The sequence below is a fragment of the Streptomyces sp. NRRL F-5123 genome (assembly GCF_000721495.1).
GTDB lineage: Bacteria > Actinomycetota > Actinomycetes > Streptomycetales > Streptomycetaceae > Actinacidiphila.
The window spans coordinates 1-41,464 of record NZ_JOHY01000055.1 but is presented as its reverse complement, the minus strand read 5'-3'; the positions used below and the strand labels follow the sequence as shown (position 1 = coordinate 41,464).

Below are 41,464 nucleotides of genomic sequence, written 5' to 3'. Positions count from 1 at the left end.
GCTCTCCCCACCTACCCCCACCCCCACCGGCAGGGCAGCCACCAACGCAACGCACGAGGGGCACGTCACCCCACCCACCCCCGCCCCCACCGGCGGGCAGCCGCCGACGAGACGTCGGGAGGGGGACGATCCGGGGCTGCCCCCGCAGGAATGCGCCTCCCAGCCCGGCACCGAACGCGGAAGAGGGCGAACGCGCATTCCGAGGAGGTACCCCCGCCAGTGGCCCCCGACCCCACCCACCGAAGCAGAAGCGCGATACCCCGCCGGGCAACACCCAGCGGCGCGAGCCTGCACCCGATGTGCCGGCCGGCGCCGCGTAGGCGCGCGCAACCCCACCGACGCAAGCCCGCGCAGCAAACCACAAGGGGCACCCCGAAGCCCCGCAGCCCTACGCCGGAGAGCGAGGCGTCCCCGTCCGCGTATCGACCTCGCGCCAGAACCCCGCCCGGATCGCGTAGCGATCATGCTCATCGATCTGATCGTCCTTGTGCGCCAGCAACCCAAACCTCGCCGCGTACCGCAAAAGCTCACCGTCGATCCGGTGCGGCACCCGCGGATAGTGCGCGGACAGCTGCTGAAGCTGTCCCGGCTCGCTGATACGCGCCGTCCAGCGCCGCGCGAAGACCTGCCCGACCTCGTACGGATCGCCGCTCACCGCGGTGATGTCGGCCTCGCGGTCGGCCCACCGCTGCTCCGCGGTGGTGAGCTGGGCGAGCGTGGGAAGGCCGCTGGTGTCGGGGACGTCGGCGGTGCCCCGGTCGGTCCACCCTTTGTCGGAGGACCACCGCAGGGTGGCGCTGGGCGCGGGCTGCGGCGCGGACTGGCCGGGCGGGGCCGCGGGCACGTGGTGCTTGCCGAAGCTCGCGAGGTCCTTGGGTGTGGGCACGCCCTTGCCCGCGCCGTTGCTGCCGCCGCCCCCCGCGGGAGCGTCCTGCGCGCCCTCGTCGCCGGGGTGTTCGGGCGGCGCCGGGTGCGGCTCCGCCGGGGGCGCGGGCGGCGCGGCGCGATCGGGCAGCGGCGCGGAGAGGATCGCGGCGATCTCGGGGCCGATGTCGGCGCCGAGAGCGCCGTGGCTGCCGCCCGCGGGCGGGCAGACGCCGTCGCGCGCGTGGATCGCCGCGGTGATCCATTCGCGGTCGAGGACGCGCCGCTCGTCGGCCTCGGCGACGAGGTCCTCGGACTGGTTGTAGTCGCCGTCGGCGGCCTGCACGGCCCACAGGTGCACGGCGACGCCGTGCTCCTTGGCGGACATCATGCCGGGCAGCAGGTCGCCGTCGCCCGTGACGAGCACGATGTCGGAGCAGGCCCGGTTGCGGGCCAGCTCGGACAGTTCGGCGTGCATGGCCGCGTCGACGCCCTTCTGCGCCCAGCGGCCGTCCGTGCGGGTGAGCGCGCCGAGCCGTACCGTCACCCGGGGCATGACGCGCAGCCGGCGGTGCTCGGGTTGCGGAACGCGGTCGGGCGCCCCGTCGAACCAGTAGATCCGCAGCAGCGGCTGGCCGGTCTCGAGTTCGGCCCTTTCCCGCAGGCCGGCGACGACGGCGGCATGATCGACGACGATCCGGGAACGCGAGGGTTCACCGGCCAGAAGGCTCGCCGCTGCACCCAGCAGATACCCGGCGTCCACCAGGACGACGCAGCGGTCCATATCGCACCTCTTCCGGTCGCCCCCTCGGCAGTGAATCCCCCCAGGTCCCCCCGAGTCTGCCCGAATGCCGGGGCGTTATGAGCCCGAACGCGATCTTCGGCGTGGCGGTGGGCGGTTTTCCGTCAGTCGCGGAGCGTCACAGAACACCAACTGCCCGAAATGCGCGCTTCGTCCCCGCATGCAAGTCTGATCTCGGCCGCTCGGCTACGAGCCCCCGGGCGGGAAGCCCGCAGGGAGGCAGGCCCCTCGGCCGTCATTTCCCCCAGAGGAAGGCACGACAGTGGCGAAGAACCGCAACCAGAACCCGAACCGCCGCTCCCCGCAGCAGGACCCGCAGCGGTCCTCGACGGAGACCCGGGAGCAGGGCCGCAGCCCGCAGTCGGAGGAGCACGTGATGCCGGGCACGACCCAGGTGTCGCGCAAGCACCAGCAGAAGCGGTTCGGCCACAACTGAACCCGCCACGCCGGAAGTACGGCCCGTACGTCACCCAGGTCGCGTGCGGTACGGCGCGGGGGTGCCCTCCTTCGGGAGGGCACCCCCGTCCTGCGTTCCGCGCCCGGGAGGGGCGCTCAGCCCGCCTGCTGGCCCGATCCCAGGCACGCCGGGCCCAGCAGCGCCTTGAGGTCGCCGAAGAGCGACGGGTCGGCCGTCACCCGGTGCCGGTCCAGCCGCAGCACCGTGGTGGTGCGGGCGCCCTGCAACCGCACCCGTACCTCGGTGTTGCCCTTGTGGCTCTCCAGCACCTCGCCGAGCCGGGCCACCAGCGGCGGGGTGACCTTGACCGTCGGGATGGAGATGTGCACGGGCGCGTTGGCGCCGACGTCCGTCAGGTCGGGGACCGCGAGCTCCATCGCGACCAGCCGCGGGATGTCCTCGCGCTTGTCGAGCCGGCCCTTGACGAAGACCACGGTGTCCTCGACGAGTTGGGTGGACACCAGCTGGTAGGTGGCGGGGAAGAACATGCAGTCGACCGAGCCGCCCAGGTCCTCGACGGTGGCGATGGCCCACGCGTTGCCCTGCTTGGTCATCTTGCGCTGGAGGCCGGAGATGATGCCGCCGATGGTGACGATCGCGCCGTCCGAGTAGTCGCCGGCGAGCGCGGAGATCGCCGCGTCGGCCCTGTCGCCGAGGATGTGCTCGATGCCGAACAGCGGGTGGTCGGAGACGTAGAGGCCGAGCATCTCGCGTTCCTGGGCGAGCAGGTACGTCTTGTCCCACTCGATGTCGGAGAAGACCACGTCCATCCCGAAGGCGGGCCCGTCGTCGCCGCTCTCGTCCGCACCGCCGAAGAGGTCGAACTGCCCCTCGGCCTCCTTGCGCTTGACCTGCACCACGTTGTCGATCATCGGCTCGAAGTGCTCGGTCAGGCCACGCCGGGTGTGCTCCATGGCGTCGAACGCGCCCGCCTTGATGAGCGACTCGACCGTCCGCTTGTTGCAGACCACCGCCTCGACCTTGTCGAGGAAGTCCGGGAAGCTCGCGTAACGGCCCTTGGACTTGCGGCACTTGACGATGGACTCGACCACGTTCTGCCCGACGTTGCGGACCGCGGTGAGGCCGAAGACGATCGTGTCGTCGCCGCGCGGGGTGAAGTTGGCGTTGGACTCGTTGACGTCCGGCGGCAGCACCTTGATGCCCATCCGGCGGCACTCGTTGAGGTAGAGCGCCATCTTGTCCTTGTCGTCCTTGACCGAGGTGAGCAGCCCCGCCATGTATTCGGCCGGGTAGTTCGCCTTCAGGTAGGCCGTCCAGTAGGACACCAGGCCGTACGCGGCGGAGTGCGCCTTGTTGAAGGCGTATCCGGCGAAGGGCACCAGCACGTCCCACACGGCCTGGATGGCCTGGTCGGAGTAGCCGCGCTCGCGCATGCCGGCCTGGAAGGGGATGAACTCCTTGTCCAGGACCTCCTTCTTCTTCTTGCCCATCGCGCGGCGCAGCAGGTCGGCCTGGCCGAGGGAATACCCGGCGAGGACCTGGGCGGCCTTCTGCACCTGCTCCTGGTACACGATCAGGCCGTAGGTGACCTCCAGGACCTCCCGGAGCGGCTCCTCCAGCTCCGGGTGGATGGGGGTGATCTCCTGCTGCTTGTTCTTGCGCAGGGCGTAGTTGATGTGCGAGTTCATGCCCATCGGGCCCGGCCGGTAGAGGGCCGAGACGGCGGAGATGTCCTCGAAGTTGTCGGGCTTCATCATGCGCAGCAGGGCGCGCATGGGGCCGCCGTCGAACTGGAAGACGCCGAGCGTGTCGCCGCGGGAGAGCAGCGCGTACGTGTTGGGGTCGTCGAGCGGCAGCGCGAGCAGGTCGATGTCGATGCCCTTGTTGGCCTTGATCGACTTGACCGCGTCATCCATGATCGTCAGGTTGCGCAGGCCCAGGAAGTCCATCTTCAGCAGGCCGAGCGACTCGCAGCTGGGGTAGTCCCACTGCGTGACGACCGCGCCGTCGTTCTTCGGCGAGAAGATCGGCACGTGGTCGATGAGCGGTTCGGCGGACATGATCACGCCGGCGGCGTGCACGCCCATCTGCCGGACCAGGCCCTCGATGCCGCGCGCGGCGTCGATGACCTTCGTCACGTCCGGCTCGTTCTCGTACATCGCCCGGACCTCTCCCGCCTCGCTGTAGCGGGGGTGGTCCTTGTCGGTGATGCCGGACAGCGGGATGCCCTTGCCGAGCACGTCGGCGGGCATCGCCTTGGTGATCCGGTCGCCCATCGAGAACGGGTAGCCCAGCACGCGGGCGGAGTCCTTGATCGCGGCCTTGGCCTTGATGGTGCCGTAGGTGGCGATCTGGGCGACCTTGTCGGAGCCGTACTTCTCGGTCACGTAGCGGATGACCTCGCCGCGCCTGCGCTCGTCGAAGTCGATGTCGACGTCGGGCATCGAGATGCGCTCGGGGTTGAGGAACCGCTCGAAGATCAGGCCGTGCGGGACGGGGTCGAGGTCGGTGATGCCCATCGCGTAGGCGACGATCGAACCGGCCGCGGAGCCGCGGCCGGGGCCGACTGCGATGCCGTTGTTCTTCGCCCACATGATGAAGTCGGCGACGACCAGGAAGTAGCCCGGGAACCCCATCTGGATGATGGTGTCCATCTCGTACTCGGCGAGCTTCTGCCGGTCCTCGGGGATGCCGCCGGGGAAGCGCCGGGCCATGCCGCGGGCGACCTCCTCGCGGAACCAGGTGACCTCGGTGTAGCCCTCGGGCACGTCGAACTTGGGCATCAGGTTCCGGAACTTGAACATGCCCTCGGTGTCGACGCGGTCGGCGATCAGCAGCTGGCTGTTGCGGCAGCCCTCCTGCCAGGCGTCGGACGAGTCGATGGCGTACATCTCGGCGGCCGACTTCAGGTAGTAGCCGGAACCGTCGAACTTGAAGCGGTCCGGGTCCGACATGTTCGAGCCGGTCTGGATGCACAGCAGCGTGTCGTGCGCCGCGGACTCCTGCGCGTAGGTGTAGTGCGAGTCGTTGGTGACGACGAAGGGCGCCTGGAGCTTCTTGGCGATCTCCTCCAGGCCGGCCCGGGCCCGGCGGTCGATGTCGATGCCGTGGTCCATGATCTCGACGAAGAAGTTGTCCTTGCCGAAGATGTCCTGGTACTCGCCGGCGGCCTTGACCGCCTCGTCCATCTGCCCGAGCCGGATGCGGGTGGAGATCTCGCCGGACGGGCAGCCGGTGGTGCCCATGAGGCCCTCGGCGTATTCGCTGAGCAGCTCGCGGTCCATGCGGGGCTTGCGGAAATACCCCTCGAAGGAGGCGCGGGACTGCGCGCGGAAGAGGTTGTGCAGGCCGGTGCTGTTGCGCGCCCAGATCGTCATGTGGGTGTACGCGCCCGCGCCGGACACGTCGTCGTTCTTCTGGTGCGGGGCACCCCACTTGACCGGCTTGTTGTAGCGGCGCGACTCGGGCGCGAGATACGCCTCGATGCCCATGACGGGGGTGACCCCGGCGGCCTGGGCCTGGTGGAAGAAGTCGTAGGAGCCGTGCAGATTGCCGTGGTCGGTGATGGCCACGTGGCTCATCCCCATCTCGTTGCACGCCTTGAACATGTCCTTCAGTCGCGCCGCTCCGTCCAGCAGCGAGTACTGGGTGTGGACGTGCAGGTGAGCGAAGGGCTGATCGGTCAAGGCGCGACACCTCCGGCGGGGAACGGACCGCCGGGAAACGGTTGTCCGGCGGCGTCGGTGAGTCTACGACCCGGCTGTGACATCGGCCGCCGAACCCCGCCCGCCGCCGGGGGTTCGCGGAAGTCCGGCAGATCTTAGGTCACGCATACAGGTTCCCGTGGCACACTCTGCTCCCATGGAGGAGATACGGCCGCAAGCGCTGCGGGCGCTGAGAGCGCTGCGCGCTGCCGTCTTCGCCGCACTCTGCGTCACCCTCGCCTCCACCTCGCACGTCCTGATGGCCAAGGCGCCGCTGCCGCTGCCCGCGGTCGCCGGCGCCTTCGCCGCCGTCTTCGGCCTCGCCTATCTCGTCACGGCGCGGCCGGAGTGCGGCTTCTGGGCCCTGGCCGGCCTGATGGTGCCGATGGAGCTGGCCCTGGACACCCTGCTGACCACCGGGCAGCAGGCCTGCTACGGGCCGGCCGGCGGCCCGGTGACCGGCTCGTGGCGCTCCTTCAACGAGGCGGTGCTCTGCCACGGCCACGTCGGCCCCGAGCACGCCGCGACGTTCGCCTCGTCGGTGGCCGCGGTCCCGGGCGGCGCCCAGGGCACCGCCGCGGTCGCCTCCGCGGGGGCGCTGCCCTGGCTGCTGCTGGCCGGGCACGTCGCGGCGGGGCTGCTCGCCTCGTTCTGGCTGCGGCGCGGTGAGGCCGCGCTCGGCCGGCTGGTGCGCGCCGCCGTGCTCGCCGCCTTCCGCCCGCTGCTGCTGGCCGTGGCCGCCGTCCGCGGCGCCCTGGCCGCCGGGCCGCGCCGCGTCCCGCGCGCCGCCCGCGTCACGGTGCCGGGGCGGCCCTCCGGCCACCGGCTCCACCACGCCGTCGTACGCCGTGGTCCGCCCGTCCCGGTCGCTCTCTGACCGCAGGACCGGCACACCCCACACCCACACGCGTATCCACGGAGATCTGTCATGAGCCAGCGCAACAGCAAGACCGCCAAGGCCGCGGCCCGCGAGCGGCTGCGCGTCCAGCGCGAGAAGGAAGCCAAGCGCGCCAAGGTCCGCCGCCAGCTGCTGGTCGGCGGCGGCGTCATCGCCCTGGTGGCGATAGCCGGCGGTGTCGCCTACGCCGTCAACGAGATGAACAAGCCCGGCTACTGGTCGCAGGCGGCAAAGAACAAGCTGGTCAAGCCCGCCAACACCTCGGGCACCGACGGCACCACGATCATCATCGGCGACCCGAAGAACAAGAACGTCGTCAAGGAGTACGAGGACCTGCGCTGCCCGATCTGCGCCGCCTACGAGCAGGCGGCGGGTGCCGCGGTGCTGCAGGGCGCCAAGGACGGCAAGTACCAGATCGACTACACCTTCGCGACCTTCATCGACAACCACGACAACGGCCAGGGCTCCAAGCGCGCGCTGAGCGCCCTCGGTGCCGCCCTGAACGTCTCGGTGGACGCCTTCGAGCAGTACCACCAGGCGCTCTACTCGGAGAAGAACCACCCCGAGGAGACCTCGGACGCCTACAAGAGCCCCGACAAGCTCATCTCGATCGCCCAGCAGGTCCCTGCGCTCAAGGGCAACGCCAAGTTCTCCGATGCGGTCAAGAAGGGCACCTTCGACCGCTGGGCGCTGGCGATGAGCGACAAGTACAACCACGCGTCGTCCGACGTGCAGCAGGGCGGCACCCCGTACGTCCTGGTCAACGGCACCCAGGTGAAGGTGCCGGGGATGAGTTCGGACCAGGTCGTGCAGGCCTTCGCCGCCCAGCTCAAGAAGTGACCCGGCTCAAGAAGTGACCCGGGGCGTGTAAGCGGCCGGGCGGGGAGGTCCCCGCCCGGCCGCTGCCGTTGTACGGGAGGCGGGGCGCCCCCCCGCTCAGGCCTCCAGCTCCCGGAGGAAGTCCAGCGCGACCGCCCATGTGCGCTCCGCCGCCTCGGCGTCGTGGTCGGGCAGCCCGGGGTCGGTGAAGAGGTGGCCGGCGCCGCGGTAGCGGTGCACCTCCACGTCGGCGCCGGCCCGGCGCATCCGCAGATACCAGGCGTTCAGCCAGTCGTCCGGCTCGAAGGGATCCGGGTCGGCCACGTGCAGCTGCACCGGGATGCCGGTCGAGGCGTCGTCGGCGATGTCCGAGGTGCCGTGCAGGAGCAGCAGCCCGCGGGCCTTCTCGTCGCCGAGCGCCAGGTTCTGCGCGATGGAGCCGCCGAGCGAGAAGCCGGCGTAGACCGTGCCGCCCTCCGAGTACGGGGCGGCCGCCGTCACCGCGCGGCGCAGCAGCTCGTCGCGGCCGATCTCGTCGCGCAGCGCCAGGCCCTCCTCGGCGGTCTCCGCCGTCCGGCCGCCGTACAGGTCGGGCACCGCCACCTCGTGGCCCGCGGCCCGCAGCCGCTCCGCGGCCTCCCGCACGGCGGGCCGCAGCCCGTACATGGAGTGGAAGAGGACGATCGTCACGGCGGCTCCCTCGCTTCTGCCTGCTGCGCCTTGCGTGCCCCATCGTGCCAGCCCGCACCGACAGCCCCGCCCGGTGGTCCGCGGCGCGGCCCGGTCAGCCGCGCATCGAGCGCAGGTCCAGGTGCCGCAGCACCCGGTCGACGACCTCCGGGTCGTTGCCGGGCTCGCTGCGCGCGGCCAGCACCTCGTGGCGGGCGGCGGACATCATGTCGTCCTGGATCCGGCGCAGCGACCTGACGCGCTTGAGCCGGCGCGCGTGCGACTCGCGCCGCTCCTCGTCGACGATGTCCGGCGAGATGCGCGCCCCCATGTCGAAGGCCCGCCGGTGCAGCACCTCCGACAGCTCCTCGTCGATGGGCTCGTTCTGCTCGATCTCCCTGAGCCGGTCGCGCGCGGCGGCCATGGCGCGGACGGCCAGCGCGTGCTCCAGCTCGTGCTCGGCGTCGATGTCGCTGCTCACCCCGAGCCGCTTGACCAGCCACGGCAGGGTGAGCCCTTGCAGCACGAGGGTGGCCAGCACCACGGCGAAGGCGATGAAGAGGAGTTCGGGGCGGGCCGGGAAGGCGCCGCTGTGGTCGGTCTCCAGCGGGATGGCGAGCGCCAGCGCGACCGACGCCACCCCGCGCATCCCCGACCACCACATGACGACGGTCTCCCGCCAGGTCATCGGGATGTCCTCGTCCATGTCGCGCAGCTTGTGCAGCCGCCGGGCCACCCACGCGGCCGGCAGCAGCCACAGCAGCCGCACCCCGACGACGACCGCGACGACGAGCAGGGCGTCGCGCGTCATCGGGCCCCAGTTGCCGGCGCCGACGCTGAAGACGTGGTGCAGCTCCAGGCCGATGAGCCCGAAGGCGATCCCGGTGACCAGGGTGTCGATGATCTGCCAGAAGGTCGTGCCGGCCAGCCGCGCGGTCACGTCGTCCGCCTCGAACGCGTACTCGGCGAGGAAGAGCCCACTGGTCAGCACCGCGAGCACGCCCGATCCCGACAGCTCCTCGGCGATGGCGTACGAGGCGAAGGGCACCAGCAGCGACAGCCCGATCTGCAGGGTCGGGTCGCCCACCACGCCCATGAGCTTGTTGGCGCCCCAGCCGAGCACCAGCCCCACCGCGACCGCGACGACCGCGGACAGCACGAACTCCAGCAGCGCGTGGCCCACCGAGAAGTGCCCGGACACCGCCGCGTCGACGGCCACGTGGTAGAGCACGATCGCCGTGACGTCGTTGAAGAGCCCCTCGCCCTCCAGGATCGAGATCATGCGGCGCGGCAGCCCCAGGCGGCCTGCCACCGCGGTGGCCGCGACCGGGTCGGGCGGTGCGACGAGCGCGCCCAGCGTGAAGGCCGCGGCCACCGTGATGCCCGGCACCACCGCGTCCACGACGGCGGCCACCGCCGTCGTCGTGACGAAGACCAGTGCCACGGCGAGCAGGAAGATCGCCCGCCGGTTGGCCGCGAACTGCCGCCACGAGGTGCGCTGGACCGCGGCGTAGAGCAGCGGCGGGAGCAGCAGCGGCAGGATGAAGTCCGGGTCGATCCGGACGTTGGGGACCTGCGGGATCAGCGCCAGGATCCCGCCGAACAGCGTCATGAGCACCGGCGCGGGCAGCCCCAGCCGGTCACCGAGCGGCACCGTCACGACGGCCGCGAGCATGAGCGAGAAGAACAGGGCGAGCTGGTCCACGCCCGCCAGCGTGCCCTGCGGGGTGCGTTACGGCCGCGGGGCGCGCCGCAGGCCGCCCGAGCGATCCCCCGCGCCGCCGCGGGGCCGCCGCGCGCCCCGAACGGCCGTACGGTCCGGGGCGCCGCGCGGGCTCAGGGGCGCCAGGTGCGGCGCATCGCGCGGTGGGCGATCCCGGCGTCCTGGAACTGCGGGCCGTACGCGGTGTAGCCGAGCTTCTCGTAGAAGCCGATCGCGTGGACCTGGGCCTCCAGGTAGACGCCCGCGAGGCCGAGCCGTGCGGCCTCCTCCTCCAGCGCCCGCACCAGCAGCGCGCCCAGGCCCGTACCGCGCGCGGCCTTCAGCACCGCGAGCCGGCCGAGCACCGCCAGCTGCTCGTCGCCGCCGTTCTTCGCCGCTGCGTCCGCGCCGAGCAGGAGCCGCCCGGTGCCGCCGCCCTCAGCGAGCGCGTGCACGGCCCGGCTGTCCTTGCCGTCCCACTCCAGGTCGGCCGGGACGCCCTGCTCCACCACGAAGACCTCGTGCCGGACGGCATGCACCGCGGCCATGCCCGCGGTGTCCCCGGCCGCGACGATCCGTACGGCGGTGACCGGCGCGCTCACCGGCTCTCCGCCCGCACCGTCTCCAGCGCGTGCTCCAGGTCCGGCGGGTATTCGCTGCTGAACTCCACCCACGAGCCGTCCGCCGGGTGCTCGAAGCCCAGGCGCTTGGCGTGCAGCCACTGCCGGGTCAGGCCCAGCCGGCGGGCCATCGTCGGGTCGGCGCCGTAGGTGATGTCGCCGACGCAGGGGTGGCGGTGCGCGGACATGTGCACCCGGATCTGGTGGGTGCGGCCCGTCTCCAGCTTGATGTCCAGCAGGCTGGCCGAGCGGAACGCCTCGATCAGGTCGTAGTGCGTCACCGACGGCTTGCCGTCCGCGACGACCGCCCACTTGTAGTCGTGCGTGGGGTGCCGCCCGATCGGCGCGTCGATGGTGCCGCTCATCGGGTCCGGGTGCCCCTGGACGAGCGCGTGGTAGCGCTTGTCGACGACCCGCTCCCGGAACTGCTGCTTGAGCAGGCTGTAGGCGTGCTCCGACTTGGCCACGACCATGAGCCCGGACGTCCCGACGTCCAGCCGGTGCACGATCCCCTGCCGCTCGGCGGCCCCGGAGGTGGCGATACGGTAGCCCGCCGCGGCCAGCCCGCCGATCACGGTCGGCCCGGACCACCCCGGGCTGGGGTGCGCGGCCACTCCCACGGGCTTCATGACCACCACGACGTCGTCGTCGTCGTGGACGATCTCCATGCCCTCCACGGGCTCCGCGACGACCCGCACGGGGGCCGCGGGCGCGGGCATCTCGACCTCCAGCCACGCACCTCCGTGCACCCGCTCCGACTTCCCGGCGAGCGCCCCGTCCAGCGACACCTTGCCGCCTGCGGCGAGCTCGGCGGCCCTGGTCCTGGAGAAGCCGAACATACGGGCGATGGCGGCGTCGACGCGCTCGCCCTCCAGGCCGTCGGGCACGGGCAACGAGCGGACTTCCGGTGCGGTACTCACCCAATGAGTATGCCGGACCCGCCGGGCCCCGGGCCCCGCTCCGCCCGGCGGGACGTCAGTCCCGGTGGCGCGTGCCGTCGGGGTCGATCCCGCGGAAGGAGAGGAGGACGATCAGAACGCCGCCGCAGGTGATCGCCGAGTCGGCGAGGTTGAAGACGGCGAAGTGCGCGGGGGCGACGAAGTCGACGACGTGGCCCTGGAAGCCGCCGGGCGCGCGGAAGACGCGGTCCGTGAGGTTGCCGAGCGCGCCGCCGAGCAGGAGGCCGAGGGCGACGGCCCAGGGGGTGCTGTGCAGGCGGCGGGACAGCCGGGCGATGACCACGATCACACCGGCCGCGACCAGCGTGAAGACGATCGTCATGCCCTGGCCCATGCCGAAGGCCGCGCCGCCGTTGCGGATGGCGTCGAGCCGCAGGTAGTGCCCGAGCAGGTCGATGGAGTCGTGGCCTTCGAGGCTCTTGGTCACCCAGATCTTCGTGAGGAGGTCCAGCAGGTACGCGAAGGCCGCGACACCTGCCAGCACGAGGATGAGGCGGTTGCGGACCGCCGTGGACGCGGCGGCGGACTCGGGCGCGCCCCCGGCGGGCTCCGCGGGCTCGTCCGTCCGCCCCGGGGCGTCGTCGTCCGGCGTGATGATGGTGCGCTCCGCTTCCGTCACGTGGTCCCTCAGCCCTCAGCACGTACGGGCCGGTGCGCCCGCCTGTGACGAGGGTACGGCACCGGCCACGGGCGGGTCATCGCCGCTCTTGGCGCTGCTTGTCGTCCAGGCACAGGGTGGCGCGCGGGAAGGCCTGCATCCTGGCCTTGCCGATCGGGTTGCCGCACACCTCGCACAGCCCGTACGTGCCCTCGTCGAGGCGCCGCAGGGCGTGCTCGGCCTGCTGGAGCGTCTCGCGGGTGTTGGCGGCGAGAGCCAGTTCGTACTCCCGGCTGATGTTCTTCGCGCCGGTGTCGGCCTCGTCGCCGCCGCTGTCGGCACCGTCCCGCAGCAGGCCGGCGACGGCCTGCGCGGAGGACTCGATCTCGGCCCGCAGCCGGTCGACCTCCCCGGTCAGCTCCGCGCGGGCCTCCGCGACCTCCTCGGGCGTCCACGGGTCCTCCCCGGGCAGGACCGCGAGGTCCGCGGCCCCGGCCGTACCGCGTGCCGCAGGGACGCCGCTCGCGGCCGTACCTGCCGCCGTCTTCTCCACACCCACAGTGCCAGCTCCTGTCTCGGGCCCGTCACGACCGGTGCGCTCGTCGCTCACCGGTTCCTTCCCGGCCGCGGCCTTCTTCCCACCTGCCGGGGCGGCCGAAGCTGTCTTCTCGGCAGCGGTCTTCCCGGTCGGCGCCTTGGCGGCGGCCTTCTTCGCCGTCTTCTTGGCTGCTTTCCTGGCCGTTTTCCTCGCCGCCTTCTTCGCGGCCTTCTTCGCGGGCGGTTCCGCCGGCTGGTCCGCCGACTCCTTCACGGCCATGACCGCGACCCCTTCGCAACGTTGAGCTTCCTCGTCCTGCCCAGCTCACCGCCGGGTATTCCGGTACATGGCGCAACGATGCGCGACACCTGCCGCCCCGGCGCGCGGAGCAGGGCATTCGGGTCAGCGGGCCGCCGGCCCCGCGGCTGCCGGGCCGCGGCGGGAAACCCGGCGGCGCAGGTCCGCGCGCGGCCGTACACTGAGCGGCAGCGAACCGGCGTGGATGGGACGAGTAGCGCCGCACGCAGCCGAGAGCGACCCGGGGACGGTGGAAGCCCGGGGGTGTGCGCGGGGTGAAGATCAGCCCGGAGCCGCCGGAAGAAAACCCGCGGGGCCGCGCAGTCGGCCGCCGGGTGAGTAGAACCGGCATCGCTGACCCCAATGAGGGGGCGGTGGGAAGTCCTCCACCGCCAAGGAGGGTGGTACCGCGGGAGCGCTCCGGCGTCCTCGTCCCTTCGACGGAGTGTCCCAGCGTCCGCCGGAGGAATGTCCGCGATGAGCCCGACCAGCCAGCCGCAGTATCGCCAGGTGCCCGCGCAGGTCGACCTGCCCGCCCTCGAACACGAGGTGCTGGAGCTGTGGCGCGAGCGCAAGACGTTCGCCCGCTCCGTGGAGCAGACCCGCGGGCTGCCCGACTGGATCTTCTACGAGGGCCCGCCGACCGCGAACGGCATGCCCGGCGCCCACCACATCGAGGCCCGGGTCTTCAAGGACGTCTTCCCGCGCTTCAAGACGATGCAGGGCCACCACGTGACCCGCAAGGCGGGCTGGGACTGCCACGGCCTGCCCGTGGAGCTGGCCGTCGAGAAGGAGCTGGGCTTCACCGGCAAGCAGGACATCGAGGCGTACGGCATCGCGGAGTTCAACGCGAGGTGCCGCGCGTCGGTGACCCGGCACACCGACGCCTTCGCCGAGCTGACCACCCGGATGGGCTACTGGGTGGACCTGGACGACGCCTACCGCACGATGGACCCGGAGTACGTCGAGTCGGTGTGGTGGTCGCTCAAGCAGATCTTCGACAAGGGCCTGCTCGTGCAGGACTACCGGGTCGCCCCCTGGTGCCCGCGCGACCAGACCGGCCTGTCCGACCACGAGCTGGCGCAGGGCTACGAGACGGTCGTCGACCCGTCCGTCTACGTCCGCTTCCCGCTCACGAGCGGCCCGCTCGCCGGGCGCGCGGCGCTGCTGGTGTGGACGACCACGCCGTGGACGCTGGTGTCCAACACCGCCGTCGCCGCGCACCCGGACGTCCGCTACGTGGTGGCGACCGACGGCACCGAGCAGCTCGTCGTCGCCGAGCCGCTGCTCGGCAAGGCGCTCGGCGAAGGATGGGAGCCGACCGGCGAGACCTTCACCGGCCGCGAGATGGAGCGCTGGACGTACGAGCGGCCCTTCACCCTCGTCGACATCCCGGACGCGCACTTCGTCCTCAACGCCGAGTACGTCACGACCGAGGACGGCACGGGCCTGGTCCACCAGTCCCCCGCCTTCGGCGAGGACGACCTCAAGGCCTGCCGCGCCTACGGCCTCCCGGTGGTCAACCCGGTGCGCCGGGACGGCACCTTCGAGCCCGAGGTGCCGCTGGTCGGCGGGGTCTTCTTCAAGAAGGCCGACGAGGCGCTGGTCGCCGAGCTGACCGCGTCCGGCAAGCTCTTCCGGCACGTCCCCTACGAGCACAGCTACCCGCACTGCTGGCGCTGCCACACCGCGCTGCTGTACTACGCGCAGCCGTCCTGGTACATCAGGACCACCGCGGTCAAGGACGCGCTGCTGCGCGAGAACGAGCGCACCACCTGGTACCCGGAGTCGGTCAAGCACGGCCGCTTCGGCGACTGGCTGGACAACAACGTCGACTGGGCGCTGTCCCGCAGCCGCTACTGGGGCACCCCGCTGCCGATCTGGACGTGCGAAGAGGGCCACCTCACCTGCGTCGGCTCGCTGGCCGAGCTGGGCGAGCTGACCGGCACCGACCAGTCGGGCCTGGACCCGCACCGCCCGTACATCGACGACGTCACCTTCGCGTGCGGCCGCTGCGGCGGCACCGCGACCCGGGTGCCCGAGGTCATCGACGCCTGGTACGACTCGGGGTCGATGCCCTTCGCGCAGTGGGGCTACCCGTACCGCAACAAGGACGTCTTCGAGCGCACGTACCCCGCGCAGTTCATCTCCGAGGCGATCGACCAGACCCGCGGCTGGTTCTACACGCTGATGGCCGTCGGCACCCTGGTCTTCGACCGGTCCGCGTACGAGAACGTGGTGTGCCTGGGCCACATCCTCGCCGAGGACGGCCGCAAGATGTCCAAGCACCTCGGCAACATCCTGGAGCCGATCCCGCTCATGGACCAGCACGGCGCCGACGCGGTGCGCTGGTTCATGGCCGCCGGCGGCTCCCCGTGGGCGGCCCGCCGGGTCGGGCACGGCACGATCCAGGAGGTCGTGCGCAAGACGCTGCTCACGTACTGGAACACCGTCGCCTTCCAGGCCCTCTACGCCCGTACGTCCGGCTGGGCGCCCTCCGCGTCCGACCCGGCCGTCGCGGACCGCCCGCTGCTGGACCGCTGGCTGGTCGGCGAGCTCAACGTGCTCGTGCGGGACGTCACCGGGGCGCTGGAGTCCTTCGACACCCAGCGCGCCGGCAAGCTGCTGTCCGCCTTCGTCGACGACCTGTCCAACTGGTACGTGCGCCGCTCCCGGCGCCGCTTCTGGCAGGGCGACGCGGCCGCGCTGCGCACCCTGCACGACGTGGTCGAGACGGTGACCCGGCTGATGGCGCCGCTGGTGCCGTTCATCACCGAGCGGGTCTGGCAGGACCTCGTCGTGCCCGTCGTGCCGGACGCGCCGGACTCCGTCCACCTCGCGACGTGGCCGGTCGCCGACGAGGCGCTCGTCGACCCGGCGCTGTCCACCCGCATGCAGCTGGTGCGCCGGCTGGTGGAGCTGGGCCGGGCGACCCGCGCCGAGTCCGGCGTCAAGACCCGGCAGCCGCTGCGCCGCGCGCTCGTCGCCGCCGCGGGCTTCGAGGACCTCACCGAGGAGCTGCGGGCGCAGATCGCCGACGAGCTCAACGTCTCCTCGCTGGCGTCCCTCTCCGAGGTCGGCGGCTCGCTGGTGGACGCCAGCGCGAAGGCCAACTTCCGGGTGCTGGGCAGGCGGTTCGGCAAGGGCGTCCAGGCGGTCGCCGCCGCCGTGGCCGCCGCGGACGCGGCCGCGCTCTCCGCGGAGCTGCGGGAGCGCGGGGCCACTTCCGTGGTGGTGGACGGGGAGGCGATCGAGCTCTCCCCGGAGGAGGTCGTCATCACCGAGACCCCGCGCGAGGGCTGGTCGGTGGCCTCCGACTCCGGTGCCACGGTCGCCCTCGACCTGGAGATCACCCCCGAGCTGCGGCTCGCGGGCCTGGCCCGCGACGTCATCCGGCTCGTCCAGGAGGCCCGCAAGAACAGCGGCCTCGACGTGGCCGACCGGATCGCCGTCCGCTGGACGACGTCCAACCCCGAGCTCGGCGCCGCGCTCGCGGCTCACGCCGCGCTCATCTCGGAGGAGGTTCTCGCCGTCGACTTCGCGGAGGGCGCCCCCTCCGAAGGCTTCGGCTCCCCCTTCACGGACGAGGCCCTGTCCCTGAGCTTCTCCCTGCGGAGGGCGTGATCCGGTCCCCGCGCCGCGGGTGAGCGTTTTCATCTGCGGCGCGGGGCGGGCGTTTTCGCAAGCGCGGCCCCGCGCACGCAAAAGGGCCGGGCCTCCGCGGGGGTGCAACCCCCGGGAGGCCCGGCCCTACTGCGTGCCGTCAGGCGGCAATCAGTTGTCGTCCTCGTCGATGAGGAAACCCCTCATCGGCGTGGGCGCCTGCTGGAGCGGGGAAGGCCCGCCCTGCGGGCGAACAGGAGCCATCGGCTGCGTCATCGCGGGCGCCATCTGCTGCTGCTGGCCACCGTACGTCGGGCCGGGCGTGTGGCCGCCCATGCCCGGTCCGCCGCCGAAGGCGGGGGACGAGCCGTTGTGGCTCATCGCACCGGCGCCGGCCGGAGCCATCCCGTTCATGCCGTTGCTCATCCCGTTGCCACCCATCGTCCCGCCCATCGGGGACGCGGCCGCCGGGAGGGACGGCGCGGACGGGGTGGTGCGCGGCGGGGCGAGCGAGTCGTCCGCCTGGTTCTCCAGCTGGCGCAGCTGGGACTCCAGGTAGGACTTCAGCCGCGTGCGGTACTCCCGCTCGAAGCCGCGCAGATCCTCGACCTTGCGCTCCAGCGTGGCGCGGGCGGACTCCAGCGAGCCCATCGCGACGCGGTGCTTCTCCTGGGCGTCCCGCTCCAGCGCGTCGGCCTTGGCGCGGGCGTCCCGCTCCAGGCCCTCGGCGCGGCTGCGGGCCTCGCCGACGATCTTGTTGGCCTCGGAACGGGCCTCCGCGATCGCCTGGTCGGCGGTCTGCTGGGCGAGCGAGAGCACGCGGGCCGCGCTGTCGCCGCCGGGACCCTGCTGCTGCATCGGGTGACCGCCGGGGCCGCCCTGCATGGGGTGCTGGCCCATCGGACCGGGACCCTGCTGCTGCATCGGGTGCTGGCCCATCGGGCCGGGGCCGCCCTGCATCGGGTGCTGGCCCATCGGACCGGGACCCTGCTGCTGCATCGGGTGCTGACCGGGGCCAGGACCGTGCTGCTGGGCGCTGGGGCCGGGGGGAAGCTGCGGCATGCCGCCCTGCTGCTGGGGCGGACCCATCTGCTGCGGCATCTGCTGCTGCACCGGCTGCGGTCCGGATATGGCAGCGGGCACAGGCCGGTCCTGCGGCTCGGGCTTGCGCTGCCCGGCCTGGGCCGCGGCACGAGTCGCGGCGGCCAGCTTGGCGCGCAGGTCCTCGTTCTCGCGGAGCAGGCGGGTCAGTTCCGCCTCCACCTCGTCGAGGAAGGCGTCGACCTCATCCTCGTCATAGCCCTCACGGAGGCGGACGGTCGTGAACTGCTTGTTCCGAACGTCCTCGGGGGTCAACGGCATCTCTTCACCTCAACGTGATCGTCGACATATCGGGAACTCGCACCGTTCACATGAAGCTCCCAACAACGTTGATCAGGATGTAAACGATGATCATCAGTACGAAGAAGGACAGGTCGAGCGCCACACCCCCGAGGCGCAGCGGTGGGATGAACCGCCGCAGGAGCTTGAGTGGCGGATCGGTGACAGTGTAAGTGCCCTCCAGGACCACCACCATCGCCTTCCCAGGGTGCCATGAGCGGGCGAACTGGAAGACGTAGTCCATCACCAATCGGAAAATCAGCACAAAGAAGAAGCACCACAGCGCGATCAACAGCACCTGGAGTGCCACATTCATCGCGCTTCCCTCTCCCCTGCTTCTCGGCCTGCCGGCCGGGTCCCTACGGTTGCGTTCGTTCAGCTCTGGTTGAAGAACCCGCCCTCGGCGATCCGGGCCTTGTCCTCCGCCGTGACATCGACGTTAGCAGGCGACAGCAGAAACACCTTCTGCGTCACCCGCTCGATGCTCCCGTGGAGGCCGAAGACCAGACCCGCCGCGAAGTCGACAAGTCGCTTCGCATCCGTGTCGTCCATCTCCGTCAAGTTCATGATCACCGGGGTGCCTTCGCGGAAGTGTTCCCCGATGGTACGGGCTTCGTTGTAGGTCCGGGGGTGAAGTGTCGTGATCCGGTACGGCTCGCGTTCTGACACGACCTTGGGCATGATCACCGCTGCGTTCTTCTCCAGGCTGTGACGTTCGGGTGTGATGGACGCCACGGGGGCGATCCGCGGTTCGCGGGGAGCGGGAGCGTGGACGAGCCGCGGCGGTTCCTCCTGCTGCGGCTGGTGCGGGCTCGGCGCCACGTGCTGGCTGTGCGGTCGGCGGGGGGCGCGCTCCGGCTCGGCCGCGACACGCGCCGGGGGCGCGGGCACCTCCGGCTCGAACTCGTCGTCCGGGTCAAAACCCGGGCCGTCGTACCCGTCGTCCTCCACGAGGCCGAGGTAGACCGCCATCTTGCGCATCGCGCCGGCCATGCTCTGCGTCCTCTCAGCGGGGTGTTGCGGTCCTCAGCCGTCCGCCGGGGACGGCCGCCACACCATATTTATGCTGTGGTCCGACTTGTTTGGTGACGTTACCGGAGCCCGGGACGGACTCCGAGTACCGCCGTTCCGACGCGCACATGTGTCGCTCCGGCCGCCACCGCTTCGTCGAGGTCCTGGCTCATCCCTGCCGAGACCATGGTGGCAGCCGGATGCGTCTCGCGCAGGCGGGATGAGATTTCCCTCAACCGGTCGAAGGCGGCGCGGGGTTGGCCCGCGTACGCTCCGGCCAGCGGCGCGACCGTCATCAGCCCGTCGAGCCGGAGCCCGGGGGCCGCCGCGATCGCGTCGGCGAGTTCGGGCACCGCGCCGGGCGCCACCCCGCCGCGCTCCCCGCGCCCGCCCGCGCCCGCCGTTTCCCCGGCGTCCAGCGCGACTTGGACCAGGCAGCCGACGCGCCGCCCGGCGGCGGTGGCCGCGGAGGACAGCGCGCCGACCAGCCGGAGCCGGTCGACGGAGTGCACGTGGTCAGCGTAACGGACCACCGATCGCGCCTTGTTGGTCTGGAGTTGGCCCACGAAGTGCCAGCTGAGCGGCAGATCGGCGGTCTCCTCCGCCTTCTGCGCGGCCTCCTGGTCGCGGTTCTCTGCGACCTCGCGGACGCCGAGTCCGGCCAGCAGCCGTACGTCGGTGGCCGGGTAGGTCTTGGTGACCACGACGAGGGTGACGTCCTTGCGGTCCCGGCCCGCGCCGGCGCAGGCGTCCGCGATCCGCTGCTCGACCCGGGCCAGGTTGGCGGCGAGCTGGGCTGCGCGCGCGCCGGGCTCCGGGCCTTCTTCGCCCGTACCGCTCATCGCGCACCGTCCAGCCATACGTAGCCGGCGAGCCGGCCGGTGGTCTTGTCGCGGCGGTAGGAGAAGTGGTCGGCGGACTCCAGGGTGCACACCTCGGGTCCTTCCACGGCGCGCACTCCGGCGCGCAGCAGTTGCGCGCGCACCCCAGCGGCCACGTCGAGCGCCGGCGTGCCCCAACTCGTCTCGGCGTACGCCGCCGGTTCGGCGGACGCGACCGCGTCCCGCATCTCGGCGGGCACTTCATAGCATTTACCGCAAACCGACGGGCCGAGGAACGCGATCGTCTGCTCCGGGTCGGCCCCGAGTGTGATCATCGTCTCGATCACGGCGGTCGCGATCCCCGCCGTCATCCCCGGCCGCCCGGCGTGCGCGGCGGCCGCGACCCCGGCGACCGGGTCGGCGAGCAGCACCGGCACGCAGTCCGCGGTGAGCACCCCGAGGGTGAGGTCGGCGCGGGTCGTGACGAGGGCGTCGACGGCCGGGGCGGGCCTGTCGCCCCACGGGCCGTCGACGACGGCGACCTCACGGCCGTGCACCTGGTTCATCCACACCACCCGCCCCGGGTCGCGGCCCAGTTCGCGGGCCGCCCGGTCGCGGTTGGCGGCGACGGCGGCCGGGTCGTCGCCGACCGCTCCGCCGAGGTTGAGGCTGTCGTACGGAACGGCGCTCACCCCGCCCCACCGGTCGGTGAAGGCGAAATGCGCGCCGTTCGCTGTGCTGCGGTGCCCTATCACGTCCGGGCGGTCACTTCAGGAAGTCGGGGACGTCGAGTTCTTCGGCCGCGGTGTCCTGGTACGGCCGGGCCGGCGGGACCACCGGCGGGGTGACCGGCGGCACCGAGGTCTCGGCGACCGGCTCGGCCTCGCGCTCGGCAGGGATCGCGGACGGCACACCGAGGCCGTTGAAGGGCGACACCGGCCGCGGCTGCGACTCGGCGCCGCGGCCAGGACCGGCCGCGCCGGTGGCACCGCCGTCGTGCGCGGAGTACGTGGAGCCCTGCGCCTTGTCCCGCCCGGCCGCCTTGCTCGGCGGCTGGCCGCCGTCGAAGCCGGCTGCGATCACGGTGACCCGGACCTCGTCGCCGAGCGCGTCGTCGATGACCGCGCCGAAGATGATGTTGGCCTCCGGGTGGGCGGCCTCACTCACCAGCTGGGCGGCCTCGTTGATCTCGAAGAGCCCGAGGTCGGAGCCGCCCGAGATGGACAGCAGCACCCCGCGGGCGCCGTCGATGGAGGCCTCCAGCAGCGGCGAGGAGATCGCCATCTCGGCGGCGGCCACCGCGCGGTCGTCGCCGCGGGCCGAGCCGATGCCCATGAGGGCCGAACCGGCTTCCGACATGACGGACTTCACGTCGGCGAAGTCCAGGTTGATCAGACCCGGGGTGGTGATGAGGTCGGTGATGCCCTGCACACCGGACAGCAGCACCTGGTCGGCGGAGCGGAACGCGTCCAGCACGCTGACCTGGCGGTCCGAGATGGACAGCAGCCGGTCGTTGGGGATGACGATCAGGGTGTCGACGTTCTCCCGCAGGCCGGCGATGCCGTCCTCGGCCTGGTTGGCGCGGCGGCGGCCCTCGAAGGTGAACGGGCGGGTGACCACACCGATGGTCAGGGCGCCGAGCGAGCGGGCGATGTTGGCGACCACGGGGGCGCCGCCGGTGCCGGTGCCGCCGCCCTCACCCGCGGTGACGAAGACCATGTCGGCGCCCTTGAGCACCTCTTCGATCTCCTCGCGGTGGTCCTCGGCGGCCTTCCGGCCGACGTCCGGGTTCGCCCCGGCGCCGAGCCCGCGGGTCAGCTCCCGGCCGACGTCCAGCTTGACGTCGGCGTCGCTCATCAGCAGGGCCTGCGCATCGGTGTTGATCGCGATGAACTCGACGCCCTTGAGACCGACCTCGATCATCCGGTTGATGGCATTGACGCCACCGCCGCCGATGCCGACGACCTTGATGACTGCGAGGTAGTTCTGCGGTGCTGCCACGTCGAAGGCCTCTCGCCTCGATTTACGAAGTGTGTGGGACGGTCGGTACGCTCGCCGGGCCGTTCCGAACCCTAACCCTGAGGTTTAGGGTTACCAGTACGCCTGTCCCATGTGTTCCTTTGGGACGAGACACTAAGTCGACAAGCGGTGGAGGTTCAACGAACACGCCGAACCTCCCGTTTTTCTTTTGACCCTATGTGATCACGCCCCGGTTCCGTGAACCAGGGGTCGAATACTAGCGAAGCGGACGTCCCTCACACATCAACTTCCGGACGCGGCAGGGGCGGTGGGGGCGCTCACGTCGTAGTGCGTGGCGTGCGGTTCGGCCTTCATGAGGGCCGTGAGCACCGCGGCCTTCGCGGCGCTGTCGTCCGCGCTCCCCCACATGACGTCGCGGCCGCCGGTGAGTTCGACGGTGATCGCGTCGTAGGAACGCACCCGGATCGCGGTCGCCCGCCCGGCGAGGGAATCCGGCAGCCGGCCCGCGACGGTAATCGCGCCCTGCAGCAGTCTTTTTGTTCCGAAATGCCGAAAGCTCGCCGTCTGATCCGGCGTCAATTCCACCAGCGGCACCCCGGCCGGCGCCCGGTCGACCGTCGCGAAGCGCACCCCGTCCCGGTCGACCTCGGTGAACTTGGCGCCGCTCTTCAGGATCGCCGACGGGGTGCGCTCGGTGACGTCGATACGCACGGTGTGCGGCCACGCCCGGTGCACCCGAACGTCCTTCAGCCGGGGCAGCTCCTTGAGCAGCCGCGCGCGCACCGCCCCGGTGTCGACCGAGACCAGTGCCCCGCCCAGCGGCACCCCCGCGGCCTTGCGCACCTGCTGCGCGGTGAGCACCCCCGTGCCGTGCACGCTCACCGTGCGGGCGCGCAGCCACGGGGAGCCGTAGACCGCCCATGTTCCGCCGCCCAGCAGGACGGTGAGCGCCACCAGGACGATCAGCAGCGTGCGGCGTGCGGGAGGGGTGAGCCGCGGCCGCCGCCCGCCCCCGGATTCGCCCGGTGGGCGGGCGCCGCCGGACGGACGGCCGCCCGCGGCTCCCCCGGCGCGCCCCGGCGGGCGCCCGCCGGGGCGCTCGGGGCGGCCGCCGCCGCGCTGCTCGGGTCTGGCTCCGGTACCGGCGCCGGGTCCTGTCACGCCTGCCACGTCTGACTCCCCGCTGATCGACTCCCGCCGGGCTCTATCGTGCCCGGCGGGCGCCCACCGCTTCGTACACCATGCCGACGAGCAGGTCGTCGGCGTCCCTGCGGCCGAACTCGGCGGCGGCGCGGGACATGTCGTACAGGCGGTGCGGGTCGGTGAGGACGGGCAGCACGTTGCCGAGCACCCAGTCCGGCGTCAGCTCGGCGTCGTCGACCAGCAGGCCGCCGCCCGCCTTGACCACGGGCTGGGCGTTGAGCCGCTGCTCGCCGTTGCCGATCGGCAGCGGCACGTACGCGGCGGGCAGCCCGACCGCGGACAGCTCGGCGACCGTCATGGCGCCGGCCCGGCAGAGCATCATGTCGGCGGCGGCGTACGCGAGATCCATCCGGTCGACGTACGGGACGGGGCGGTACGGCGGCATGCCGGGCATGTTGTCGGCCTTGGGCAGCTCGTTCTTGGGGCCGACCGCGTGCAGGATCTGCACGCCGGACTGCTGGAGCCGCGGGGCGACGGTGGCGACGACCTCGTTGAGCCGGCGGGCACCCTGCGAGCCGCCCGACACGAGCAGCGTCGGCAGGTTCTGGTCGAGGCCGAAGGCGTGCCGGGCCTCGGGGCGGGCCGCGGCGCGGTCCAGGGTGGCGATGGACCGGCGCAGCGGGATGCCGATGTAACGGGCGTCGCGCAGTTTGCTGTCGGGGGTGGAGACGGCGACCGCGTGGGCGTACCGGGAGCCGATCTTGTTGGCCAGGCCCGGACGGGCGTTGGCCTCGTGCACCACGATCGGCACGCCGAGCCGCTTGGCGGCGAGGTAGCCGGGCAGGGCGACGTAGCCGCCGAAGCCGACGACGCAGTCGGCCTTGGTGCGCTCCAGGATCTGCTCGGCTGCCTTGATGGTGCCGCGCAGCCGGCCGGGCACGGTGATGAGTTCGGGGGTGGGCCGGCGCGGCAGCGGCACGGCCGGGATCAGCGCGAGTTCGTAGCCGCGTTCGGGCACCAGCCTGGTCTCCAGACCCCGCTCGGTGCCGAGGGCGGTGATGCCCACCGTCGGATCCTGCCTCCGCAGGGCATCGGCGAGCGCGAGCGCAGGCTCGATGTGGCCGGCGGTCCCCCCGCCGGCGAGTACGACATGCACCGAAATTCACCGCTCTCCGGACGGCCGTCGGGTGACGTACCGTCGCATCGTCCGTGTCCTTGCCCGGTTCGGGGATCTACGCCCGTTCCGCCCCCGCACGGCCAGCGCCGCTCGCGCCGCCGGCTCGCTCCTGGCGAAGGAGATCAGCAGCCCGATCGCGAACATCGTCGGCAGGAGGGCCGAACCCCCGTAGGAGAACAGCGGGAGCGGGACTCCGGCGATCGGCAGCAGGCCGAGCACCGCACCGATGTTGATCACGGCCTGCACCGTGATCCAGGTGGTCACGCCACCCGCTGCGAACCTGACGAAGGGGTCCTCCGTACGACCGGCCACGCGGATACCCGCGTAGCCTAGTGCCGCGAAGAGGGCGAGTACCGACAGCGTCCCCGCCAGACCCAGTTCCTCCCCCGTCACGGCGAAGATGAAGTCGGTGTGCGGCTCGGGCAGTTCGCCCCATTTCTCCACGCTCGCCCCGAGTCCCGACCCGAACCAGCCGCCCGACGCGAGGGCGTAGATGCCGTGCACGGCCTGCCAGCAGCCGTTGTCGGGGTCGGAGGCGGCGATGCAGTGCAGCCGGTCCATGCGGTTGGAGCTGGTGACGATCGCCAGGAAGGCGAGCACGCCGGCGCCGCCGAGCACCCCGGCGAACAGCCGGGTGGGCGCGCCGGCCAGCCACAGCATGCCGAAGAGGATCGCGGTGAGGATCATCGTGGTGCCCATGTCGCCGCCGAGCATGATGAGTCCGAGCAGCAGCACGGTGACCGGCACCAGCGGCACCAGCAGGTGCTTCCACTGCACCAGCAGGCCCTTGTCGCCCTTGCGGGCCAGCAGGTCGGCGCCCCACAGCACCAGTGCGAGCTTGCCGAACTCGCTGGGCTGGATCTGGAAGGGGCCGCCGATCGAGATCCAGTTGGTGTTGCCGTTGACGGTCTGGCCGATGCCCGGCACCTGCACCAGGCACATCAGGAACACCGAGCCCAGCAGTATCGGGTAGGCCAGCGCGCGGTGCAGCCGCACCGGCATCCGCGCGGCCGCGTAGAGCAGCACCGAGCCGATCGCGACGGCCAGCAGCTGCTTGCGGAAGTAGAAGGTGGACGGCAGCCCGTAGCGCAGCGCCTGGATCATCGACGCCGAGTAGACCATCACCAGACCCAGCACCGTGATCAGCAGGCTGCCGCCGAGGATGACGTAGTACGCCGTCAGCGGCCGGTCCCAGGCGTCGCGCAGCCGGCCGGGCAGCCGGGCGGCGGCGCGCAGCGCGCTGGGTGCCGCGGGCCGGCCGCCGGGGCGGCGGGCGGCGCCGCGGGGCGTGGAGCCGTGTGCCGTCATGCGTCCCCTCCGTCGGTGCGGTGCGGTGCGCCGCGGCCCGCGCCTGCCGGGCCGCGGCGGCTAGTGCGCCGCGGTGTCCGGCAGGGCGGCGCGGACCGCGTCGGCGAACATGTCGCCGCGCTGGTTGTAGTTGCTGAACATGTCCATCGACGCGCACGCGGGCGCCAGCAGGACGGTGTCGCCCGGTGCGGCCAGCCGCCGCGCCTCGGCGACGGCCGCGGACATCGCCCCAGTGTCGGCCCGCTCCAGGTCCACCACCGGCACCTGCGGGGCGTGTCGCGCGAGGGCTTCGCGGATCAGCGCGCGGTCGGCGCCCATGAGCACCGCCCCGCGCAGCCGCGGCGCGGCGGCCCGGACCAGCCCGTCGAACTCCGCGCCCTTGGCGAGCCCGCCGGCGATCCACACCACGTGGTCGTACGCGGTCAGCGAGGCCCGGGCGGCGTGGGTGTTGGTCGCCTTGGAGTCGTCGACGTAGGTCACGCCGTCCAGCACAGCGACCTCGGCGATGCGGTGGGCGTCCGGCCGGAAGGCCCGCAGGCCGTCGCGGACCGCGCCGGGCGGCACCCCGTAGGCGCGGGCCAGCGCGGCGGCGGCCAGCGCGTTGGCGACGTTGTGCGGGGCGGGCGGCTGGACGTCGGCGACCTCGGCGAGCTCCTGCGCCTTGTCGCGGCGGTCGGGCACGAAGGCCCGGTCGACCAGCAGGCCCTCGACGACGCCGAGTTCCGACATACGGGGCGCGTCCAGGGTGAAGCCGATCGCCCGGCAGCCCTCCTCGACGTCCGCCTCCTCGACGAGCTTCTCGGTGGCCGGGTCGGCGGCGTTGTAGACGCACGCGACCTTGTTGCCGTGGAAGATCCGGCCCTTGTCGGCCGCGTAGTCCTCCATCGAGCCGTGCCAGTCCAGGTGGTCGGGCGCGAGGTTGAGCACCGCCGCGCTGTGCGGGCGGATGCCGGGGGCCCAGTGCAGCTGGTAGCTGGACAGCTCGACGGCCAGGACGTCGTAGGGCTCGTCGCCGAGCACCGCGTCCAGCAGCGAGACGCCGATGTTGCCGACCGCGGCCGTGCGCAGGCCCGCCGCGGTGAGGATCGCGGCGAGCATGCGGGTGGTGGTGGTCTTGCCGTTGGTGCCGGTCACCGCGAGCCAGGGCGCCGCGTCCGGGCCGCGCAGCCGCCAGGCCAGCTCGACGTCGCCGATGACCTCGACGCCCGCGGCCGCGGCCGCCGCGAACAGCGGGCTGGACGGCTTCCAGCCGGGCGCGGTCACGACCAGCTCGGTGCCCTCCGGCAGCGTGTCCCCGTCACCGAGGCGCACGGCGATGCCGAGCGCCTCCAGCTCGGCGGCCTCGGCCTGCTGCCGCTCCCCCGCGGTGCCGTTGACGACCGTGACCCGCGCGCCGAAGGAGTGCAGCGCCTTGGCCGCGGGCACCCCGGACACCCCGAGCCCGGCGACGGTGACCGCCAGGCCGGCGAAGGCGGCGCCGGGGTTCGGGGACGTCGGGACGGTCATGAGGCAGCCACCCAGGCGGCGTAGAAGATGCCGAGGCCGACGGCCATGCACATGCCCTGGACGATCCAGAAGCGGACCACGACCAGGACCTCGCTCCAGCCCTTGAGCTCGAAGTGGTGCTGGAGCGGTGCCATGCGGAAGACGCGCTTGCCGGTCAGCCGGAAGGAGCCGACCTGGATGACCACCGACATGGTGATGAGCACGAACAGGCCGCCGAGGACGGCGAGCAGCAGCTCGGTGCGCGAGCAGATCGCCAGGCCCGCGAGCGCGCCGCCGAGCGCGAGGGAGCCGGTGTCGCCCATGAAGATCTTGGCAGGCGAGGTGTTCCACCACAGGAAGCCGAAGCACGCGCCCATCAGGGCGGCGGCCACCACCGCGAGGTCGAGCGGGTCGCGTACCTCGTAGCACGCGCCGTTGGCGCTCACCTGGGCGCCGCACCACTGGCCGTACTGCCACACGCCGATGACGGTGTAGGCGGCGAAGGCCATCACCGAGGCGCCGGTGGCCAGGCCGTCCAGGCCGTCGGTGAGGTTCACGCCGTTGGACATGGCCAGGATCATGAAGAGCGCCCAGACCACGAAGATGACCGGGCCGATCGTCCAGCCGAAGTCGGTGGTGAAGGACAGCTTGGTGGAGGCCGGCGTCTGGTTGCGGGAGTCCGCGAAGTTCAGGGAGAGCACCGCGAAGGCGATGCCGACGATGAGCTGGCCCGCCATCTTCGCCTTCGCCCGCAGGCCCAGGCTGCGCTGTTTGACGATCTTGATGTAGTCGTCGAGGAAGCCGACGACGCCGAGCCCGGTGGTCAGGAAGAGCACCAGCACACCGGACACGCTCGGCTTGTCACCGGTGATGAGCTTCGTCACCGCGTACGCGACGAGCGTGGCCAGGATGAAGGCGATACCGCCCATCGTGGGCGTGCCGCGCTTGCTGTGGTGGGCCTGCGGGCCGTCGTCGCGGATCATCTGGCCGTAGCCCTTGCGGGCCAGCAGCCGGATCAGCAGCGGGGTGCCGATCAGGGACAGGAAAAGACCCAGCACCCCGGAGACGAGGATCTGCTTCATCGCGCGGCACCCTCGCCTGCCGCCGCTCCGCCCGGGCCGTCCTCGGTCAGCGCCAGGGCGACGGCCTCCAGGCCGACCGACCTGGATGCCTTCACCAGCACGACGTCACCCGGCCGCAGCTCTGCGCGCAACAGGTCGATCGCCGCCTCTGCGTCGGACACGTGCACCGACTCCTCACCCCACGAACCCTCGTTATAGGCGCCCATCTGCAGCCACGCGGCTTCCTGACCGCCGACGCAGACGAGCTTGCTGACGTTGAGCCGGACGGCCAGCCGCCCCACCGCGTCGTGCTCGGCAAGCGCTTCTCCGCCCAGTTCGGCCATCTCTCCCAGCACCGCCCACGTCCGTCCCCCCCGGGCCTGCGCGGGCCTGCCCATCGCCGCGAGTGCGCGCAGGGCGGCCCGCATGGATTCGGGGTTCGCGTTGTAGGCGTCGTTGACGACCGTCACGCCGTCGGGGCGCTCGGTGACCTCCATCCGCCAGTGCGACAGGGACCCGGCTTCGGAGAGCGCGGTGGCGATCTCCCCTACGGGCATGCCGAGTTCACTGGCGACGGCGGCTGCGGCGAGCGCGTTCGACACGTGGTGCTCACCGTACAGGCGCAAGGTCACGTCGGCGCACCCGGTGGGGGCATGCAGCGTGAACACGGGCTGCCCGCGGTCGTTCAGCCCTACGCCGGTGGCCCTGACCTGGGCGTGCTCGCTCTCCCCGAAGAGCACGACCTTCGCCTTGGTGCGGTCGGCCATGGCCCGTACCAGCGGGTCGTCGGCGTTGAGTACGGCGACGCCGCCCGCGTGCTCGTCCGGCAGCGCCTCGACCATTTCGCCCTTGGCCCGGGCGATCTGCTCCTTTCCGCCGAACTCGCCGATGTGGGCGCTGCCGACGTTCAGCACGAGCCCGATCCGCGGCGGCGTCAGGCCGGTCAGGTAGGCGATGTGGCCGATGCCGCGGGCGCCCATCTCCAGCACCAGGTGCCGGGTGCCCTCGTCGGCGCGCAGGGCCGTCAGCGGCAGCCCGATCTCGTTGTTGAGCGACCCGGGGGTGTAAACGGTCGGACCGAGCCGCTGGAGTACCTGCGCGAGCAGGTCCTTGGTGCTGGTCTTGCCCGCGGATCCGGTGAGCGCCACCACGGTGGTGCCCAGCCGCTCGATGACGTGCCGGGCGAGCGCGCCGAGCGCGGCCCGGACGTCGTCGACGACGATCGCGGGCACGCCCGGCGGGCGGGCCGCGAGCACCGCGACCGCTCCCGCGGCGACCGCGCCGGGCGCGAAGTCGTGGCCGTCGACGCGCTCGCCGGCGAAGGCGACGAACAGCGCGCCGGGGACCACCTCGCGGGAGTCGTGGACGACCGGGCCGGTCACCATGACCGCCTCGTCCGGTATGTCGTGCGTGGTCCCGCCGACGGCGCGTGCGACCTCGGCGAGGGAAAGGGGGATCACGATGCCTTCCGGTCCTTCTCGATCGCGGCGCGCAGCACCTCTCGGTCGTCGAACGGTCGCACCACGCCGGCGATGTCCTGGCCCTGCTCGTGGCCCTTGCCGGCGACCAGCACGACGTCGCCCGGCTCTGCCCGGGCGACGGCGGCGGCCACCGCGGCGGCCCGGTCGGGCTCCACCAGCACGTGGCCGCGCTGCTCGGCGGGCACCTCGGCGGCCCCGGCGAGCATCGCGGCGAGGATCGCCAGCGGATCCTCCGAGCGCGGGTTGTCGGACGTCAGGACGGCGGTGTCGGCGAGCCGGGCCAGCGCGGCGCCCATCGGGGCGCGCTTGGTGGCGTCGCGGTCGCCGCCGCAGCCCAGGACGGCGTGGATACGGCCGCGGGTGGTGGTGCGCAGCGCGCGGAGCACGGACTCGACGGCGTCCGTCTTGTGCGCGTAGTCCACGACCGCCAGGTACGGCTGCCCCGCGTCCACCCGCTCCAGCCGGCCCGGCACCCCGGGCACCGCCGCGATGCCCTCGGCGGCGGTGTGCGGGTCCAGGCCCGCCGCGGCCAGCGCGGTGATCGCCGCCAGCGTGTTGGCGACGTTGAACGGGCCGGGCAGCGGGGAGGTCGCGGCGAAGCGTTCGCCCTTGGGCCCGACGACGGTGAAGCTGCTCGTCATCGGCCCGGCCTCGACGTCCTCCGCGCGCCAGTCGGCGTCCAGGCTGCCCTGCGCCGAGAACGTCACGAGCGGCACCCCGGCCTCGGCGACCAGCCGGCGGCCGTACTCGTCGTCCAGGTTGACCACCCCGAGCCGGCTGCGGCGCGGGGTGAACAGCTGCGCCTTGGCCTGGAAGTAGTCCTCCATGCCGGAGTGGAATTCCATGTGCTCCGGGCTGAGGTTGGTGAAGACGGCGACGTCGAAGAGCGCGCCGTCCACCCGGCCCAGCACCAGGGCGTGGCTGGAGACCTCCATGACGACCGAGGCGACCCCGCGCTCGCGCATCACCGCGAACAGCGCCTGCAGGTCGGTGGCCTCCGGGGTGGTGCGCTCGCTCTTGAGGCGCTCGTCGCCGATCCGGGTCTCGACGGTGCCGACGAGGCCGGTCCCGCCGTGCGTCGCGGCACGCAGGCCGCCCTCGACGAGGTAGGAGGTCGTGGTCTTGCCGGACGTGCCGGTGATGCCGATGCGCAGCATCGCCTCGCCGGGCTCGCCGTAGACGGCCGCGGCCAGCTCGCCCATCACCGCCCGGGGGTCGCCGACGGCCAGCACGGGCAGCGTCGTGGCGGCGGCGCGCTCGGCGCCCGCCGGGTCGGTCAGGACGGCCACGGCGCCGTTCGCCGCCGCCTGGGCGGCGAACTCCGCGCCGTGGAAGCGGGCGCCGGGCAGCGCCGCGTACACGTCGCCGGGGCGGACCGCGCGCGAGTCGTGGGTGATCCCGGTGACCGCGGTGTCACCGCCGGGATCCGGAACGCCGAGCCGCCGGGCCAGTTCGGTCAGCGGGGTCGGGCGGGTACGCGACGGGCGCGGCGCGCCCGGCGGGGTGAGGGTGGTGGCTTGATCAGGGTTGGGCACGGCGGTGAGGTTACCGGCCCGGCCGGGCTGCGGGCCAAAACGGGCCGGTCGCGGCAGCCGCGGGTCGCGCGCACCGTCCGGCGCGGTGCCCGGGCGGTCGTGGTCGGTGCCCGCCATGCTCACCGCCCCTTCGGACCGGCCGGGGACACCGCGGGGGCGGCCGTCTCGGCCGGGTCGTAATCGAGCGGAAGCTTCGGCGCGGGGGCGCCGGAGGGCGGCACCCGAAGGGTCTTGAGGGAGAACTCCATCACCTGCTTGAAGACCGGGCCGCAGATCGAGCCGCCGAAATAGCTGCCCTTGGTCGGGTTCTGGATGACGCAGGAGATCGTGACGCGCGGGTCGTCGGCCGGCGCGAAGCCCATGAAGGACGCGGTGTAGCCGTGGTACCTGCCGGTTTTCGGGTCCACCCGGTTGGCCGTACCCGTCTTGCCCGCCACCCGGTAGCCGTCGATCTTGGCCTTGGTGCCGGTGCCCTCCTCGCTGCCGACCACCGACTCCAGCATCTGCGAGAGCGTCGTGGCGGTCTTCGCGCTCACCACCCGGGTCTTCTTCGGTGCCGGGGACGGCACGAAGCGCCCGTCGGGGCCGGTGATGCCGCGGATCAGGCTGGGCTCCACGCGTACCCCGCCGTTGGCGACGGTGGCGTAGACCGAGGTGGCCTGCAGCGCGTTGAGGGACAGGCCCTGGCCGAACGGGATCGTGTACTGCTGCGAGGCGTTCCAGTCCTTGGGCTTGGCCAGGATGCCGGGGGTCTCGCCGGGGAAGCCGATGCCGGTGGGGTCGCCGATGCCGAACTTCTTCAGATAGGAGTAGAGCACCTGGTTGGCCTGTGCCTGGGTCTTGCCGAGCTGCCCGGTGGCCTCGATGGTGCCGATGTTGCTGGACCGGGCGAGCACGCCGTTGAGCGTCAGGTACCAGGTGCCGTGGTCGACGTCGTCGTGGAAGACGCGGTCGGCGCGCGGGAGCGTGCCGGGCACCACGACCCGGGTCTGCGGGGTGGCGGTGCCGGTGTCGATGATCGCCGCCATGGACATCAGCTTGCTGACGCTGCCGGGCTCGTACGCGTCCTGCACCGCGGCGTTGCCGAGCGCGTCCGGGTCGGCGTGCGTGAGGTCGCCCGGGTCGAAGCCGGGGGCGTCGGCCATGGCCAGCACCTCGCCGGTCCTGTTGTCCATGACGACGACGTAGCCGCGGTCCGCGTGCGACGCCTTGACCTGGGCGCTGATCGCGCTCTGGGCGGCCCACTGGATGTCCCGGTCGAGGGTCAGCTGGACGTTCGAGCCGGGCACCGCGGGCTGCTGCTGGACGCCCGCGGTCGGGACCTGGCGGCCGTTGGACTGGGCGTAGCGGATCTTGCCGTCCTTGCCCGCGAGCTGCTTGTCCAGCATCGACTCCAGGCCGCCGCCGCCCTTGCCCTGGCCGTTGACGAAACCGAGCACCCCGGCGGCGAGGTCGCCGCCGGGGTAGACGCGCTTGGTGTGCGGCTCGCTGAACACCCCGGCCAGCACGTTCGCGCCGGGCTGCGTCAGCGTCCGGGCGGCGAGCGACTTCTTCAGGTCGGAGATCTGGCTCCACACCTGGGGCGTCTGCTGCCGGGCCAGCAGCTGGTAGCGCGAGCCCGGCGTCGAGAGCTTGCGGGCGAGCGTGGTGGCGTCCACGCCGACGATCGGCGCGAGCAGCTCGGCCGCGCGGGTCGGGGCGTCCTTGGACTTCGCCTGCTCGGGCGTGAAGAGGTAGGGGTCGGCGGTGATGTCGTACGCGTCCACGGTCGCGGCGAGGGCGACGCCGTCCCGGTCGGTGATCGTGCCGCGGTCCGCCGTCACGTCGTGCGTGACCCAGCGGTTGACGGCGGCCTTGGCGGCGTACGCGGACGCGTCGAGGGCCTGCACCTGGAGGAGCCGGACGACGAAGATCCCCATCACGAGCGTGAGCGCGACCCCGACGAGCCGCAGCCGCGGCCGCGGCCGCCCGAGCCGCACGACGCCCGCGGGGCGCGTTCGCCGGGGCCCCGGAAGCGGTCGCGCCTGCCGCGCGGGCTTCTCCTGTCCGTGGCCTCGGCCTTGCCTCTGCCTAGCCGGCGGACGTGGTCCCGGGCGCGAGGGGCGCCCCTGCCCCTGCCCTTGCCCTGCGGGCCTGCTCATCGGGCACCCCGGGGGGTGGGGCACGCTGCGGGTACGTGGCTTTTGATCCGTCGTGGCTGAGCGCCCAGTTCCCCGCGCCCCCGGGTGATTGCCACCTGAGCCGAGTTCCCCGTCCGACAGTGCGTCGTGGCTGGCCGCGCACTTCCCCGCGCCCCCGGTCTGTCGCCCTGCGCGGCATGCGCACGCTCTTGCCGCGCTGGGCGAGCGTTTCTCAGGGGCGCGGGGCTGTGTTCGATATGCGGCTGGCGCCGCGTAGGCGCGACCAGCCACGACGGCGGGAAGATCGCGACCCCCTCCGCAAGAGGCACCCCGGAGCGCACGGCGGCGCGGGTGACAGGCACGGGCATGCTCACCTCGTCGGGGTAGGGGTCGTGGCCGCCGGGCTCGGCGGCGTGGTGGACGGCGTAGCCGGTACGGAAGGCGTAGAGCTTCCGGAGGGGCTGGGCTTCGGGGACGGCGGCGGCGGGGGCGCCGTCGCCCGCTCGGGGGTGCCGAGGACCGACCCGTCGGGCCCGAGGAAGGCCGGGTTGCCGCCCGGCACCATGCCGAGCTGCCGCGCCCGGCTCTCCAGAGAGCCGGGCGCCCCGTACTGGTCGACCTCCTGCTGGAGTTGCTGCTGCTCGTCCGTGTACCCCGTCGTCTCCTTCTGCAGCTTGTTGAGCTGGAAGGAGTCGCGGTTGACGGCAGCGTTGAGCAGCAGCAGCGTGATGAGGCCTCCGCCGAGCAGGGTCACGACGAGAATGACGAACGGCGTGCGCGCCGCGGTTGCGGTGCGGCCGCCGCCGGGCCTGCGGGCGGGGCGGACGGGGCTCACGACAGCGCCTCCCCGATGTGCTCCTCGCGGATCCGCTCGGCGGCGCGCAGCCGGGCGGGGGCGGCGCGGCGGTTGTCGGCGATCTCGTCCTCGGAGGGCAGCTCGGCCCCGCGGGTGAGCAGCTTCAGCCGCGGCTGGTACTGCTCGGGCACGATCGGCAGTCCCGGCGGGGCGGTGCTGCTCGCACCGGCCGCGAAGACCTGCTTGACGAGCCGGTCCTCCAGCGACTGGTAGGAGAGCACGGCGATCCGGCCGCCGACCGCAAGGGCACCGACCGCGGCGGGCACGGCCCGCTCCAGGACGGACAGCTCGCCGTTGACCTCGATGCGCAGCGCCTGGAAGGTGCGCTTGGCCGGGTTGCCGCCGGTGCGCTTGGCGGCCTGCGGCAGCGCGTTCCTGATCAGCTCGACGAGCCGGGCGCTGGTGGTGAAGGGCTCGCGCTCGCGTTCCCGTACGACCGCGTCAACGATCTTGCGGGCGAACTTCTCCTCGCCGTAGGAGCGCAGGATGCGGACCAGCTCGCCCGGCGGGTAGGTGTTGAGCACCTCGGCGGCGCTGATCCCCGTGGTCTGGTCCATCCGCATGTCCAGCGGGGCGTCCTGCGCGTAGGCGAAGCCGCGGTCGGCCTCGTCGAGCTGCATGGAGGACACCCCGAGGTCGAAGAGCACGCCCTGGACGCGCGCCACGGACAGCGAGGCGAGGACGTCGGGGAGCTCGTCGTAGACGGCGTGCACGAGGGTCGCGCGGTCACCGAAGGGCTCCAGGCGGCGGGCGGAGAGCTTGAGCGCCTCCGGGTCGCGGTCGAGCGCGACGAGCCGGGCGGAGGGGAAGGTGCCGAGCAGCGCCTCGCTGTGCCCGCCGAGCCCCAGGGTGGCGTCGACGACCACCGCGCCGGGTTCGGCGAGGGCCGGCGCGAGCAGGTCGAGGCAGCGCCGCAGCATCACCGGGACGTGCCGCGGCTCGGTCGGCTGCGGAGGGGTGTCGCTCATGGAGGGGCCGGCCCTTCTCGGACGGTGCTGGCGCGCGGCCCGCCCTGGCGGCGGCGGCCGGCGGTCGGACGTAGAACCTGGTCCCCGCCCGCTCGGCAGAAACGTTCCCCTGGCACCGGGGAAGTGGTGCCAGCGAAACCGTGGAGCGGGAGGAGGCCGAGCCGTACGTCCGCGCAGGTGGTTCACGGGTGCGCGGAGGGCTGGGCCGCGCTCACAGTAATCCGGGCGGAACCTCCTGTGACAGAGCCGAAAAGGTGTCTTCCTGCGCCGACAGGTACTCCGCCCACGCGGTGGCGGACCAGATCTCCACCCGGCTGTTGGCGCCGATGACCGCGCAGTCGCGCACCAGCCCCGCGTACTCGCGCAGCGGCTGCGGGACCGTCACCCGGCCCTGCCGGTCGGGGACCTCGTCGTGCGCGCCGGCGAACAGCAGCCGCTGGTAGTCGCGCGCGGTCTTCGACGTCAGGGCCGTCAGCGGCGTGGCGGCGAGCTGCGCGGTGGCGGCGCGGAAGCCCTCCAGGGGCCAAACGCACAGGCAGCGCTCCTGCCCGCGGGTGATGACGAGGCCGTCGGCGAGCGGGTCGCGGAAGCGGGCGGGCAGCACCAGGCGGTGCTTGTCGTCCAGCCGGGGGGTGTACGTCCCGAGGAACATCGGGGACATCGCACCTCCCGCAGACGCCGTCACGCACCACTTCGCTCCACTTTACTCCACCATGCCCCACGGTCAACGGTGGCCGGGCGCGGGCGCGTCACCCTGTCGAGCGAACCGCGCACGCGCCGCACGACCCGTGTGGGTTACGTCACACACCGCTGGAACGGCCGCACATTCGGCCGATTCGTACGGACCCCGGAGCGGTGCGGAAAGGGTCCGGGCCTTACCGTCGAGGCATGTCGACATCTCCTGGATCTTCCGGACCCTCCGCATCCAACGGTCCGTCCGCCGGTTCCACCGCTCCCTCCGCTTCTTCCGCCGCGACCGCCTCGGTCACCGATCGCCTCGTCCAGGCCAACACGGAGTACGCCGCCGCGTTCACCGACCCCGGCATGGACGCCCGCCCGGTGCTCCAGGTGGCCGTCGTCGCGTGCATGGACGCCCGTCTCGACCTGCACAAGGCGCTGGGTCTCGCGCTGGGCGACTGCCACACCATCCGCAACGCCGGCGGTGTCGTCACCGACGACACCATCCGCTCGCTGGCGATCAGCCAGCGCGCCCTCGGCACCCGCTCGGTCGTGCTGATCCACCACACCGGCTGCGGCATGCAGACCATCACCGAGGACTTCCGCACCGAACTGGAGGCCGAGGTCGGCCAGCGCCCGACCTGGTCGGTCGAGGCGTTCACCGATGCCGACCAGGACGTCCGGCAGTCGATGGCACGGGTGCGGACCTCGCCTTTCCTGCCGCACACCGACGACGTTCGGGGCTTCGTCTTCGACGTGCACACGGGCCGGCTGCGGGAAATCACGAATTAATAACGGCAGCCGAGTGACGAGGACTGCCGCGTAAGGGAAGAATGCAACCGTGCGGTTCCGTCCCGCCGTTCGGACGGCGGGACGCTCCGCACGATGGGGAGGGCCGGTCCAGGGATGACCGTGTCCCGCGGAACATGGCCTAGGAGCACCGGGTGACCACCTTTGACGCACGCGCAAGCCTCAGCGACCTGAGCACGACGGCCGACCGGGTACGCCGCAGTGTGGAGCACGTGATCGAGGGCAAGCCCGAGGTCGTACGGATCGCGCTGACCGTGCTGCTCGCCGAGGGGCATCTGCTCATCGAGGACGTGCCGGGCGTCGGCAAGACCATGCTGTCCAAGGCCCTGGCCCGCTCCATCGACTGCACGGTGCGGCGCATCCAGTTCACCCCGGACCTGCTGCCGTCGGACATCACCGGCGTCAGCGTCTTCGACCAGCAGCAGCGCGACTTCGAGTTCAAGCCCGGCGCGATCTTCGCCCAGATCGTGGTCGGCGACGAGATCAACCGCGCCTCGCCCAAGACGCAGTCGGCGCTGCTGGAGTCGATGGAGGAGGGCCAGGTCACCGTCGACGGCACCTCCTACGAGCTGCCCAGCCCGTTCATGGTCATCGCCACCCAGAACCCGGTGGAGATGGAGGGCACCTACCCGCTGCCCGAGGCGCAGCGGGACCGCTTCATGGCCCGCGTCTCGGTCGGCTACCCCAGCCCCGAGGCCGAGCTGAAGATGCTGGACGTGCACGGCGGCGTCTCCCCGCTCGACGACCTCCAGCCGGTCGCGCACGCGCACGAGATCGTCAAGCTCGTCGAGGCCGTCCGCCAGGTGCACGTCGCCGACCCGGTACGCCGCTACGCGGTGGCGCTGGTCGGCGCCACCCGAGAGCACCCGGACCTGCGGCTGGGCGCCTCACCGCGCGCCACGCTGCACCTCGTCCGGGCGGCGCGGGCCTCCGCGGCCCTGGACGGGCGGGAGTTCGTGCTGCCCGACGACGTGCAGGCGCTGGCCGCGCCGGTGCTCGCGCACCGGCTGCTGCCGACCGCGCAGGCCCAGCTGAACCGGCGCACGCCCGAGCAGGTCGTCTCCGAGATCCTGCAGCGCGTGCCGGTGCCCGACCCGTCGGCGGGCCGCCGCCCGGGCATGCCGGGTGCCCGGGGGCTGTGATGGCCTCCCAGGTCCCCGCGGCGCCGCCCGCACCACCGGCGCAGCCGCCGCGCACCGGCGGCTTCCGCACCGCGCTCGGCGGGCTCACCACCCGCGGCCGCTCCTTCGTGGCCGCGGGTGTCGCCGCCGCGATATGCGCGTACGTCCTCGGGCAGCCCGACCTGCTGCGGGTCGGGCTGCTGCTCGCGGTGCTGCCGCTGGTGTGCGTCGCGGTGCTCTACCGCACCCGCTACCGGGTGGCCGGCAGCCGCCGGCTGTCGCCGTCCCGGGTGCCCGCGATGTCGGAGGCGCGGGTGCACCTGCGGGTCGACAACGTCTCCCGCGTCCCCACCGGCCTGCTGATGCTCCAGGACCGGGTGCCGTACGTCCTCGGCCCGCGCCCGCGGTTCGTGCTGGACCGGGTCGAGCCCGGCGGCCACCGCGAGGTGTCCTACCGGGTGCGCTCCGACCTGCGCGGCCGCTACCCGCTGGGCCCGCTCCAGCTGCGGCTGAGCGACCCGTTCGGGATGTGCGAGCTGACCCGCTCCTTCAGCGCGTACGACACCCTCACCGTGGTGCCCAAGGTCGAGCCGCTGCCGCCGGTCCGGCTCACCGGCCAGGCCAACGGCTACGGCGAGAGCCGCACCCGGGCGCTGGCCTTCGCCGGTGAGGACGACGTCATCCCGCGCGGCTACCGGCACGGCGACGACCTGCGCCGGGTGCACTGGCGCTCCACCGCCCGCTACGGCGAGCTGATGGTGCGCCGCGAGGAGCAGCCGCACCGGGCCCGCTGCACGGTCCTGCTCGACACCCGCGAGTGGGCCTACTTCGGCTCGGGCCCCGACTCGGCCTTCGAGTGGGCGGTGTCGGCCGCCGCGTCGGTCTCCACCCACATGCTGGAGCGCGGCTACGCGGTCCGGCTGCTCACCGACACCGGCACCAGCGTCCCCGGCCCCGAAGGCACCGGGGGCTTCGCCGGCGATTCGTCGGACATGGCGGGCGTGCTGCTGGACACCCTCGCGGTGGTCGGCCACTCCGACGGCCGTACGCTGTCGGCCGCCTACGAGGCGCTGCGGACGGCGAGCGAGGGCCTCATCGTGGCCTTCCTGGGCGACATGGACGAGGAGCACGCGACGAGCGTGGCCCGGCTGCGGCAGCGCACGGGCGGCGCGGTCGCCTTCGTGCTGGACAGCGACGACTGGGTCGCCACCGACGCGACCGGCCGGATGGTGGCGGTGACCGACGCCACCGCCCTGCCGCAGGCCCCCGAGGGGACACGGGCCGCGGTGCGGATGCTGCGCGAGGCGGGCTGGACGGTCGTGGAGGTCAGGGCGGGCGACGCGCTGCCCGAGCTGTGGCAGCAGGCGGACCGCTACCGGTCGGGGGAGAACGCCCCCGGGCCGCAGCACGAGGCGGGGGCGACACGATGAGCGGACGCGCACGGCTGACGATCTTCGCCGCGCTGGCGTCCTTGATGGCGGCCTCGGCGCTGCTGCCGCTGGCCAGCCCGCGCGGCTGGTTCGTGAAGGCCGCGTTCTGCGTCGCCTTCCAGGCCGCTGTCGGCGCCGGGGCCCGCAGGATCCCGCTGGCCAGGCCGCTGACGGTGCTGGCGCAGGCGGTGGTGTCACTGGTCGTGCTGACGATCATGTTCACCCCGCGCCAGGCGCTGGGCGGCGTGCTGCCGGGGCCGCAGGCCTTCCGCCAGTTCGGCCAGCTGATACAGGACGGCATGACCGACGTCACCAACTTCGCGATCCCCGCGCCCGTGACCCCCGGCATCAAGTTCCTGCTGGTCGGCGGCGTGCTGGTGATCGCGCTCGCGGTCGACGCGATCGCGGTCACGTACAACAGCGCGGCCCCGGCCGGGCTGCCGCTGCTGGCGCTCTACGCGGTGGCGGCCGGTCTGGAGGACGGCAGCAGCCAGTGGGTGTACTTCCTGATCGCCTCCATGGGCTATCTGCTGCTGCTGCTCGCCGAGGGCCGCGACCGGCTCTCCCGCTGGGGCCGGGTCTTCGGCGGCGCCCCGCGGCCGGGCAGCTGGTCCGGTCCCGCGGGCGCGGCGGGCGGCGGCGCGCCGCTCGCCCCGGTGCGCACCGGGCGCCGGATCGGCGTGATGGCGCTGGGCATCGCGCTGGTGCTGCCGGTGGCCCTGCCCTCGCTGGGCAGCGGCGTGCTGGACGGCTCCGGCGGTGGCGGCAACGGCGACGGGCTCGGCACGGGCTTCGGCAACTCCACCTCGGTACGCCCCGAGGTCGCGTTGCAGGACTACCTCAACCAGCCCGACAACCGCGAGGTGATGACCTACCGCACCAGCTCCGGCGACGCGCAGGGCATGTACCTGCGGATCGTCGCCCTCGACCGCTTCGACGGCACGAGCTGGTCGGCGTCCAAGGACGAGAAGCTCGACATCCCCGACGCGCTGCCCGCCCCGCAGGGCCTGGCCGCGGACGTCCCGTACACCACCGTCAACACCTCGGTGATCGTGGACCAGGACTACGCGCAGGGGTGGCTTCCGATGCCCTACCCGGCCACCCGGGTGCAGGCCGAGGGGAACTGGCGCTACGAGCCCGAGGGCCGGATGGTCATCGGTGAGGGCAGGCAGACCACCGCGGGCATCCGCTACCAGGTCTCCAGCCTCCAGGTGGACCCGACCGCCGCCCAGCTCGAGGCGGCCCCGCCGGCCACCGGGGACATCGCCCAGCACTACGAGCAGGTGCCCGACTCGCTGCCGAAGATCGTCGAGCAGACCGCCCAGCAGGTCACGCAGGGCGCGGCCGACGACTACCAGCGGGCGCTGGACCTCCAGCACTACTTCACCTCCGGGCAGTTCGTCTACAACACCCAGGCGAAGTCCGGCACCGGCGTCGACGCCATCGCGCGCTTCCTGCAGACCAAAGAGGGCTTCTGCATCCACTTCGCCTTCACCATGGCGGCGATGGCCCGCACCCTGCACATCCCGGCACGCGTCGCCGTCGGCTTCACGCCCGGCTCGATGACCACCAACGGCAGCATGTCCGTCGGCATCAAGGACGCCCACGCCTGGCCCGAGCTGTACTTCGAGGGCATCGGCTGGACGCGCTTCGAGCCCACGCCCTACCGCGGCAACGCGCCCGACTACACCCTGCCCACCAGCCCCAGCACCGGCGGCGAGACCGCCGACCCCGGCCAGCACGGCCAGGGCAGCACCGCGCAGCCCCGGCCGTCCGCCTCGGCGGAGTGCGCCGACCACAGCGGCTCCGGCGCCAGCTGCGCCCCGGCGGCCACCGCGGGCAGCGGCGGCTCCGGCGGCAGCTCGGACGCCTTCCGCTACGCCGGGCTCGCGCTGCTCGTCCTGCTGCTGCTCGCGGTGCCGACGCTGCCGATGCTGTGGCGCGGCCGGCTGCGCGCGCGGCGCCTCGGCGGCGGCCGCGAGACCCGCGAGGAGTACGGCGGGCCCGTGCTCGCCGCGTGGCACGAGGTGCTCGACACCGGGTGGGACTACGGCATCGCACCGGACGAGTCCGAGACGCCCCGCCGGGCGATGGCCCGGCTGGTCGCCGAGGGCGGGCTGAGCGGCTCCGCCGCGGAGGGGGCGACACGGCTGGCCGGCGCGGTGGAGCGGACGCTGTACGCGCCGCAGGCGCCGCCCGCCGCCGGGCTCGCCGCGGACGTCCACGCCGTACGGGCCGGGCTGCACGCCGCGGCCGGGCGGGGCGGGCGCTTCCGGGCGCGCTTCCTGCCGCGCTCGTTCGCGCGCGTCCTCTGGCGGGCCTCCGCGCGCAGCGCGTCCCTCTCCGCCCGCCTCTCCGCGACCACGGACCGCCTGACGGCCCCCTTGCGCCGCCGCCTGCCCGGCGGCGCGGGGTGAGCGCCGACGCTGCGGCGCGGGGTGAGCGTCTTGCGCTCGGCGCGGGGTGAGCGCCGACGCTGCCGCGCGGGGTGAGCGTCTTGCGCTCCGCGCGGGGTGAGCGCCGACGCTGCCGCGCGGGGTGAGCGTCTTGCGCTCCGCGCGGAGTGAGCGCCGACGCTGCCGCGCGGGGTGAGCGTCTTGCGCTCCGC

General features: G+C 72.7%; 33 protein-coding genes. 8 read left to right on the top strand and 25 right to left on the bottom strand.

Annotated features, from left to right (window positions below):
• Positions 1-388: 388 nt before the first annotated feature.
• Positions 389-1,648: an NYN domain-containing protein gene (locus IH54_RS0131370; RefSeq protein WP_031523397.1), complete on the bottom strand. Its 1,260-nt coding sequence runs from the start codon at positions 1,646-1,648 to the stop codon at positions 389-391.
• A 280-nt stretch (positions 1,649-1,928) separates the two neighbouring features.
• Between IH54_RS0131370 and IH54_RS45840 the strand changes: the two genes are divergently transcribed.
• Positions 1,929-2,102 (top strand): hypothetical protein, encoded by a 174-nt coding sequence (locus IH54_RS45840; protein WP_159012187.1) that lies wholly within the window; start codon positions 1,929-1,931, stop codon positions 2,100-2,102.
• Positions 2,103-2,218: 116 nt separating this feature from the next.
• Here IH54_RS45840 and dnaE read toward each other — a convergent pair whose 3' ends face one another.
• On the bottom strand, positions 2,219-5,770 hold the full coding sequence (gene dnaE / locus IH54_RS0131360) for a DNA polymerase III subunit alpha (RefSeq protein WP_031523395.1): 3,552 nt from the start codon (positions 5,768-5,770) through the stop codon (positions 2,219-2,221).
• A gap of 175 nt (positions 5,771-5,945) precedes the next feature.
• Between dnaE and IH54_RS0131355 the strand changes: the two genes are divergently transcribed.
• Both IH54_RS0131355 and IH54_RS0131350 read left to right on the top strand, forming a co-directional pair.
• Positions 5,946-6,665: a hypothetical protein gene (locus IH54_RS0131355; protein ID WP_031523393.1), complete on the top strand. Its 720-nt coding sequence runs from the start codon at positions 5,946-5,948 to the stop codon at positions 6,663-6,665.
• Positions 6,666-6,716: 51 nt separating this feature from the next.
• Complete coding sequence (locus tag IH54_RS0131350; RefSeq protein WP_031523391.1) at positions 6,717-7,526, top strand: thioredoxin domain-containing protein; 810 nt, start codon at positions 6,717-6,719, stop codon at positions 7,524-7,526.
• Positions 7,527-7,622: 96 nt separating this feature from the next.
• Here IH54_RS0131350 and IH54_RS0131345 read toward each other — a convergent pair whose 3' ends face one another.
• The 6 genes from IH54_RS0131345 to IH54_RS0131320 form a co-directional block, all read right to left on the bottom strand.
• Positions 7,623-8,246, bottom strand: coding sequence for a dienelactone hydrolase family protein (locus IH54_RS0131345; protein WP_420711811.1), 624 nt, complete (start codon positions 8,244-8,246; stop codon positions 7,623-7,625).
• Between the two features lie 43 nt (positions 8,247-8,289).
• The gene (locus tag IH54_RS0131340; RefSeq protein WP_031523388.1) at positions 8,290-9,879 is read right to left on the bottom strand and encodes a Na+/H+ antiporter; all 1,590 of its coding nucleotides are present in this window, start codon (positions 9,877-9,879) and stop codon (positions 8,290-8,292) included.
• A gap of 131 nt (positions 9,880-10,010) precedes the next feature.
• Positions 10,011-10,424, bottom strand: coding sequence for a GNAT family N-acetyltransferase (locus IH54_RS0131335; protein WP_052398079.1), 414 nt, complete (start codon positions 10,422-10,424; stop codon positions 10,011-10,013).
• A 50-nt stretch (positions 10,425-10,474) separates the two neighbouring features.
• On the bottom strand, positions 10,475-11,416 hold the full coding sequence (locus IH54_RS0131330) for an RluA family pseudouridine synthase (protein ID WP_031523386.1): 942 nt from the start codon (positions 11,414-11,416) through the stop codon (positions 10,475-10,477).
• Positions 11,417-11,471: 55 nt separating this feature from the next.
• The gene (gene lspA, locus IH54_RS0131325) at positions 11,472-12,074 is read right to left on the bottom strand and encodes a signal peptidase II (RefSeq protein WP_031523385.1); all 603 of its coding nucleotides are present in this window, start codon (positions 12,072-12,074) and stop codon (positions 11,472-11,474) included.
• A 76-nt stretch (positions 12,075-12,150) separates the two neighbouring features.
• Entirely contained in the window at positions 12,151-12,870 is a 720-nt protein-coding gene (locus IH54_RS0131320; protein ID WP_031523384.1) for a TraR/DksA family transcriptional regulator, read from the bottom strand.
• Between the two features lie 495 nt (positions 12,871-13,365).
• Between IH54_RS0131320 and ileS the strand changes: the two genes are divergently transcribed.
• A complete protein-coding gene (gene ileS / locus IH54_RS0131315) occupies positions 13,366-16,512 on the top strand; it encodes an isoleucine--tRNA ligase (RefSeq protein WP_031523382.1) in 3,147 nt (1,048 codons plus the stop codon).
• A 150-nt stretch (positions 16,513-16,662) separates the two neighbouring features.
• Here the strand turns inward: ileS and IH54_RS0131310 are convergent, their stop codons facing one another.
• The 17 genes from IH54_RS0131310 to mraZ form a co-directional block, all read right to left on the bottom strand.
• Entirely contained in the window at positions 16,663-17,853 is a 1,191-nt protein-coding gene (locus tag IH54_RS0131310) for a DivIVA domain-containing protein (RefSeq protein WP_031523380.1), read from the bottom strand.
• A 46-nt stretch (positions 17,854-17,899) separates the two neighbouring features.
• Positions 17,900-18,187, bottom strand: coding sequence for a YggT family protein (locus tag IH54_RS0131305; RefSeq protein ID WP_031523378.1), 288 nt, complete (start codon positions 18,185-18,187; stop codon positions 17,900-17,902).
• Between the two features lie 59 nt (positions 18,188-18,246).
• Entirely contained in the window at positions 18,247-18,864 is a 618-nt protein-coding gene (sepF, locus tag IH54_RS0131300) for a cell division protein SepF (protein WP_031523375.1), read from the bottom strand.
• Positions 18,865-18,962: 98 nt separating this feature from the next.
• Positions 18,963-19,724: a YggS family pyridoxal phosphate-dependent enzyme gene (locus tag IH54_RS0131295; RefSeq protein WP_052398077.1), complete on the bottom strand. Its 762-nt coding sequence runs from the start codon at positions 19,722-19,724 to the stop codon at positions 18,963-18,965.
• Positions 19,721-20,458, bottom strand: coding sequence for a peptidoglycan editing factor PgeF (gene pgeF / locus IH54_RS0131290; RefSeq protein WP_031523370.1), 738 nt, complete (start codon positions 20,456-20,458; stop codon positions 19,721-19,723). Before pgeF ends, IH54_RS0131295 begins: the two co-directional genes overlap by 4 nt.
• A gap of 10 nt (positions 20,459-20,468) precedes the next feature.
• Positions 20,469-21,704: a cell division protein FtsZ gene (ftsZ, locus tag IH54_RS0131285; RefSeq protein WP_031523368.1), complete on the bottom strand. Its 1,236-nt coding sequence runs from the start codon at positions 21,702-21,704 to the stop codon at positions 20,469-20,471.
• Positions 21,705-21,965: 261 nt separating this feature from the next.
• On the bottom strand, positions 21,966-22,853 hold the full coding sequence (locus tag IH54_RS0131280) for a cell division protein FtsQ/DivIB (RefSeq protein WP_063762412.1): 888 nt from the start codon (positions 22,851-22,853) through the stop codon (positions 21,966-21,968).
• Between the two features lie 34 nt (positions 22,854-22,887).
• Positions 22,888-23,982 (bottom strand): undecaprenyldiphospho-muramoylpentapeptide beta-N-acetylglucosaminyltransferase, encoded by a 1,095-nt coding sequence (murG, locus tag IH54_RS0131275; RefSeq protein WP_031523364.1) that lies wholly within the window; start codon positions 23,980-23,982, stop codon positions 22,888-22,890.
• 6 nt (positions 23,983-23,988) lie between these two features.
• Positions 23,989-25,311, bottom strand: coding sequence for a putative lipid II flippase FtsW (ftsW, locus tag IH54_RS0131270; RefSeq protein ID WP_031523362.1), 1,323 nt, complete (start codon positions 25,309-25,311; stop codon positions 23,989-23,991).
• A gap of 60 nt (positions 25,312-25,371) precedes the next feature.
• Positions 25,372-26,817 (bottom strand): UDP-N-acetylmuramoyl-L-alanine--D-glutamate ligase, encoded by a 1,446-nt coding sequence (gene murD / locus IH54_RS0131265; RefSeq protein WP_052398076.1) that lies wholly within the window; start codon positions 26,815-26,817, stop codon positions 25,372-25,374.
• Positions 26,814-27,878 (bottom strand): phospho-N-acetylmuramoyl-pentapeptide-transferase, encoded by a 1,065-nt coding sequence (gene mraY / locus IH54_RS0131260; protein WP_031523356.1) that lies wholly within the window; start codon positions 27,876-27,878, stop codon positions 26,814-26,816. Before mraY ends, murD begins: the two co-directional genes overlap by 4 nt.
• Entirely contained in the window at positions 27,875-29,317 is a 1,443-nt protein-coding gene (locus IH54_RS0131255; protein WP_031523353.1) for a UDP-N-acetylmuramoyl-tripeptide--D-alanyl-D-alanine ligase, read from the bottom strand. The genes mraY and IH54_RS0131255 overlap by 4 nt, the downstream gene beginning before the upstream one ends.
• Complete coding sequence (locus IH54_RS0131250; protein ID WP_078862667.1) at positions 29,314-30,990, bottom strand: UDP-N-acetylmuramoyl-L-alanyl-D-glutamate--2,6-diaminopimelate ligase; 1,677 nt, start codon at positions 30,988-30,990, stop codon at positions 29,314-29,316. Before IH54_RS0131250 ends, IH54_RS0131255 begins: the two co-directional genes overlap by 4 nt.
• Positions 30,991-30,992: 2 nt before the next feature.
• Positions 30,993-33,014, bottom strand: a complete 2,022-nt coding sequence (locus IH54_RS0131245; RefSeq protein ID WP_052398075.1) for a peptidoglycan D,D-transpeptidase FtsI family protein — start codon at positions 33,012-33,014, stop codon at positions 30,993-30,995.
• Positions 33,015-33,363: 349 nt separating this feature from the next.
• Complete coding sequence (locus IH54_RS0131240; RefSeq protein WP_031523347.1) at positions 33,364-33,828, bottom strand: hypothetical protein; 465 nt, start codon at positions 33,826-33,828, stop codon at positions 33,364-33,366.
• Positions 33,825-34,817 (bottom strand): 16S rRNA (cytosine(1402)-N(4))-methyltransferase RsmH, encoded by a 993-nt coding sequence (gene rsmH, locus IH54_RS0131235; RefSeq protein ID WP_031523345.1) that lies wholly within the window; start codon positions 34,815-34,817, stop codon positions 33,825-33,827. Before rsmH ends, IH54_RS0131240 begins: the two co-directional genes overlap by 4 nt.
• Before the next feature lie 211 nt (positions 34,818-35,028).
• The gene (gene mraZ / locus IH54_RS0131230; RefSeq protein ID WP_031523343.1) at positions 35,029-35,469 is read right to left on the bottom strand and encodes a division/cell wall cluster transcriptional repressor MraZ; all 441 of its coding nucleotides are present in this window, start codon (positions 35,467-35,469) and stop codon (positions 35,029-35,031) included.
• Between the two features lie 236 nt (positions 35,470-35,705).
• On the opposite strand from mraZ, the gene IH54_RS0131225 reads away from it, so the two are divergent.
• The 4 genes from IH54_RS0131225 to IH54_RS0131210 all read left to right on the top strand — a co-directional run bounded on the left by IH54_RS0131225 (position 35,706) and on the right by IH54_RS0131210 (position 41,273).
• Positions 35,706-36,287: a beta-class carbonic anhydrase gene (locus IH54_RS0131225; protein ID WP_043182795.1), complete on the top strand. Its 582-nt coding sequence runs from the start codon at positions 35,706-35,708 to the stop codon at positions 36,285-36,287.
• A gap of 152 nt (positions 36,288-36,439) precedes the next feature.
• Entirely contained in the window at positions 36,440-37,447 is a 1,008-nt protein-coding gene (locus IH54_RS0131220) for an AAA family ATPase (protein WP_031523339.1), read from the top strand.
• Entirely contained in the window at positions 37,447-38,856 is a 1,410-nt protein-coding gene (locus IH54_RS0131215) for a DUF58 domain-containing protein (protein ID WP_043182793.1), read from the top strand. The genes IH54_RS0131220 and IH54_RS0131215 overlap by 1 nt, the downstream gene beginning before the upstream one ends.
• The gene (locus IH54_RS0131210; protein WP_031523335.1) at positions 38,853-41,273 is read left to right on the top strand and encodes a transglutaminase TgpA family protein; all 2,421 of its coding nucleotides are present in this window, start codon (positions 38,853-38,855) and stop codon (positions 41,271-41,273) included. Before IH54_RS0131215 ends, IH54_RS0131210 begins: the two co-directional genes overlap by 4 nt.
• The last annotated feature ends 191 nt before the right edge of the window (positions 41,274-41,464 follow it).

Coding starts and splice junctions, on each gene's coding strand:
- IH54_RS0131370 (WP_031523397.1), bottom strand. CDS start 1,648: ATGGACCGCTGCGTCGTCCTGGTGGACGCCGGGTATCTGCTGGGTGCA.
- IH54_RS0131355 (WP_031523393.1), top strand. CDS start 5,946: ATGGAGGAGATACGGCCGCAAGCGCTGCGGGCGCTGAGAGCGCTGCGC.
- IH54_RS0131350 (WP_031523391.1), top strand. CDS start 6,717: ATGAGCCAGCGCAACAGCAAGACCGCCAAGGCCGCGGCCCGCGAGCGG.
- IH54_RS0131335 (WP_052398079.1), bottom strand. CDS start 10,424: ATGGCCGCGGTGCATGCCGTCCGGCACGAGGTCTTCGTGGTGGAGCAG.
- IH54_RS0131320 (WP_031523384.1), bottom strand. CDS start 12,870: ATGGCCGTGAAGGAGTCGGCGGACCAGCCGGCGGAACCGCCCGCGAAG.
- ileS (WP_031523382.1), top strand. CDS start 13,366: ATGAGCCCGACCAGCCAGCCGCAGTATCGCCAGGTGCCCGCGCAGGTC.
- IH54_RS0131310 (WP_031523380.1), bottom strand. CDS start 17,853: ATGCCGTTGACCCCCGAGGACGTTCGGAACAAGCAGTTCACGACCGTC.
- IH54_RS0131305 (WP_031523378.1), bottom strand. CDS start 18,187: ATGAATGTGGCACTCCAGGTGCTGTTGATCGCGCTGTGGTGCTTCTTC.
- sepF (WP_031523375.1), bottom strand. CDS start 18,864: ATGGCCGGCGCGATGCGCAAGATGGCGGTCTACCTCGGCCTCGTGGAG.
- IH54_RS0131295 (WP_052398077.1), bottom strand. CDS start 19,724: ATGAGCGGTACGGGCGAAGAAGGCCCGGAGCCCGGCGCGCGCGCAGCC.
- ftsW (WP_031523362.1), bottom strand. CDS start 25,311: ATGACGGCACACGGCTCCACGCCCCGCGGCGCCGCCCGCCGCCCCGGC.
- murD (WP_052398076.1), bottom strand. CDS start 26,817: ATGACCGTCCCGACGTCCCCGAACCCCGGCGCCGCCTTCGCCGGCCTG.
- mraY (WP_031523356.1), bottom strand. CDS start 27,878: ATGAAGCAGATCCTCGTCTCCGGGGTGCTGGGTCTTTTCCTGTCCCTG.
- IH54_RS0131250 (WP_078862667.1), bottom strand. CDS start 30,990: ATGGCGGGCACCGACCACGACCGCCCGGGCACCGCGCCGGACGGTGCG.
- IH54_RS0131245 (WP_052398075.1), bottom strand. CDS start 33,014: ATGAGCAGGCCCGCAGGGCAAGGGCAGGGGCAGGGGCGCCCCTCGCGC.
- rsmH (WP_031523345.1), bottom strand. CDS start 34,817: ATGAGCGACACCCCTCCGCAGCCGACCGAGCCGCGGCACGTCCCGGTG.
- mraZ (WP_031523343.1), bottom strand. CDS start 35,469: ATGTTCCTCGGGACGTACACCCCCCGGCTGGACGACAAGCACCGCCTG.
- IH54_RS0131225 (WP_043182795.1), top strand. CDS start 35,706: ATGTCGACATCTCCTGGATCTTCCGGACCCTCCGCATCCAACGGTCCG.
- IH54_RS0131215 (WP_043182793.1), top strand. CDS start 37,447: ATGGCCTCCCAGGTCCCCGCGGCGCCGCCCGCACCACCGGCGCAGCCG.
- IH54_RS0131210 (WP_031523335.1), top strand. CDS start 38,853: ATGAGCGGACGCGCACGGCTGACGATCTTCGCCGCGCTGGCGTCCTTG.